Below are 56,997 nucleotides of genomic sequence, written 5' to 3'. Positions count from 1 at the left end.
TAAGAAGTTAGCTTTAACACGTTCTGTCGTTTCGATTACTTCATCGTGATGAAGTGGCTGATCTAAAATACCAGCTGCCATATTTGAAATACAAGAAATACCAAGTACTTTCATACCAGCATGACGCGCTACAATTACTTCAGGTACTGTTGACATACCAACTGCATCTCCGCCAAGTGTACGAAGCATACGAATTTCAGCAGGTGTTTCATATACAGGACCTGTCATTCCAACGTATACACCTTCTTGTACTTTAATATTTAAGTCCGCTGCAACTTGTTTCGCCATTTCACGAAGTTCTGTCGTATATGATGTAGACATATCAGGGAAACGTACGCCCATTTCAGAATCATTCGGTCCGATTAATGGGTTTGTACCCATGAAGTTAATGTGGTCTGAAATTAACATAAGATCGCCTGGCTCAAATGATGTATTTACACCACCAGCTGCATTTGTTACAACAACTGTTTCTACACCTAGTTCTTTCATAACACGAACTGGGAATGTTACTTTTTGCATGTCGTATCCTTCATAGAAGTGGAAACGTCCTTGCATTGCTACTACTGTTACACCTTGAAGTGTACCGAATACTAGTTGACCTGCATGACCTTCTACAGTTGATACTGGGAATTCAGGGATTTCACTGTAAGGTACTGTTACTGCGTTCTCGATTTCATCTGCTAATACACCTAGTCCAGATCCAAGGATTAGTCCTACTTGTGGCGTTTCTTGAAATTTCTCTTTTAAGTATGAAGCTGATTTTGTAATAAGTTCACGATTCATTTGTTTATCCCCCTATTTCTTTAGCTCGTTTAAGAAGCTTGTTCCGTGTTCTGGCATTTTCACGCCGAAGTTTTCTGCTACCGTTGCACCAATATCAGCAAATGTTTGACGAAGTGCTAATTCTTGTCCGCCTTCTTTCATGCTTGGGCTATATGCTAATAACGGTACGTATTCACGTGTATGATCAGTACCAGGATGTACTGGGTCATTACCGTGGTCTGCTGTAATTAATAATAAATCATCTTCTTTTAGTTTTTCGAATACTTCTGGAAGACGAGCATCATACTCTTGCAGAGCTTCTCCGTACCCTTGTGGATCACGGCGGTGTCCAAATAATGCATCAAAGTCAACTAAGTTTAAGAAGCTAAGACCTGTAAAGTCCATGTTTAATGTATCTACAAGCTTGTCCATTCCATCCATATTTGATTTCGTACGAAGTGATTCAGTTACCCCTTCTCCATCATAAATGTCAGAGATTTTACCAATAGCAATTACATCATAATCGCTATCTTTTAGTTCATTCATTACTGTGCGACCAAATGGTTTTAACGCATAGTCATGACGATTTGGTGTACGTTTGAAGTTTCCTGGCTCTCCAACGAACGGACGAGCGATAACACGTCCTACCATGTACTTCTCATCTAACGTTAGTTCACGTGCAATTTTACAAATTTTATATAACTCATCAAGTGGCACTACTTCTTCGTGTGCTGCAATTTGTAGTACGCTATCTGCGGAAGTGTAAACGATTAAAGAGCCTGTTTCCATTTGCTCTTGACCAAGTTCATCAAGAATTTCAGTTCCAGAAGCTGGCTTATTACCGATAATTTTACGGCCTGTTTTTTCTTCTAATTCATCAAGTAATTCTTTCGGGAATCCTTCAGGGAACACTTGGAATGGTGTATCAATGTAAAGGCCCATGATTTCCCAGTGTCCTGTCATTGTATCTTTACCAGTAGATTTTTCTTGCATTTTTGTATAATATCCAAGCGGTTTTTCTACTTTAGAGATACCTTTCATTTCACGAATGTTACCAAGGCCTAATTTCACCATGTTAGGCATTTGTAACCCATTCATATGTTCAGCAATGTGACCAATTGTGTCAGATCCTAAATCACCAAATTGCTCAGCATCTGGTGCTTCACCGATTCCAACAGAATCCATTACGACTAGGAATATACGTTTATATTTATTCATAACTGCGACCTCCTATAAGTTCAGTTCTACTTCTTGTAGTATGTTCAAAACGCTATAAAGTGAAACTGTTCTCCATAAGAATTCTCTTTCGTTCTCATTGTCAAACAGTACTTCTTTAATTGATTCTCTAACCTATTTCGTTTACTTCGAAACGACTCAAAAACATTTCTAGTTTTCTCTAAGTCAGATGTCAGACATCTGATACAGATATCATAACATGTTTACGCTTTCTTTTTAATACATTTTCGTAGAATTTCTCATTTTCTTCACACTTCTATTGTAATCCATTATACAAATAAGTGCTAATTATTTTATGATTTATTTCTTCATATAAAGTGAAACTTTGATTAATAGGAGTTGAGTTCTTCTCCACTGATTATAAGCCCTCATCAATTGGACGTTTACGGAATAAAAATAAAAAGCAGCTCTAAAGAGCTACTTTTTATTTTACTTCTACTGTTTCTTCTTTATGTTCATGTAGTTCACCTTTTTTAACATGAACTTTCACTTTGTAAGAACCGTTTTCTTTGAAAGTATGTTTCGTTTCATACTCTCCTTTATTTCCTTCTTTCGCTGGAATAAATTCGTGTTTTTCAACACCATCTTTCCAAATCTCAAGTTGTACTTCAGCACCAGTTAACGCTTCTTCTTTTTGTTTTAAATGAACTTTCATAGTCGATTCAGCATTTGCTTTTATATCACCAGCCATAAGATGAATCATTGTATCGCTTTTATGATCGCCATGCCCTGCACCGTGATCACTATTTTCTTTTTTCACATCTTCTACTTTCGCATTTCCTACAGCCACTTTTACTTCTGGCATAACATGCATTTCACGTGCATTTGTGTGAGCGATAATATGGTATACTCCATCCGTCTCGAACGTTTTCTCCACTGCATAAACACCTTTTCCTTTATGCTTACCATCTAACATCTCGTGCTTTTCGTCGCCAGCTTTCCAAATTTCAAACTTTACATCATCAGCATCTGTTACTTTTTCTTTTCCTTGTGTAACAAGTGCTTGTACTTCTGTTTTTTCACCAGGTTTAATTTCTTTCGGATTTGTTTGAACTGCTACTTTTACAGCTTCTAGTTTCTGTTCTTTTTTCGGTTCTTCTTTGTTTGTATTACAGCCAGCCAATGCTAGCATCGCGATAAATAAAGTCATAATAAGTTTTTTCATCATCATTTCCTCCTTCATACCTTATTTAGTATAGAGGAAATACATTGTAATATTCTAGTCTTCTGCTGAAAACAATGTACGAAATGTTTGTGAAGTTTTTGTGAAGTACTGTAGCCTTTTGAATCTATGAAAAAAGAGCATAGTAACTATGCTCTCGGATGAAACTGTTTATATACATCTTTTAATCTAGCTTTTGAAACATGCGTATAAATTTGCGTCGTTGAAATATCTGCATGTCCAAGCATTTCTTGCACAGCACGCAAGTCTGCTCCATTTTCTAATAAATGCGTAGCAAAAGAATGGCGCAACGTATGCGGTGTAAGCTCTTTTTCAATATTTGCTTCTTTCGCCAATCGTTTTAAAATTTTCCAAAATCCTTGTCTTGATAATCGATTCCCATGATGGTTTAAAAAGAGTGCATCTACTACTTTTTTACCCATCAATTCTCTTCTTCCCTTTTCAATATACTTTTGAATCGCTTCCGTCGCTAAACTTCCTAGTGGAATAATTCTTTCTTTATTCCCTTTCCCTATGCAACGAACAAATCCCATCGTTAAATGTACATCTTCTAAATTTAAGGCAATTAATTCCGAAACACGAAGTCCTGTTGCATACAATAACTCTAGCATCGCTTTGTCACGAACCCCAAAAGCACTCGTCATTTTTGGCGTCTGAAGTAACGCCTCTACTTCATCGATTGATAGTACTTTCGGTAATTTCCGTTCTCCTTGCGGCGTTTCAATATGTACGGATGGGTCGTGCTCTACCGCTCGTTCACGAAGTAAAAATTGGTGAAACGAACGAATCGATGCAATATGACGTGCTAATGTTTTCGAAGATTTTCCGTTTTCTTTTAAGTGCTGCAGAAAATTAACAATGTGCAAGCGTGTCACTTCATGAAAGCTTTTCGCCTGTTCTACATTTTGCAAATACTTTACATAACTTTTTAAATCACGTTCATAAGATACTACTGTATTTTTCGCTAGCCCTTTTTCGACAACCATATAATGAATAAAATCTTTTAATTGATCTTCCAATCTACACTACTCCCCATTTTCATAGAAAAACATCATTCTATTTACGAAAGCATCCTTTGCCGGCTCTTCATTCCCTGATACTTTTTCTACAGTCTCTTCTTTTGGCTTTTCATAACGATGATAGCTTTCATATTCTTCATTTATCCATAGTATAGCGAAATAAAACAAAATCGTACAACTTGTAAATAATAAAAATACTTTTATCCCATCAAAAGTTAATTTTAAAGCTCGGCGCATTGTAAATTCCTCCAAAATATAAGTTATTACAACATATGCCAAGCTTTCACCAATTTATACCTTATTCAAATAAAAAACCTCTTCCTAGTTAAATAGGAAAAGGTTATTTTTCATCCGTTTCATTTTCTTGACAATTTTTACAAATCCCATGGAATGTTAAACGATGATCCTTCACCTTAAAGCTCCAGTCATGTTCTACTTTCCTTTCCACTTCACCAAGTAAATCTTCTTGTATTTCTTGTACAGCACCACATTGTGTACAAATCAAATGATGGTGGAAACGCTGCGCACCTTCTTGGCGTAAGTCATAGCGTGAAACACCGTCTCCGAAGTTAATCTTATCGACAACTTTTAACTCAGATAATAGTTCTAAAGTTCGATAGACGGTTGCTAATCCGATCTCTGGCGACTTTTCTTTTACAAGGAGGTAAACATCTTCTGCGCTTAAATGATCTTCTTCATTTTCTAGCAGCACACGAACTGTTGCTTCACGTTGCGGTGTTAATTTGTAGCTCGCTGCATGTAATTGCTTCTTAATTCGTTCAATTCTTTCTTCCATTCGGTACTACTCCCTCCTCGCCACTCTTACACCATTATATCAGAAGAAGGGCTTCTGTCAAAAGAAAAACAATAAAAACAAATTGATAATTATTCTCAAAAAGTATTTATTGTTTATTAATAGCCTCAACGACTTCTTTCATTAAAACTGGTGATGCATAAGCTTCTACACTAGAAGCAAGAGCTAACACTACTCCGATTACAAGAAAGAAGCATGTATAACGAATTAATAATGGTAATAGCGGTTCGGTTATTTTCCGAATAAATTGATGTCTAATCATCCGTAAGGAAAAGCTTGCGGCAATTGTTGTCATAACGAGAAATACTGGAATAATAATGAGATTTTGTGGCAATACAGAAACGAATGCTAATAATAATCCATTCCATCCATGCTGACTTACTAAAAAACCTACTGTAAATCCGACAACTACTCCTTTTACAAATAATAAAATAAAAATAAGTGGCAATCCAATAATTGAAATCCCCAAAATCCAAATAAATCCAATGTATTTTAATTGCGAAAAGTAACTTTCTCGAAACATTTCGCTCGCAACAGCAAATTCTCCTTTAGAAACTTGTCCAAAAAAACGTTGTAAATAAAATGATAAATCTTGTTTTTGATTTAATTGTAAACTATTTACAAGAATGGCCCCAAATATTACTCCCATCAATAATAAAACAGCGTTAAATATATATAATGAAGAGTTTTCCTGTATGTGAGACATTACACGGTCTTGCCAAGTTTTTCTCCACATTTTTCTTCCCTCCGTTCACACTCTTACTAAAAATGTATGAAAGAAAGAAAAAAGTATGACGAATTAACATTGAAATTCCGCTCTACTTTGCTAAACTAAAAAGTAGAGAATAGGAGGGATTTCTCTTGAAACCATTATTATTAGATTTTCCAACATTATTTCAAACTGAACGCTTACAAGTTCGTAAGCCATTTCCAGGTGATGGTGCAGAAGTGTATGAAGCAATCCAAGCTTCTCTAGAAGACTTAGTACCGTGGATGCCAATTAACGCTGAAACAGAAGAAAGTGCTGAAGAAATCGTTCGTAACGCTCACGGGCAGTTTTTACTTCGTGAAACACTTGATTTTCACTTATACGATAAAGTATCTGGTACATTCATCGGAGCTATAACGCTCAAGCCTGAAAACTGGGATATTCCAAAGTTTTCACTTCACTTCTGGCTGCATAGCGCTTATACAAAACAAGGCTATATGACTGAAGCCATTAAAGGTGCCATTCAATTTGCCTTTGATAAGCTAAGTGCTAGAAGAATTGAAATTCGTACTGATGCAACAAATGCAAATGCATGTAACCTAGCAGAACGTTTAGAATTTATTCTAGAAGGTACAATGGAAAATGATTTCATAGCACCAGATGGTAGCTTACGTGATGCACGCGTATACGCAAAAATCAATTAAAAAACACTCGCCTTTGGCGAGTGTTTATTTTTGTAGTTGTAAATATTGTACTGCAAACATCGTCTTCGCATCATGAATACGAAGATCTTTCATAAGAATAATCGCTTCTTCTAACGATACTTCCATCAATTCCACGAATTCATCTTCATCTAATTCGGCTTTATTTTCTTTTTTCGTCAAACCTGTCGCTTTATATACATATAAAATTTCATCTGCAAATCCTGGAGATGTATAGAAAGAAGTAATAAGCTCCATATTTTCACATACATATCCTGTTTCCTCTTCTAATTCACGAACTGCTGTCACCTCAGGTTTTTCACCAGGTTCTAACTTGCCGGCCGGAATTTCTATAATCGCCTTTTCAAGCGCTTTACGATACTGCTCGACAAGCACAATTTTCCCCTCATCAGTAATAGCAATAATAGCAACTGCACCAGGGTGATTTACAATTTCACGTTTACTCATTGCTCCATTTGGTAATACTACATCATCAACACGAACTTTTATAACTCTACCATCAAAAATCGGTTCAGTTTTTACTGTTCTCTCTGCAAGATTACTCATACTACTTCATCTCCCTGTTCTATTTCCTATTCTTTCCTCATACATTTTACCACATTGAAAGGAGCGTGATAGAAATGAAAGTTTATATTTTACCAAATCGCGTCACTTTAGTCGGAAAAGCATGGCAAATTCGCCATAAGCTAAAACAATATGGAAAAGAGTATACAACTGTACAAGAGTGGATTACAGCAAATAAAGTGAAACTTTAATCAGTGGGGGTTTTCTTCATCCCCCACTGATTATTAGTTGAACCAATCGGACTTTTATGGGCAGTTGATTTCTCACCTAACTTCTTTGCTCTCGCTGAATTTTGAGGTGGGGGGTCTTACTGCCCATTAAAGCGGGATAAAAAGTAAACGTTTGTCAACCTCTTTTCCCTTGCGTACAATAAAGGTAAGGAGGTTGACCTATGAAAAAACGTCAATTAGGAAACTCAGATTTGTTTGTGACAGAAATGGGACTTGGCTGTATGTCTCTCGGTACATCTGAAACAGAAGCTATGCGTATTATCGATGAAGCAATCGATTTAGGAATCAATTTTTTTGATACAGCGGATTTATATGATTATGGATTAAACGAAGAATTTGTTGGAAAAGCCTTAAAAGGGAAACGAGACCAAATTGTTCTTACAACAAAAGTTGGAAATCGATGGACAGAAGAAAAAAACGGGTGGTCTTGGGATCCTTCTAAAAATTACATAAAGGCTGAAGTGAAAGAAAGTTTACGTAGACTTCAAACTGATTATATTGATCTTTATCAACTTCACGGCGGGACGATTGAAGATCCAATAGATGAAACAATTGAAGCCTTTGAAGAATTAAAAAAAGAAGGTATTATTCGTCATTACGGTATTTCTTCTATACGTCCAAATGTTATCCGTGAATATGCTAAACGTTCCAATATCATTAGTGTGCTAATGGAATATAGCCTTTTAAATCGTCGCCCTGAAGAATGGTTCTCACTTCTAAGTGAACATCAAATTAGCATTATTGCTCGTGGGCCACTTGCAAAAGGAATTTTAACTGATAATAATGCAAGAAAGATAGAAAGAGTAAAAGAAAAGAATTATCTTTCTTATTCTTACGATGAATTATATGCGACACTCGCGAATGTAAAAGAAATAATCGGAGAAAGCTCTTTAACAGGAACAGCTATTCAATATTGCTTACATAACGAAACTGTTGCAGCTGTTATACCTGGTGCAAGCTCTATTGGGCAATTGAAAGAAAATGCCCAGGCTAGTAAACAAACACAGTTAACAACAGCTCAATATATACAACTTCAGCAAATTGCTAAATGTGATACTTACGCTTTACATCGTTAAAAAGACGCTACCATACTGGTAGCGTCTTTTTATAGCGTATCATATTTATCCGGATTCGTTCCTACATGTAAATTACGATTTAACGTATTAATTTGATTCATCTCTTCTTCCGTTAATGAAAAATCAAAGATAGAAAAATTCTCCTTAATGCGAGATGGTGTAACAGATTTAGGAATCGTCACTACCCCGCTCTGAATATCCCATCTTAATATAACTTGCGCAGGTGTTTTTTCATATTTCGTAGCAACGGCCTGAATAATCGGGTTCTCGAATACTTCCCCGCCTCTCATTAATGGGCTCCATGCTTCCATTTGAATTTGCTCACCTTGACAGAAATTACGCAATTCAAATTGCGCTAACATCGGATGAAGTTCCACTTGGTTGACCATCGGCTTCACTTTACAATTTGGTAATAACAGTTCTAAATGATGTTTATGAAAATTTGAAACACCAATCGCGCGCACTTTACCTTCTTCATACAGTTTTTCTAGCGCTCGGTACGTATCGACATACTTCCCTCTTATTGGCCAATGTATTAAATATAAATCTACATAGTCCATTTGTAATTTCTTTAAGCTTTTTTCAAACGCCTCAAGTGTTTCCTCGTATCCTTGATCGTCGTTCCAAACTTTTGTTGTAATAAATATGTCTTCTCTCGGAATCCCTGATTCACGAACCGCTTCTCCGACACCGCTTTCATTTTCATATACAGTTGCTGTATCAATCGAACGATATCCAACTTCTAACGCTGTTTTTACTGCTTGTTTTACTTCATCGCCTTCTTTCGCTTTATAAACGCCTAGACCAATCATCGGCATTTTTACGCCATTATGAAGTGTAGTTGTTGGAATGTGCACAGTCGTCTCCCTTTCATTCTTACATTTTTTATAAGCCACCACTTTATTTCAACAAGATTCAACCAAAAAGTCAAAACATATGTACAGTTTACATAATAATTTTATACACTAAAACGCAAACTCAATTATTCATATTTCCTTCTCTCCATTCTTTCGCTTTTTCATCAACACTACGCACAAACTCATTTTTTCCTTCCGTATATAACGTGCCATCATATGTATATTTTTCGGCTAATTCTTTCTTTAAGGCTGCATATGCCTCTGCTTCTTCACAATGAGCCATCATATAATCACGAAACGCTAAATGCCTTACTATCTCAGGATTTCCTTTTTCAAAAACGTGTAAGTGATACGAGCGTTTTTCCTCAGTTCCATGAATAAAATAACGACGTCTTGAAATACCATTTTCCCCTTTTACGATATAACCAAGCTCTTCAAAACGTTCATTCCAATGATCTACTCTGTCGATACACTCTACTTCCATAATCATATCTATAATTGGTTTAGCTGCCAGTCCTGGCACTGATGTACTTCCAATATGATGGACTTTCACCATTTCTGGCATCGCCGATTTTAATCGTTCGGCCTCTATTTGAAATTTTTCATTCCAATGATTTTCATGCGGAACGACTACAATTTTTCTCATTAAAACTCCCCTTTTCTTACAAGCTCGTCAAAAAAATGATCAGCGGTATGCACTGATCATTTTTTATATTATTTAAAGTCTTTCCAAGTAAGGCTACTTTCACTTAACAGTTCTTCAAATGATTTATTCTTTTCACGTTCTTTTTGTTCTTGGCGCTTTCTTTCCAGTTCAGCTGCCTCTTTTTCTTCTTCTCTCACTTGCAATTCTTTCTTCTTATTCTTTAATTGCTGCATGAGTGAATCATTTAATTGATCGCCTAATGTAAGCGACTCTTTCTCTGGTCTATTCACTTGCGATTGTCTTTGCATTTGTCTTTGTTTCTTTTTCTTCATGCTACTCACCTTTTACTTTTTTCTCCATTATAGTAGATACACAATGAACTCGACAATAAAAAAGGTTCGTTACTCTATTATTCACTTTTTGTAAATATGTTAATTTTTCGAAAAAACTAAATTTTTATATAGATATAATCCTATGAATCTATTAAAATTATGTCGTATGATGTCAGATTATAAAAAAAGGAGAAATGAATTATGTGGAAAAAAATCATTCCTGCTGTTGCCGTTTTAAGCACCATAACTTTTTCAAGCGTATTTGCCGCTCCCCCATCCCAGATTCCAGCTGAACAAAACCGCTACGTAGACGTACAAATGCTTGGTATTAATGATTTCCATGGACAACTAGATACTGTTAAAAAAATTAATAACAAAGAAGCTGGTGGCGCTGATTACTTAGCTACTTATTTAAAAGAACGTAAAAAGCAAAACCCTAATACACTTCTCGTACATGCTGGCGATATCGTCGGAGCTAGTCCACCAGTTTCAGCGTTGTTACAAGATGAACCAACGATTGAATTTTTAAATGACTTAAAATTCGATGTTGGTACAATCGGAAACCATGAATTTGATGAAGGTATCGATGAAATGAAACGCCTCATTTACGGTGGATATCACGAGAAAACAGGTAATTTCAAAGGTGCTAACTTCCCTTATGTCGCTGCTAACTTCTATAACAAATCAACTGGTCGCTTATTTTTACCACCATTTACTGTAAAAATGGTAGATGGTGTTCCTGTAGGATTCATTGGCGTTGTTACAACTGATACGCCAAATGTCGTGATGCCTACTATGCTTAAAAATGTACAGATCACTGACGAAGTAGAAGCAATTAATAAATCAGCGCAACAATTAAAGCGTCTCGGTGTTAAATCCATCGTCGTCCTTGCCCATGTCGGCGGAACAACTGATGAGTCTGGCGTGACAAATGGAGAGCTTACTCGAATTGCAAATGAAACAGACTCGGAAGTTGATGTTATTTTCGGTGGACATAGTCACACGTATGTAAATGGTACTGTAAATAATAAACTAATCGTCCAAGCGAACTCTTATGGAACAGCTTTCTCAGACGTAGATGTAACAATTGATCGTAAAACAAAAGATATTGTAAAGAAAAAAGCTGAAGTGATTACAACATATCATGAAGGTGTGGAACCTGATAAACAAGTAAAACAAAAAATAGATCAATATAAAGAAACAATCGCACCACTTGTAAATGAAGTTGTAGGAAAATCTACAGCACCTATCGACCGTAAACAAAATGATGCTGGTGAATCTACTCTTGGGAATGTAATTGCCGACGCACAGCGTCAAACGATGCAAGCTCAAATCGCACTTATGAATCCTGGTGGCATTCGTAATGACGTAGATGCTGGCGATATTACTTGGGGCGAATTATATGGCGTTCAGCCTTTTGGAAACCAATTGATTAAAATCGATTTAACAGGTCAAGATATTCGCGACATTTTAAATCAGCAATGGCAAAAAGGAACAACAAGAATGCTTCAAATTTCAGGTATTCAATATACGTGGGATGCAAATAAACCAAACGGTGAAAAGGTTACGAATATACGCTTAACAAATGGCGAAGAGTTATCTCCATCTAAAACGTATAGCGTAGTTGCGAATGCTTTCTTAGCTTCTGGCGGTGACGGATTCGTATCATTTAAAAATGGGAAGAATTCAGAAACTGGTCCAAACGACTTTGAAGCGCTAGTCGATTATGTAAAACAATTAAAAGAACCAATTCAGCCAGTTATTGATGGAAGAATTCAAAAGGTAAATTAAGTATTTCCCTAATATGCGATCCAGATTTTATTGTAAAGGATACGCACTTATACTTAATCCACAATATTAGTAAAACCTAAAAAGGATACTCGTTCTTACAATGAACATAGTATCCTTTTCTTTAGTTATCAAAGTGTGATGTTTTGTTAAAATCATACTGTTGTAAAAATTGTTGTAACGCCTCTTCTACAAGTTTAGATTTTTGAATTCCTTTCGATTCTGATATAACGTCTAATTTTGCTAATATTTCTTTATTAATAGAAAAGGTACGTTTCTTTTTCTCTGTACTTATACTCATAATGGGCACAATTACTTCTTCTCTCTTTCTTAATAACTCATAAATACTTTGTAATTGCTCATAAATTAATAATTGATAATCCGTTTTCGCATATTGAAGGGCTGTCGCTTCTTGGAGTTGTAAGTGACGCGGTTCTTCTCCATCTCCTACAAAAATACGTTTCTTCTGTTCTCCATCATATTCGTATCCAATCAATCTTAATTTCTTTGATAATGTATATGGGCTTATTTCAAGACGTTTTGCTATAATAGCGATGGATTCACGTCTATTTAAGCAATCTATAATTTCTCCAATCGTCACAATTTCCCTCCTCCCGTGTTGAAATGACACTAGTATGGTATGTTACAATGATTTTCTAACAGTATATGCAAAACGAATAGCCTGTGCGATTCATACGATTTCAGAAAAGGAGGATTTCCATATGCTTTTTCGTAGCTATACCCCACAGTTTTATAATGAAAATAAACAACTCATTCCTAATAGTATTGCTACGATGGAAAGCGTTATGATTCATAATCGAAAACAAACTCTCCTTATGCGCGGGCAAAACATAGAGCAGCCAATTTTATTATGTTGTCATGGCGGACCTGGCATGGCACAAATTGGATTTATTCGTCATTTTCAAAAAGAATTGGAGAAACACTTCATCGTTATTAATTGGGATCAGCGCGGGGCAGGTAAATCCTTTTCAATGAAAGATTTCGGAGCAAATTTTACAATCGAACAATTCGTTTCCGATGCAAAAGAAGTGATTCAATATGTACTTAAAAAGTTCAATAAACAGAAACTATTTCTCGCTGGTCATTCTTGGGGAAGCATTATTGGGCTTAACATAGCACATCAATATCCACAGTATATCGAGGCTTACATCGGTATTGGGCAGATTGTACATATGAAACAAAACGAAGAATTGCTATATCAGCATTTAATTCGTTCTGCAAAAAAACATGATCATAAAAAAGCATTAGCGTCCCTTTTGAAATTAGGCAAACCACCATTTTTAGATACGAGACGCCTTATTATTCAAAGAAAGTGGCTTGGCACATTCGGCGGAGCAATCCAAAACGGATCTTCCTTTTCTTTCATACGAAAAGGCTTCTTTTCCCCTGAATATACGCTATTAGATTGGTTCAAGTTTCTCGCAGGAAATTTAAAATCTGGCGTTTTATGGGAAGAAATGTTGACAATCGATTTCTTTTCTTCTATTTCAAGCTTATCTATTCCGGTTTATTTTTGTTCTGGTCGCTATGATTATCAAACTCCTTATGCTCTCGTTCAGGAATATTGTGATGTGATAGAAGCCCCCATAAAAAAAATGATTTGGTTCCCAAATTCAGCACATTCTCCTGATTTAGAAGAACCAGAATTATTCGCCAATTCTTTACAATCAATTAAACAAGAGCTAGCTTTTCAACATTAGTAACAAAAGGCTCTTTTACATTTCATAGAAAACAATTTATAATAATATGTCACAACTATGTATAAATATAGCAAAGTGCTTCATATTTACTTGCCTTAGCACAATAAAATTTTAGGGAGATTACATTTATTATGAATGCTGTACTCGTCGCAGTAGCAGTTATGCTATTGCTTAGTTTGTTACGTGTCCAGGTCATTGTCGCCATCATTGTTGGAGCTTTAACAGGCGGAATTATCGGTGGACTCGGTATTTCAGAAACTATTAACACTTTTACAACTGGCCTTGGAAACAGTGCTCCAATCGCTTTAAGTTATGCAATGCTTGGCGGTTTCGCTATTTCCCTTTCCAAAACAGGACTTCCAGATGCCATGATTCAAACTGCACTAAAATGGATTGGCAATGAACAAGACACGAAAAAACAAGTTTATTCTAAAATACTTATTTTATTCATCATTTTAACGATGGCTTGTTTCTCACAAAATGTGATTCCTGTTCATATCGCTTTCATCCCTATCTTAATTCCAGCACTTTTAAAAGTATTAAATGAGCTGAAAGTGGATCGCCGACTTGTTACATGTATTATTACATTCGGATTGATTACTCCTTATATGTGGATTCCAGCAGGGTTCGGAAAAATTTATCATGACGTATTGCAAACAAATGCTGCGCAAAGTGGTCTTACATTTGATGTCGCACTTATTCCAAAAGCAATGACTATTCCAGCAATCGGTATGATTATTGGATTATGTGTAGCGGTATTCATTACGTACCGGAAACCTCGTACGTATGAAACAGAACAAGTTCATACTACCGCAAATGAAATCGTTCCCTATACAAAACGTAGCATTATTTTCGGATTGTTATCTATCATAGCCACATTAACTGTTCAATTAGCAACAGAATCAATGATTTTCGGTGCTTTAGCGGGGATTATCGTCTTATCAGTAAGTGGTAGTCTACCTCTTAAAGAAGCAGATGCGATATTAACAAGCGGAATGCGCATGATGTCCTTTATCGGTTTTGTTATGATTGCTGCCGCTGGATTTGGCGCTGTTCTTCGAAAAACAGGACATGTTGAATCTCTTGTGCAAACGAGTGCACATATAATTGGAAATAACAAACCACTCGCTGCATTTCTTATGCTTGTGATTGGACTTCTCGTTACGATGGGAATTGGTTCATCCTTTTCAACCATCCCTATTTTAACAACAATTTTTGTGCCTCTTTGCATGCAGCTTGGATTTAGTCCAATGGCCACAATTGCAATTATCGGTACAGCTGGAGCGCTAGGCGATGCGGGATCTCCAGCATCAGATAGTACACTTGGGCCAACATCCGGTTTAAATGCTGATGGTCAACACCATCATATATGGGATACATGTGTACCAACTTTTCTGCATTATAATATACCGTTACTTATATTCGGCTTTATTGCCGCAATTACATTATAAAAGGTGCGTTTTATACGCACCTTTTACTTTTTTATTTTTTCTTTTAATTGTTGTAAAGCTATTTTCCCATTTTCTTCGGCGCAACTTTCAATTTTCATGAGTGACGAGCCTATCCATTCACTGTCTATGCTCCCGTTCGGTCCGATAATTTTCAACTTATCCGGTATACGGATATTGAAATTTTTCGCTGCTTGAATTAACTCAAAAGTAACCTTTTCACTTGAAGTTACAATTCCATCTATATACGGGTAAGTTTGTAAGAATGTAATAAACTGTTTATTCGTATACCCTTGTACACATACTTCTCGATAAGAGATCCCTTCCTCCCAAACAGCGTCTAAAAATCCTGATATGTGCTCTTCCATTTCTTCACTATCTTCTCCCTCATCGAAATAAGCAAGAAATTGACAGCCTTTTTCTTTTAATAAAGAAACCGTTCTTTGTCCACTTTCATAATAATTTGCATGGGATTTTTTTTCATCAATCACAACAAACGGAAGTGGAATTTCTCCTATACTTTTAAAAACGGATCTTGTTAAAATAACACCTGCAACGTTATTTTCCTTCAACATATATATGTATCTATCTTTATTCTCTATATTACAAACAATGATTTGATATCCTTCTTTATATGCTATTTCCTCAATACAATGTAGCAAAGTGATGTTTGATAGGTCATATAGATTATCTACAAGTAATGCAATTATCGTTGAATTCTCTTTAAATAATGGCTTTGCTGCATTATTTGGCCTATAACGTAATTCCTCAATTGCTTCCTTTACTTGTTTTACTGTGTCCTCATGAACGTATCCTTTTTCATTAATAACTCGTGAAACGGTTGCGACTGAAACACCTGCCAATTTTGCAACATCACGTATAGTTGCCACATCGTCACCCCTTAATATGGTAATAGATTACAATTTTACGGTAACCTAAATTACAATATTCGTCAAGGTTAATAACTTATATTTCTGAAAATTGTTACATCAGTTTATTAAACGATACTCCAACTGTATTTCATGTAAAATTGGGATGTTATCATATCCGATACGCGGAATTTCTTTCTTTATTTTTCGTGCCTCTTCCACTGCATTCACATATAAATTAGTCATCATAAAATTACGTTTTTGGTAAAAACGTAACGCATTCATATTATCATTTGTTGTTATGAGCCAAACCCGCCCGCACCGTTCTTCTTCTGCAACTTGTAATACACAATCTACAAGTTTCGTCCCTATTCCTTTTCTTTCTTCAAAGCTATCTAACGATACAATTTCACACATATTTCCGGTCACTTCATACGTTATAATTCCGATTATTCTGTCATCCGAGAGCGCAACAAATCCTGGCAACTCTTCTAACTGATGCCCCTTACCACGTGAAACCATCAATGAACTCCCCCAGTTCTCACACATGAACATTCGGATTGTTTCTTTCATCGCTGGCGTAATTTTTTGTATATACACCATTTCCTATTTCTCCCCTTTTCTATCATTGTGATACAATGTAAGTGTATCACATGTAACGGTATTTGGAGGATGAGGTAAAGTATGAAACGTTTTTTTGCAGCATTGTTTACTATACTAGGTGCGATAACTGCCCTTGGGATTTTCTTTACAAATAAAGTGATGTACTTAAAGAAAAAAACAGAGGAAGAAGTACTCGAAAGAGAAACGAAAAAACATTTTCGTTTAGAGGATTTTGATGCTCTTCATAAAGAAGAAATTCATATTCCTTCGCAATTCGGATATGATCTTCACGGATATTACATTCCTGCTAGTCATTCCAATAAGTTTATGATTTTTTGTCACGGCGTAACTGTAAATAAAATGAACTCTGTAAAATATGCAAGGTTATTTTTAAACAGAGGGTATAATGTCGTTATTTATGATCATCGTCGTCATGGTAAAACTGGCGGAAAAACAACAAGCTATGGATACTATGAAAAACATGATTTAAAATCTGTAGTTGACTGGCTAAAAAGTCGCTTTGGAACAAATATAACACTCGGTATTCATGGTGAATCTATGGGAGCTGCAACACTTCTTCAATACGCAGGACTTGTAGAAGATGGTGCTGATTTCTATATTGCAGATTGTCCTTTTTCTGATTTCTACGGGCAATTACAACACCGTTTAAAGGTTGAATTCCATTTACCTAAATGGCCTTTATTACCTTTAGCAAATGCTTTTTTAAAAGTACGTGACGGTTATACGATTCGCGAAGTTTCACCAATCGATTGTATAAAAAATATTAATAATCCCGTCCTCTTTATTCATAGTAAAGAGGATGATTATATTTTAGCTGATATGACGAAATCACTATATGAAGCAAAAGAAAACAATAAACAACTTTATATTGCAGAACGCGGTGCACACGCTTGCTCTTATAACGAAAATAAAGAAGAGTATGAAGCAGCCGTTGATCAATTTTTAAACTCATATGTAAAAGAAACAAAAAACAGGCTTGCATAAGCCTGTTTTTTTATTGCGCTAAAACGTCTGTAACTTGTTCCATATTTACAGAAATCCATTGCATTGCATCATCTAACGTTGGAAATTCTGTCGTTTGAAATGTTACTTCATCTTGAAGTAACCAAACATCCTTTGCCTCTTGCCCTACACCTGCAATGGACCAATGTAACAAACTATATGGATGATTATCATTCAAAAATGATGCCCACGTGCGCTCATTTGCAATGTTTCGTAATGTATGTAATTGTTTATCCATCTCTCGTCACCTTACTCTAGTCAGTTATAAAAAACATTATAACACTCTCTTCTCTCCCAAAGAAAGTGCTCACTTTATATTGTCAAGTACTTCTCTTAATTATATGATGAAATTAAGCGTTTGGGAAGGAGGGATGGCGTTGGCGAAAGTACAAATTAAAGTAAATGATAATGGCTCTTTTCGCGTTACAGGGGACGTGGAATTAGTCGATTCACAAGGGAATGTATTCCCAGCAAAACCGGCATTTTCTTTATGCCGTTGTGGTTTATCAAAAAATATGCCTTATTGCGATGCTTCGCATAAAGGGAAATTCGAGTCTGTCGTTAGAGCACCAGAGGCAGAATAATTTCACATGTGACATGCACATTTTTTTGTGCATGTTTTTTCTTTTCATTAACTCTCGTCCCCCTTTTCCTTACAACATTCCTCGTACTTTTGTCCTCATTCCAACTTACATATATTTTCACACAATTCTTCACATTCGAATATTTTTTTCTAGCCTTTTATTTTTTTTGTGCTATAATTTGAGCAAACAACATCCTTCGGGGTCGGGTGAAATTCCCAACCGGCGGTGATGAAGTGCAAACTTCTAAGTCCGTGACCCGTTTTCAACTCGAAAACGGTGGATCTAGTGAAACTCTAGGGCCGACAGTATAGTCTGGATGGGAGAAGGATATGTTTTCTAGTAATTTTATATAGCGAATACACTTTTATTTCAGTATGCATATTTTTAAAGTTTCGTTTTGAATCTTTATATATGTTTTATTTTGTATACTTATGTTTCTATACTGAAATAAAAAGATACGACTAGCGTTTGAAAAATCCGATATTTTTGCTAGTATTTTTCCTTATGCAAAAATACCAATCATCGTTAGGTTTCTTTCCTGTACTTTCGTATTCGAACTATATTTCTAGAAATCACGTCTCCCAAACCCCAAGGATATAAAATCCTTGGGGTTTTTTGATTTTTTCAGGAGAGGTGAAGAGAATGACAGATCAAGAATATATGAGGATTGCCCTGCAGTTAGCAGAAGGGACATCTGGACAAACAAGTCCAAATCCTATGGTTGGTGCTGTTGTTGTAAAAGAAGGAAACATCGTCGGTATTGGTGCTCATTTACGTGCTGGTGAAGAACACGCAGAAGTTCACGCGCTTCATATGGCTGGTGAAAAAGCAAAAGGAGCCACCGTTTATGTAACACTTGAACCGTGTAGCCATTTTGGAAAAACACCACCTTGCTGTGAATTGCTCATCAAAAAAGGAGTCAAACGGGTTGTAATTGCTACTCTTGATTGCAATCCTCTCGTTTCTGGTACTGGAAAAAGGAGATTAGAAGAAGCTGGCATCGAGGTAGCTACCGGTGTTCTTGAAACAGAAGCCACCTTATTAAATCGTTTCTTTTTTCACTACATGAAAACGAAGCGTCCATTTGTAACAATAAAAACAGCGATGAGCTTAGATGGAAAAACAGCAACTGTCACGGGTGAAAGTAAGTGGATTACAGGTGAAGAAGCACGAGCTGATGTTCACCAATATCGTCATACACATGATGCGATTCTCGTTGGAGTGAATACAGTTATAGCTGATAATCCGCATTTAACGACAAGAATTCCTAACGGGGGTAAAAATCCTATTCGTGTTATTTTAGATACCCATTTACGAACGCCACCATCTTCTCATGTCATAACAGATGGTTTAGCACCGACATGGATTATTGTCGGTAAGGATGTAAATAAAGAGAAAATAGCTTCTTATGAATCTGAAAATATAGCTATATTCCAAATGAAAACAAAACATATAGAAATCAAGGACCTCCTTTTCTTTCTTGGAGAGAAGCAAATTCTTTCTCTATTCGTTGAAGGTGGTCAAACAGTTCACGCAAGCTTCTTACAAACAAAGCATCTCAATGAAATTGTAACTTATATAAGCCCCAAATTAATTGGCGGGAAAGATGCCCCTACTTTATTTGGGGGAAATGGTTTCGCAGCATTACATGATGCACTTTCCTTGGAAATTCAAGAGATGAAACAAGTTGGTGATGATATAAAAATCGTTGCGAATGCCCGAAGTGAGGTGACGGAATGTTTACAGGAATTGTAGAAGAATTAGGAACGATTGCAAACATGCATCAAAGCGGAGAAGCGATGAAGTTAACGATCCATGCAAATAATATTTTATCAGATGTTCACTTAGGTGATAGTATCGCGGTTAACGGTATTTGCTTAACTGTAACGAGTTTCACAACAACTTCATTCACAGTGGACGCAATGCCTGAAACGATGCAATCAACATCACTTCGCATGCTTAAACAACACTCTAAAGTAAATTTAGAGCGGGCGATAGCTGCAAACGGACGATTCGGTGGACATTTCGTTTCAGGACATATTGATGGCATCGGAACGATATTAAACAAAAAACAACACTATAATGCCGTCTATTACAAAATAGCTATTGCTGATGAATTGCTGCGCTATTGTTTGCATAAAGGATCCGTTGCTGTTGATGGAACGAGTTTAACAATATTTGATATAGACAAATCTTCCATCACAATCTCACTCATCCCGCACACAGTAAGCGAATCTGTTATCGGAGCAAAGAATGCCGGTGACATCGTAAACATTGAGTGTGACATGATCGGTAAATATATCGAACGCTTTATTTCTAAACCTGTAAAACGAACAGGTTCAATGAGCGAAAGCTTTTTACAAGAAAACGGATTTCTATAAGGGGGAAGCATTATGTTTCATCGTATTGAAGAAGCTCTAGAAGATTTAAAACAAGGAAAAGTCGTTATCGTATGCGATGATGAAAACCGTGAAAATGAAGGCGACTTTATCGCTTTAGCAGAGTATATTACGCCAGAAACGATTAACTTTATGATTACACATGGGCGTGGTCTCGTTTGTGTACCGATTACGGAAGAATACGCAGAACGTCTACAATTAGAACCAATGGTAGCTCATAATACAGATTCGCATCATACTGCATTTACAGTGAGTATTGATCATGTTTCTACAACAACAGGGATTAGCGCTCACGAACGGGCAACTACGATACAAGAATTATTAAACCTTGCATCAAAAGGTGCTGATTTCAATCGTCCTGGACATATCTTTCCATTAATTGCGAAAGAAGGCGGTGTCTTGCGCCGTGCTGGTCATACAGAAGCTGCCGTCGATTTAGCACAGCTTTGCGGAGCAGAACCAGCTGGAGTCATTTGTGAGATTATCAATGAGGACGGTACGATGGCTCGCGTACCTGATTTACTACAGTGCGCAAAACAATTTGATATAAAAATGATTACAATAGAAGATTTAATTGCTTATCGCCGCCACCATGAAACACTAGTGACGCGAGAAGTGGAAATTACATTACCTACAGATTTCGGTACTTTCCATGCAATTGGCTATTCTAATTCATTAGATACGAAAGAGCATATCGCACTCGTAAAAGGTGATATTTCAACAGGAGAGCCTGTACTTGTACGCGTTCATTCAGAGTGCTTAACAGGAGATGTATTTGGCTCATGCCGCTGTGATTGCGGACCACAACTCCATGCTGCACTTGCTCAAATTGAACGTGAAGGAAAAGGCGTTCTTCTTTATATGAGACAAGAAGGACGAGGCATCGGCCTTCTTAATAAGCTTCGCGCTTATAAGTTACAAGAAGAAGGATTCGATACGGTAGAAGCAAACGAAAAACTTGGATTCCCAGCTGATTTGCGTGATTACGGTATTGGCGCTCAAATTTTAAAAGATTTAGGTTTACAACAGTTACGATTATTAACGAATAACCCGCGAAAAATTGCTGGCTTACAAGGTTACGATTTAGAAGTAATCGAGCGTGTTCCATTGCAAATGCCAACAAAAGAAGAGAATAAAACGTATTTACAAACGAAAGTAAACAAATTAGGACATTTACTAAACTTATAATAAAAGGAGAGATTCATTATGGTATTCGAAGGTCATTTAGTTGGTACAGGATTAAAAGTTGGGGTTGTTGTTGGACGTTTTAATGAATTTATTACAAGTAAGTTACTCGGCGGAGCTTTAGATGGATTAAAGCGTCACGGTGTAGAAGAAACTGATATCGATGTTGCTTGGGTTCCTGGCGCATTTGAAATTCCTTTAATCGCTAAAAAGATGGCTAATAGCGGGAAGTATGATGCTGTTATTACGTTAGGTACTGTAATTCGTGGTGCTACAACACATTACGATTACGTTTGTAATGAAGTAGCAAAAGGAGTTGCATCTTTATCACTACAAACAGACATCCCAGTTATTTTCGGTGTATTAACGACTGAAACGATCGAGCAGGCGATTGAACGCGCGGGCACGAAAGCTGGTAATAAAGGCTATGAATCCGCCGTTGCTGCGATTGAAATGGCTCATTTATCAAAACAATGGGCATAAAAAATAAAAAAGAGGCTGCGGCCTCTTTTTTATTTTTTTACTTTTTTCCGTACATCTTTTATTAATTCATCCATTGTTTTTCCTTCTGTTTGTATACGAAGCGTTTGTGCTGTTCTCCATACATTCTCTCTTTTCTTCGCCTCTTCTATAATAGTAATTTCTTTTCGCACTTCCTTTAAGTCTTTTCCTTCTGTTTTCAATCCAAAATGTTCAGCTTTCGTTCGAAAATGTTGTTCAATTCGTTGTTGCATCTCTTTTTGTTCAGGATTTTCGGCGGCCTTAACTGGATCAGCACTTATTGCTTTTAGTAAAATTAGACAAGTCATAATCGCTAATATATATTTGTGCATGTAAAATCCTCCAACCCAATATAAATTACATATTTACTATGTACAATTGGGGCTTGGAAAATTCGTCCACCAAAATTCTTTTTTTTGCTCAAAAACCAATAGTATCAAGCTTTCACAACTATTTATTACATTTTATTTACAAAAAAGCAAACTCTTTTACAAGTTTGCTTTTTATCTATCTTATAATGCACATTCTTCAATCTCAAACCCTAAATCTTCAATCATACCCCAGTCTGCAGTCGGTTCTTGTCCAGCTGTCGTTAAATAATCTCCGACAAAAATAGAGTTTGCTGCAAATAAACCGATTGGCTGTACAGAACGTAAATTGATTTCACGTCCCCCTGAAATGCGAATTTCTTTCGTTGGGTTTACAAAACGCATCATCGCCAGCACTTTTAAACATTCTACCGGCGTTAATTCTTTTTGTCCTTCAAGCGGCGTACCCTTTACAGCAACAAGGAAATTACATGGAATTGAATCTGCATCTATACGTTGTAATTCAAATGCAATTTCAGCACGTTCTTCTATTGTCTCCCCCATTCCAAAAATTGCCCCAGAGCATGGTGAAATGCCCGCTTGTTTTGCTTTTTGAACTGTATCAACACGATCGTCATACGTATGAGTGGAGCAAATGCTTTCGTAATTATTTGCATGTGTATTTAAGTTGTGGTTATAACGATGTACACCCGCGTCTGCTAAACGTCCTGCTTGATCTTCGTTTAAGAAACCTAAACAACAACAAATCTTTAAATCTGTCGTTTCACGAATCTCCTTAACTGCTCCAATTACGTGATTCACCTCTTTATCCGTCGGACGACGACCAGATGCCACAATACAATATGTACCTGCTTTACGGCGAATTGCTTCGTGTGCTCCTTCTACAATCTTTTCCTGCGTTAGCCATGCATATTTATCAATCGGCGCCTCTGAAATAATAGACTGTGAACAATATCCGCAATCTTCAGGACATAATCCAGATTTCGTATTAATAATCATATTCAATTTTACTTTCTTACCAAAGTGATGATGGCGAATGATGTAAGCTGCATTCATAATTTCTAACACTTCTGTATCATCAGCTTCTAATATCGCAATCGCATCCTCTTTCGTAATCATTTTCTCTTCTACTACGTCATGTGCAAGTTTTTTCCAATCCCTTTTTGTTTGTACTTGTTTCATTTCATCTCTTCCCCTCTTTTGTTATATGCATAAATAAAGCATGATACGTCGCCATTATCCCTTCATTTTCCGTGAAGTCTCTTTCGTATATGCGAAGCATCGCACGAAAGAGTGAGGGACTTTGACAATATGATTCTTCATTACTATTGGTCGCTCCTACTTTTCGAATAGAGTGTAGAAACTCCCTAACTTCTGTAAATCTCTCTATGTAACATGTTTCAGAAACATGCACATCCCCTGTTTCTATTTCACACATATGGCGCAACTGATTTTTCGAATAAAAACGTTGCCCAATCGATGTTTCATTTTGTATATTTTTTTCTTCTTTCGCCCGCTGGAACGAAGCATGCAATTCTTGAAATGTTTCATGTCCAAACGTTGAAAAGAGTAATATCCCATCTATAGACAAATGATGAAATAAATTTCTTATCACTTGTTTTAAATCATTTAGCCATTGAAATGTGGCATTTGAAATAATGACATCATATGTTTCTTCTAGTCGTAATCTTTCGATATCCTCACAGTAAAACGTTACATTTTTCACATTTTGTCTAGTTTTCGCAACTGCAATCATACTTTCAGCAAAATCAATGGCTGTAATATGTGCTTTCGGAAATAAGTTTGATAATTGCTCTGTAACATATCCTGTCCCGCATCCAAGTTCTAAAATACGTATCGATGAATTTGCACTATATCGCCGATTCAATGTAGAAAGTAATGAATGTGCCATCTTTTTTTGTACATTTGCATATTGATCGTAGGATACAGCTGCCGCGTTAAACCGTTTTTGTAGTAACGTTTTGTTGATCATGTCGTATCCCCTCTACAAATTGAATTATCTCATTTCCGCAATATTCGAAATTCGTTACACATAATGCGTGTCCAGCCTCACTTACTATCTTGAGCGTGGCAGTCTCATTCTCAGACATACTACGTGCTGCAGACAATGGACAAATTACATCCTGCTCTCCGTGAATAAGTAGTATAGGGACTTTAATTTCTTTCAGTTCTTCTCTCATATCTGCTTCTATTAAATACTTCAAACCTAATTGCAAAGACTGAATAGAATCACCTTTAAAGCGTTTTATCATATCTTCAAACCTTGTATTCTCTTTCAGCTCATCCTTTGTAAACATATTTTCATAAAACCGCTTGAGCGTATCTTCTTTCTTTCTCGCTACATTCTTTTTTAGCCGTTCTACATGCAGAGTATTCCATCCACTCGTATAATCGCTCGTATTTGTAAATTTGGCAGTACCACCAATTAGTACGATACCTTTTGCCTTAACCTTTTTATGAGCTTGAACTGCTGCTAACGCTCCTAGTGACCATCCAACTAAAATTACATTTTCATCTTTTGCTACATCTATTATTCGCCCCGCAAATTCACTTTGTTCTTTCACATTACGCCAATTGATACATTGAACAGAATATCCTTTAAAATACGGCAGAACTAAAGTCCAAACACCTTCTTCCATTCCCCACCCAGGAATAAAAATAATCTTTAGCTCTTTCATACGAAAAACCCCTCTTCTTTACCAATGCGTATAATATGCTGAATAGCCCATTTCAAATCAGCTATTGTATGTTGGGACGTAACCGCAAAACGGACCCGTGAACTATTAACTGGAACCGTTGGTGGACGAATTGCAATTGCTGCAATACCTACCTCTTGCAACCTTTTACTAAACCGTAAAGCTGTTTCATTTGAACCGACTACAATCGGTACAATATGAGTTGAGCTATTCCCAATATCAAAACCAGCTTCTTGCAAATGTGTCCTAAAATATGCTCCATTCTCTATAAGTCTCTCTCTTCTTTCATTATCTTCTCTCACAATTTCAATTGCTTTTTGTACCGCCCCTAACATTCCTGGTGGTAAAGCAGTAGTAAAAATAAAGCTTCTCATCATATTTTGTAAATACTCTATATACATTGCATCACCTGTCAAATACGCACCATAACACCCTAAAGCCTTGCTAAATGTCCCCATATGTATATCAATATTTTGAGCAATATTTTTTTCTATATGGGACAATCCTGCTCCATCAATTCCATATATCCCACTCGCATGTGCTTCATCAACTATAATCATTGCTCCATATTTCTCTTTCATTTGCACTAAATCTCTTAAATATGCAGTATCACCGTCCATACTAAAAACAGTATCTGTTACGATTAATTTCTTCTTTTTTGGCGGTGCTACTTGCAACAGCTTCTCTAAATGCTCTAAATCATTATGACGATACCTTTTATGCTCTGCTCCGCTTAATATAATTCCATCAACGATGCTTGCGTGATTTAATTTGTCACTAAACACAATGTCGTGACGACAGGCTAATGAAGAAATCACTCCAATATTTGCGGTATATCCGCTATTTACAACTAAGGCTTTTTCAGTGCCTTTCCAATCGCATATACTTCTCTCAACCTCTTCATACAGTGAATAATTTCCTACAACGAGCCTTGATGCCGTCGCCCCAGTTCCATATTTTCTTGTGCATGCAATAGCAGCTTCTTTTAACCTCTCATCTCCAGCTAACCCTAAATAATTATTTGACGCTAAATTTAACATCCTTTTTTCATCTCGAATAAGCCATGTCTCTTCTGCTTGTTCTGTTACATGCAAATTGCGATACTGCCCTTGCTCATTTAATTGTTGCAATTTAGATTGAAGATGTGTGCGCCACGTTTGATTCATTTCGGATAAACTCCTCTAATTTTGAAATCATTATATACTCTTTTGCAGATTCCAAGACTTCTTCTTTTGTAAACGCACCTTCAAAGAATGGTAATAACCCTAAAACCGGTACCCCACTTAGCTCTTCAATCATTTCTTTATTTTCTTGTACTCTTTCCATTTCACATTCTTTGCAGCCTGATAAAATTATACCTGCTACTGTTAAGCCCTGTGCCTTTGCATAAGCAATCGTTAAAACTGTATGATTTACTGTTCCTAATGTAGGGCGTGCGACTATAATAAGAGGAAGCTGTAATTCCTTTGCGAAATCAATTACTAAAGCGTCTTCTGTATATGGAACAGCCAGTCCACCTGCTCCTTCTACAAATAGGCTATTAAACTCTTTCAATAGTTCATTATAATGATCAGTAATGTCTTTTAAATGTACTACTCTTCCAGCTCTTTTCATGGCAAGTCTCGGAGCAAGAGGCTCTTCAATAGAATAAGGACAAATTTCATTTTCTTTTGTTGGTACACCTGATAATGCTTTTAACCTTGCTGCATCTCCCTCTGGATTTGATGCAACATGTCCACTTTGCAACGGTTTATATACCCCGATGTTATATCCCAATTCTCTAAATACACCTGCTAATGCACCGGCAACTACAGTTTTCCCCACTTCAGTATCCGTTGCTGTTACAAAAAAACCGTTCATTATTCTCCCTCCGTAACATCCGAGATTGCTTTATACAAAATATGTAACATATCATCAATCTCATCAATTGTAGAAGCAAGAGGAGGCATAAATACAATTGTATTGCCGAGTGGCCGTAAAATCATGCCCAGCTCTCTTGAGCGTTTACACACTTGAACACCGACTCTCTCTGTCCATTCAAACGCTTCTTTCGTTTCCTTATTCTTCACAAGTTCAATTCCAACCATTAACCCGCACTGACGAATATCCCCTACATGTTTATATGCAAAGAGCGATTCTAATTGCGTCGCCACATATTCTGTCTTACGTGCTACTTCTTCTATTAAATTTGTTTTTTCGTATAGTTCTAGATTCGCAATTGCTACCGCACACCCTAACGGGTTCCCTGTATAACTATGACCATGGAAAAATGTTTTTTGTTCTTCATATCCTCCTAAAAAGGCATTATAAATTTCATCTGTCGTTACGGTGATTGCAATTGGTAAATATCCACCTGTTAAACCTTTTCCGGCGGTTAAAATGTCCGGCGTTACATTTTCATGTTCACATGCAAACATTTTCCCGGTACGCCCAAATCCAGTCGCTACCTCATCTGTAATAAATAAAACATTATATTTTGTACATAAATTACGTAGTCCTCTTAAGTATCCTTTTGGCATTGTAATCATACCACCAGCACCTTGCATTAAAGGTTCTACAATAATTGCTGCAATTTCTTCATGTTTATCTTTCAGCAGCTCTTCCATTTCTTCTAAATGTTTTTTCACAATTTCCTCCTTATTATTTCCGTAAGGAGAACGATATGTATATGGATAAGGCATTTTAATTGCCTCAAATAAAAGTGAACTATACACTTGGTGAAACAAGTCTATCGCTCCTACTGAAACAGCTCCAATTGTATCACCGTGATATGCTTCTTTTAATGTAACAAATCTTTGTTTCTTCGGTTTTCCTTTATGCTGCCAATATTGAAAGGCCATCTTAATTGCAATTTCAACGGCGCTAGAACCAGAGTCTGAATAGAATACTTTCTTCAAACCTTCTGGCACAACTTCAATTATTTTTTCTGCTAATAAAATAGATGGAACGTTAGCAAGTCCTAGCATAGTAGAATGAGCAATTTTATTTAATTGCTCACGAATTGCTTCATCTAGTTCCGGTACTTGATGTCCATGAACATTTAACCAAATAGACGAAACACCGTCCCAATATTCATTTCCATTTACATCGTATAGCTTTCTTCTCTCTCCGCGTTCAATAATGACAGGATCTTCTTCTAAATAATCCTTCATTTGTGTAAATGGGTGCCATACATAGGCTTTATTTTTTTCCGATAACTCTTCATATGTATAAGACGATTTTTCAGTCGTATTACTATTAACAGTCACAATTGTCACCCCTAATGTTAACTTGTTTATAAATATAGTTAACATTAAATCCAAAAGACTGTCAATTATTTTTAAATCAAATAGTTCTTAAAAAAGAACAACTTATCGTATGATAAGTTGCTCTACTTTCCGTGTTGTATCTTTCCAATTTCTAAAATAATCTCTTCATCTTTTTTTCCTTCTGTATCAATTCCAAGTTGTTTTGCATGTTCAATTAATAGATCGTGACGTTTTTCAAATCTTGCAGTATTTACTTCTTTCTTAACCTCTTCTTTTGTTTTCCCTTCAGTAGAAACCCCTAGTTTTTCAGCTGCTTTTTCCATCGATTTCTTCTCTTCTATTTCTTTTACTTTCTTCACTTCTGACTGCTTTGTTTGACTTTGTTTTGACTGCTCTGATTCAGCTGCAAAAGCTGTGTAAATTCCAGCACTTCCGCCAATGACTAGTAAGGTGGTAAAAAGAATTATTTTTTTCTTCACTCTTTTCCTCCCCTTTCAAATTCATTATAACGTACAAATTTAGAACATTAAAAATATTTAACCTTTATTTCCCTAAAAAAATATTGAACATTTTTATTGACATATAAGATGAAAATGTGATAAAAATTTAACTAACATCATATGAATCGGCATTGATAGGATTTAGTAGTATTTCGATTTCTGATTTCAGAGAGCTGGTGGTCGGTGCGAACCAGTACAGAGCGAATTATGAATTACCCCCTGGAGCTTCTTTTGCGAAACGTAAGGAGTAGTGAAAGACGGTTATAGACCGTTATATCTAAAGAGTGGTGAAACGAAACTGTTTCACAATTTAGGGTGGTACCGCGAATTTTTCGTCCCTGCATATATTGCAGGGGCGTTTTTATTTTATTAGCGCATATCATACGACCCTTTATTTTGTGATACATTCATTTCACAAGCTAGGGTGGTACCGCGATTTCTTCGTCCCTGCATAATTATATGCAGGGACGTTTTTTTATCCAATCATTTCCGTATCATATTGAAGGATCAACAATTACCAGTAATTTGTCACAAAATTCTAAAATTTAGAAGGAAATACACAATATTGGCGAATTTTATATAAAAAAGAGCTATTTTAGATTACTTAGGAGGGAAAAACAATGGTTTCAAAAATTGAATCTGTTCTTTTAACATTATTTATCTTTTTCTGTATTGGCTTTAGTGTTATCCAATTAGAAGTTTCACCACACATCCCAATTTTATTTGGTATCGTTCTTTTATTAGCATTTGGATTTATGAAAAAAATCTCTTGGTCTACTATGGAAAAAGGGATGATCAGTAGTATTTCAGCTGGTATTCCATCTATTTTTATTTTCTTACTGGTAGGCGTATTAATTAGTGTTTGGATCGCTGCTGGAACAATTCCAACTTTAATGGTATACGGCTTCCAGATTGTATCTCCTAAAATTTTCGTTCCAACTGTTTTTGTAGTTTGTGCAATTGTTGGAACAAGTATCGGTAGCGCCTTTACAACTGCTGCAACTGTAGGACTTGCCTTTATGGGTATGGGTAGTGCTCTCGGATACGATCCGGCTCTAATCGCTGGTGCAATTATTTCTGGCGCATTCTTTGGAGATAAAATGTCTCCTTTATCTGATACAACAAACTTAGCTCCTGCTGTTACGGGTGTAGATTTATTTGAGCATATTCGTAACATGCTTTGGACAACAGTTCCAGCTTTCATCATTGCTTTTATCGCATTTTTCATTTTAGGAAGCGGTACGAGCGGAGACGTTGACTTCACAAACTTTATTAGCACATTAGAGAAAAATGCAACGATTTCTATCGTTACACTTATTCCAATTTTATTACTGTTCCTATTTGCATTTAAAAAAGTTCCAGCAGTTCCAACATTGCTTGCAGGAATTGTGGTAGGAATTATTATTCTCTTTATTTTTAAACCTAGCACTTCTTTAGCTGATTTAATGAAAATTATGCAAGACGGCTACGTTTCTAAAACTGGTATTAAAGATATTGATAGCTTACTATCTCGCGGTGGTCTACAAAGCATGATGATGTCGATTGCACTTATTTTCCTAGCACTTTGTATGGGAGGATTATTACAAGGAATGGGTATTATCACGCAGCTCATGAATATCATCTCTAGCTTTGTAAAAAATAGTACACGCTTAATTATTTCTACTGCTTCAACTGCAATTGGTGTAAACTTCTTACTTGGTGAGCAGTACTTATCCATCGTTTTAACAGGACAAGCATTTGCTAATAAATACGATGAAGTTGGTTTAGAGCGTCGTAATTTATCACGCGTATTAGAAGATGCAGGTACAGTTATTAACCCACTCGTACCATGGGGTGTAAGTGGTGTATTCTTAACAAACGTCCTTAGCGTTCCAACATTTGATTACCTGCCATACGCAATTTTCTGTTTAGCTTGCCCAGTCTTAACGATTATCGTCGGCTTTACTGGATTTGGCCTTTCATGGAAGAAAGAAAAAGCAGTAACAGTTTCATAATATACTAAAAAGGATTACCTGAATCGGTAATCCTTTTTTATATTTCTCGACTATCTATTTGCTTTCTTTCTTCTAAATAACAGAAGTAATCCCGCTCCAACAAACGCCAAGCCTGCTCCAATTGTAGAAGCAACACTTGTACCTGTTTTCGGTAAATCACGTTCTTCTTTCTTTTCACTTACAGTTGTTGTTGTTTCTTTTGAGTTTTGATTATCCGTTGTAGTTTGTCCAGATCCTGCATTTTTACCTTCATCTGTTGGCGGTGTCGTTGGATTTCCTCCATTATTCCCTTCACCTGTTGGTGGTGTCGTTGGATTTCCTCCATTATTTCCTTCACCTGTTGGTGGTGTCGTTGGATTTCTTCCATTCTTCCCTTCATCGGTTGGATTTCCTCCATTATTCCCTTCACCTGTTGGCGGTGTCGTTGGATTCTCTCCACCAGTTTCCTTATCATCATCGTTCTTCTTCGTTATATCAATTGCATATTTAGCAAATTCATTTTCAGATGGTCCAACATATGATATCTTTCCATCTTTCTTTATATACTCTTTTGCTTTTGGTGAAGAATCAAATGTTGTAATTAATTTATCTGCAACAATCGGTTTAAATGTCCAATTTTGATCGGCTGTCGGATTAATAGCCGGTGTTTCTTGCATATATTTCACTATGATTTGACGTGTTTCATCTTGCGATTGGTAAATAACTTCTCCTTCACTTACACCAGGGAACGTTTTACTGCTACCGCGATAATTATTTGTAGCAACGATAAACTCTTGATCATCAGCTACTGGCTTACCTTCATATGTCATATTTACAATACGATTCGTATTTGCATTTACAACTTTTCCATCTTTATCGTATTTCGCCGGTTGTGTTACATCAATTTCATATTTTAAACCATCTATAATATCAAAGTTATATGTAGGATATCCTGTATTCACCAATTGCTGTTCAATTTTTCCTTTTGGTTTAGGATTAATTTGATTAAACTGACCTGCCGACATTTCAAGCCATTCTTTCACTTGCGCTCCGTTTACTTTTACAGCATATAACGTATTCGGATATACATATAAATCTGCAACGTTTTTAATTGCTAACGTTCCAGCTGGAATATCCGTATAATATGCAGCACCGTTTCGGCCACCTGCTTTAAATGGTGCACCTGCAGATAAAACAGGAATATCTTTAATCTTTTCGTACTCTGGTTTTTTAAGTTCTTGTTCTACATACCATTTTTGTGCATTTGTCACAATTTGTACGGAAGGATCATCTTGTACTAATGAAAAATAACTATTAATTGGTGCTTTCGTTTTACCTACAGGTGTATTTACATATTCGATTGTCTTTTCATGTTCATCTTTAATTTCATTAACTAATTTTTGATCCGACTGTACTAATGGATTCCCTTTACTATCAGCAATCTTACGAAGTTCTGGCTTAGGTTGATCCTTTTTTTGTACTTCCCATTTTCCGTTTACCTTTTTCAATTGCATATCAATAATACCTAAATTACTGCCAAAAACGCCAGGCATTACAACTGGAACACCATTAAATATATCCTGCACTTCAGTATGTGAATGTCCCATTAATACTGCATCTACGCCAGGAACTTCCGTTAAATAATACGATGCGTTTTCCATATCAACACTGTATCCACTCTTATCAACGCCTGAATGAGCTAGTGCAACGACAATATCTGCATGTTCTTCATCTTTCAATTTCGGTACTAATTCCCTTGCTGTTTTAACAATATCTTTCGCTTTTACTTCTCCTTCTAAATTCGCTTTATCCCAGTTCATAACTTGAGGCGGAACAAATCCTATTACACCAATTTTCACTTTTTGTTTTTGACCAGATTCATCCTCTACTTCTTTTTCAAAAATATGATATGGTTCAAAGTAATGTTTATCGTTCGTATCATCATTATCGTGGTCATCTATGTAGACATTCGAGTTAATAACCGGAATTTTTGTTTTACTAATCACTCCCTTTAAATACTTTAAACCATAGTTAAATTCATGATTCCCAAGAGAGATGACGTCATACTTCATTAAATTCATTACACGATATAATGGATGGACATAGTTAGGATCAACAGAATTCTCCTGATTTTTTATTTTATTCGCTACATAATCTCCAAGCGGCGTCCCTTGTAATGCATCCCCATCATCAAATAGGACCGAGTTCTTCACTTCTTCACGTGCTTTATTAACGAGTGTTGCCGTTTGCACGAGACCTACTTTATTATCTGTTTTCGTTTGATAATAATCATAATTCATTAAGTTAACGTGAATATCTGATGTTTCTAGAATTCGTAACTTAACTGTACTCTCCCCAGTATTCTCATCCGCATGAGCTGTTGTTGGCAACACTTGCGGCGCTATTACACCAATAGCAAGAGTTGCTCCAGCTAGCATTTTTTTTGACTTTTTCACAAAAAATCCCCCTTATACAATTACCAAAAATAATGAAATAAACCTCTATTTGCCTCTAACCACATACCTTTTTTCTTCTATTAGAGACAAGATTTTCATTTCATCCTGCGCTAATGAGTAGTCCCCTTAAACGCCCGATTAGTGAAACTTTAATTAGTGGGAAATAAAGCCCTACTCATTAAAATTTCACCTTATCTGACATTATCATATATAATGTACTTTCATATCGTCAATATTTTTTGACATACTTCTACAAATTTTCTGTAAAGTTGTTGTAAACTTTTCATAAACATATAATATGCCCTTACATTGTTAATACTGCTGAATATGATACAATTACCAATTACAAGGAGGATGAATATATGAAAAAAGTCATCTTAACAATTGTTTGTCTCCTCCTTCTAATCATTTCTTATTCTTATTTTGAAAAGAACGATGAGACAAAACAAAATGAACCCGAAGAAAACACAGAAAAAATATCTACTCCAAGTTGGATTGATAAGCAAACAAACGATTCCTTTTATCATCTCGTACTAGGTGATTCACTCGCCAAAGGATATGGATCGACACAAGGGGGATTTGCTGAATTAGCTTCTAGACAAATAGAAGCACAAATTCATAAACCAATTACCGTAGAAAACCTTGGGATAAACGGTCTTACAACAGATCGTCTCGCTAAAAAAGTGCAATCAGAAGATGTAAAGCAAAAAATTAAAGCTGCAAATATCATTACAATTAATATTGGAGGAAATAATTTATTCCGTTTAAATCGTGATGTCGGTGTTATAGATGGTATTAAAATGTTAAATAAAGAAAAAGCTCATTTTGAAGCGGATATAAAAAATATTGTAAAGACAGTTCGAGATCAAAATCCGAACGCTTTACTCATTCTCTCAGAACTCTATAATCCGTTACAACTCGATGACTCCATCGCCAGTTATGCAGATATGTTTTTAGATGGCTGGAATGAATCCGTTTATTCCATTTCAAAAGCAAATCAACCATCTATCGTTTTACCAATTCGTAAATTAATATCAAATGATAAAAAAGATTTACTCTTTGACCAAGTACACCCAAATGATGATGGCTACGCGATTATTGCCGATTCATTTACAAAAAAAGTGTTGGCCTACAAATATTAAAATTTCCATGAAACAATTCTATTTTTATAACATGTCTTTTTTGTTACAATGATAGTGGAAGGGGGCCTTTATATGGAATCACGCGAGTGGGAACGTATTGTTGATCATCTTCTTTCGCTAGTGCCTCTTTTTTATCGCAAATTTATGCTTCCTGGAGAATTTTCTTCTCAAAGACATATGCCGCCATCACATACACAAGTATTGCTGCTTCTGCATGAAAATGGCACATTAGCAGTTTCCGAAATCGGCAAGCGGCTAGCGATTTCACGGCCTAACATGACACCTCTATTAAACAAACTGATTCAAGAAGAACTAATAGAGCGTCATTATAGCGAAAAAGATCGACGGGTCATTTTAATTTCCCTAACAGTTGAAGGGAAATTGTTAGTAAATCAGTATCAACAATTCATTTTAGACAAATTAAAAGAAAATTTCCAAACATTATCTGAGGAAGAGCGCGAAAAGCTCATTCACTCTCTTCAAACCATTCAAAATTTAATTTTGAAAACAAACGCATAAAGCTGCTTCTACATAGAAGCAGCTTTATGATTCGTAATAATTACCATAGTACACATTTGAATATGGCCATGTCGTTAAATATGGTTTTTGTTCTTGCGTAGGCTGTTGTTGTGGTATTTGTGGTAATTGCTGTAATTGTTGTTGTCGATATAATTCGTATTGTCTATTCATATCATAAACCGGATGATAATTTACATATGGATATACTTGCGGTACGTAATAATAATACATTCATTCTCTCCCCCTTTTTCTTAAACATATTCAAAGGAGAAAATGAATGTGACACTCTTTATATTTGCATGAGTGGTTCTCTCACTCGTTTCTTTCTATTCTTCAGGCGTAACTTACGGTTCTTTTCATATAAATAATGCACAACGAAATATGAAACTACACCAAATACAACTCCTAAAATCGTCATTCCAATTAATACATACACTTCACTCTGTAATAAGCTCTTTAATATCGTAAAAATATGACTCGAAAACAAGTCAGATATCGTAAATGGTTCATGATGTATTTTTTGCACATGAAATGGATATATCATTTTTCCTAACGCATAAGCAAATGGAAATAAAAATATCGGTAGAAACGATATTTTCCCAATAATATTGCCAATAATCGCAGCAGGAAAAGATCCCTTTGCTAATCGAACGATCGGATAAAATATTATATATACGAGCGATGCTGTATATATGACCAACATCTCTAAGCCAAAACCAATCGCAAAACCTAATGATACTTTCTTTGCTCCTTCTGGTGATCGAAGCAACTTATAATATTGAAACTTTAATATTCTCCACATCCGCTGGAAAAACGAATATGTTTTCTTAGTTGTTTTCACCCTCATCATCTCTTTAACTATATTTTATACCTAGTATGCCCTTACACACTCTGAAAAACAAATTTCATTTTCTCTTTCATTATAAATGATATCAAAATGGTTAACCAAATATACATACGACATTTCAATATAAAAAGCACACCCCAATTGTTATTCGTGCTTAACAATTGGGGTGCACATCATTTAGGAAGGCTCTTCTACATTTTTAAATAAGCTTACTAATAATGCTTTTTGCGCATGTAATCGATTACCAGCTTGCTCAAATACGATAGACTGCGGTCCATCTATAATTTCTCCTGTTACTTCCTCTTCACGATGGGCAGGTAAACAGTGTAAGAAACGATACGTTTGCTTCGCATGCATAACAAGTTCGGTATTAATTTGGTACGGTTGAAATAAAGTATATTTCTCTTCTTCTCCCTCTTGCCCCATGCTCATCCAAACGTCAGTATAAATGAAATCTGCTTTACTCACTGCTAATTCAGCGTTATGCAAAATTTCAATTTCAGCTCCTGTTTCTTCAGCAATCGTTAACGCTTTTTTTACAATTTCCTCATTCGGTTCATACCCTACAGGCGTTGCAACAGTCATATTCATTCCAACTTTCGCACTCGCTAACAACAATGAATGACATACGTTATTTCCGTCACCTACGTAAGCCAATTTTATTCCTTCAAATGTATTTACTTCTTCATATATTGTCATTAAATCTGCCAACGCTTGACAAGGATGATGATCATCCGTTAATCCATTAATAACAGGTATGCTCGATTCTTTTGCAAGCTCTTCTACATCGGCATGTGAGAATGTACGTATCATTATCCCGTCAATATAATGAGATAATACTTTCGCAGTATCTGAAACGCTCTCCCCTCTTCCAATTTGCATCTCTTTCCCACTTAAAAACATGCCATGTCCTCCGAGCTGTACCATTCCCGCTTCAAAAGATACGCGCGTACGAGTCGAATGTTTATCAAAGATAAGCCCTAATATTTTTCCTTGTAATAAAGGCTCTTGCTTATTCTTTTTTAAATATATAGCGAACTCAATTAAAGAAATGATTTCTTCTTGCGTCAGTTCTTCTAATGTTAATAGATCTTTCGTATTTAATTTCGGTACTTGTACAGTTGACATGGAATTTCCCCCTTATATGATTGATACGTTTTTTGTACAAACTACTTTTTTTATCATATATACTGCCTGTTCTAACTCTTCATTCGTTACAATAAGTGGTGGTAATAGTCTTATCACATTAGATCCTGCTTGTAATACGAGAAGACCCTCTTTCTCTAGTTGTTCTATAAAACTTGCAACTTCATGCTTACACTCAATCCCAATCATAAGTCCCTTACCACGTATATTTTGAATACATTCAACATGTCGTAATTCCTCTCGCAACTTCTCTAATACGTACTCACCCTTTTCCTTTACCTCTTTTAAAAATGATGGATTCTTACTTACTTGCAATACTTCTTTCGCTGCAGCCATCGCAATATAATTCCCGCCAAACGTTGAACCGTGTGATCCTGCAGTGAACGACGTTCCGAGTTCCTTACGGCCGATCATCGCTCCAACAGGAATACCATTTCCTAGTGCCTTTGCAACGGTAACGATATCAGGTTTTATTCCCATTTGTTCGTAAGCAAATATTGTTCCTGTTCTTCCTATCCCCGTTTGTACTTCGTCTATAATAAATAAGGAGCCGAACTTATTACATAATATTTCAATCTCTTCCAAAAAAGATAGATTAGCAGGTATGACTCCTCCCTCTCCTTGAACAACTTCTACCATTACCGCCGCGGCTTCTTCATTCATTACTTCCTCTAACGCCTTCACGTCGTTAAAAGGGGTATGTAAAAAAGACGGAAGGAGCGGACCAAACCCTTCTTTCACTTTATTTTGACCCGTCGCACTCATCGTTGCGAATGTTCTACCGTGAAAAGACTGCTGGCATGTTACGACGAGAGATTTTCCAGTATGCTTACGAGCTAGCTTCAACGCAGCTTCATTCGCCTCTGCCCCGCTATTACAGAAAAAAACAGAATCTAATGCTATATTTTCTGTTAATAATGACGCGACTTCTTCTTGTAAGCTGTTTGTAAACAGGTTAGATATATGCCATAAATCATTAAGTTGCTCTTGTACAGCTTTCATAACAGTAGGGTGACAATGACCTAAATTACATACGCCAATTCCTGATGTGAAATCTAAATATTGCTTACCATTTTTATCAATAACTTTCGTTCCACTTCCCTTTACAAACTCAATATTTCTTCTCCCATACGTTTGAAAAAGATGACTTGTCATACGATACTTACTCCTTTCGTTACCGTCGTTCCGATACAATCTCCCGTAACTTCAGTAAAATCTTTTGTACCGTTCACAATACTTATCTTTTGCACTCCCATTTTTAATGACACTAGTGCCGCCTGTACTTTCGGAATCATCCCGCCTGTAATAACTCCTTTTTCTATTAAAGTAACAATTTCAAATTCATCCGTTTTCTTTACTAATTTTCCTTCATGTAATATCCCATCTACATCCGTAATAAAAATGAGTTCTTTTGCGGATAACGCCGCCGCAATTCCAGCTGCAGCGGTATCCGCATTTATGTTATAAATCTCATTATCATTTATCCCGATTGGAGCAATAACAGGAATATAATTCAAATTTATCAATCCTTTTAGTAAGGCTGTTTCGACATAACTTACTTCTCCCACATATCCTATTTCTTCGCTGACAGGTTGAACTTGAAGTAAATTTCCGTCACACCCTGAACAACCTACCGCAAGTAAATTATGCCTTTGCAACTTCATTACAAATTTTTTATTCGTACTTCCGCATAGCACCATTTGAACAATATCCATAACTTCTTTTGGTGTTACTCGTAACCCATCTCTTTTTTCTACTTTGATGTTACAATCTTTTAATTGCGCATCAATTTCTGGGCCGCCACCATGGACAATCACTACTTTATACTTCTGTTGCAATTTCTTTATACAATCAAAAAACACATCATTTAATTGATCCAACATACTACCGCCGCATTTCACTACAATATAATCGCTCATCTTTCCTCTCCTTATGTACGATAACAAGCGTTTATTTTCACATATTCATAGCTTAAGTCACAGCCCCAAGCTGATCCGGTTTCTTCTCCTAAATGTAAATACACATCAATCATAATTTCATGTTCTTTTAATTTCTTTTTCATTTCCTCTTCAGAAAACATTTGAGGTTCACTATTTTTTAACACAGCGATAGATTGAAGAGTAATATCAATTGTATTTGGATTAATCGCTACTTCACTTTGTCCCATACTGCTAATAATTCGCCCCCAATTTGGGTCTTCACCATGTATTGCTGTTTTCACAAGACTCGAACCGACTATTTGCTTTGCAATTTTCTTTGCCTCTTCATTCGTTCGAGCTCCTAGCACATTTACTTCTATTAACTTCGTAGCACCTTCACCATCTTGTGCAATTTTTTTTGCTAAATCTTCACATACCTTCTGTAAAGCAAATACGAAAGTTTCCCAATCTGCATGTTCCATATTGATTGGTTTCGTTTCTGATAATCCACTTGCCATAACGATGACCATATCATTCGTAGAAGTATCTCCGTCCACCGTAATTTGATTAAATGTATGATTCGTTATTTGTGATAATGCTATTTGCAATACATCATGCTCTATATGAGCGTCTGTCGTAATAAAACTCAGCATCGTTGCCATATTCGGATGAATCATCCCTGAACCTTTAGCAACACCAGCAAGCACCACTTTCTTCCCATCAATCATCATCTCATAGCACGTTTCTTTCGTTATAAGATCCGTCGTTAAAATCGCTTCAGAAAAAGAATGAGCTTCACTTACTTCCTTCGTCGGGATAAGATTTGCAACTCCCTTTCGGATTATATCCATCGGTAAAGGAACACCAATTACACCTGTTGAAGCTACTGCAACGTAATTTTCTTTCACTCCAAAATGTTCCGCCCCTAATGCACGCATCTCGTAGGCATCTTGTAATCCTTTCATTCCTGTACAAGCATTTGCATTTCCACTATTGACGATAATCGCTTGTAATTTCCCCTCAGCTGCTATACTGTCTTTCGTTACTTGCAGCGGGGCTGCTTGTATTTGATTCGTTGTATAGACAGCGGCACATGATGCTGGCACTTCACAAATGATCACACCTAAATCTCTTTGTTCTTTTTTTAAACCATTTGCAGTACCGATTGCCGAAAAGCCTTTTGGCGTTACAATTGAACCATTTTCTAATTTTGTAATAGACTCTACTTTAATCATCATGTCCCCCTTATAGATAAAGCGGCATATGTTGTAAACCTGTTGTTTCTTCTAGTCCCGCAACTATGTTTGCATTTTGAATCGCTTGCCCAGCCGCACCTTTCATCATATTGTCTATAACAGAAACGACTGTCACTCTTCCTGTTCTTTCATCGTAAGCTATCCCCATATCACAATAATTTGAGCCCCTCACTTCTTTCAGACTTGGAAACTCTCCTTGCGTGCGAATTCGAATAAAAGCCGATTGTTCATACGTTTCTTCATATAATTTTTGAAGTTGTTCTATTTCCATTTCTCGTTTTACTTTTGCATAAAGTGTAACCATAATCCCCCGTGATATCGGTATTAAATGTGTACTAAACGTGATTGGCTTCGTTTCCCTATTCCACTCTGCAAGCATTTGCTCAATCTCAGGAACGTGTTGATGCTCATTTACTTTATAAATGTGCAAGTTATCGTATAACTCAGGAAAGTGAGTCATTGTTGTTGGCGTTTTGCCAGCTCCAGATACTCCTGATTTCGCATCAATAATAATGGAATCTTCTTCAATCATGCCGCTACGTACTAACGGCAATATCGCTAATAATGCGGCTGTAGCAAAACATCCTGGGTTTGCAATTAAATTTGTATTTTGAATCTCGGACCTTTTCCATTCACTTAACCCATATACAGCTTCACTAAGAACTTCTTCTTTTGCAGCTGCCCTTTTATACCACTGTTCATATATCAAAGGATCTTTCATACGAAAGTCTCCAGATAGGTCAATTACTTTTAAACCTACTGCTAATAATTTTGGAGTTAACTCTCCTGATACTCCTGCTGGAGTTGCTAAAAATACAATTTCTGCTTTCTTCTTTATTTCCTCCGCATTAATTTCTTTTAACGTATGAACAAGAACATTTTGAAAATGCGGATATACATTTGTTATACACTCGCCAACTTGCGAAAAAGAATGAAGAGATGCTATCGAAAAATATGGATGTTGCTCTAATAACCGAATTAACTCAATACCTCCATACCCAGTTGCTCCAATAATCGCGACTTTCATATGCTCCTCCTCATATCGATTCTTTAAATTAAGTATGATTATAATATTGTATATTTATAGAGTCAACTAAATATTTATAAATTTTACGAACTTAAAAAACTTAATTTTACTGGAAAAACAATATACACAATTGAATTTTTATACGAAAATAATGTATAGTAGTTTTTTCATTTCACTTCAAGTACAATAAAGTGAAACTATAATCAGTGGGGTTTTGTTCATCCCCACTGATTATTAGCCCACACCAATCGGGCGTTTAGGGGCAGTCGATCTCCCACCTAACTTCTTTGCTCTAGCCGAATTTTAAGGTGGGAGATCGACTGCCCGGCAAATAGCCGGGTAAAACAATACATATGTACATACAGGTAGGGAAAAACATGAATGAAAAATTAATTGAGAAAATGATCATAAAAAGTTTTCAACAATATCAATGTAATCCTATGTCAAATGAGGATCAGGAAATGCTAATTAAACATATTCAAACGATAATTCATTCAAATACTGAAATTGATGTATACGAGGCAGTTGAGGATATCGTTTACGATTATGTGACTGGAAAATAAAAAAACAGGAGATTTCCATATGGAAATCTCCTATTTTTTACTTAATGATTTACCTGCAATACGCTCAAATAAACCTGGGAATAGTACATAAAGTTTCGGACCAATGCCCATCCACTTCGGTAAGTTTACTTCACGCTTTTTCGTTTGCATCGATTTTACGATTTGCTCTGCTACATATGTTGGTTTTAACATGTACCGTCCCATATTTTTCACATATGTACCGGATTGATCCGCTATTTCAAAAAAGTTTGTATCTATCGGACCTGGATTAATCGCTGTTACGAAAATATTTGTACTAGACAACTCCATGCGTAAACTATTCGTAAATCCTAATACTGCATGTTTCGTCGCTGCATACGCACTCGATTTTGGAGTTGCAATTTTCCCAGCAAGTGAAGCAATATTAATAATATGTCCTTCGTTCCTTTTCACCATATAGGGTAGTACCGCTTTCGTACAAGCTACTAATCCAAATACATTTACTTGGAACATATCTTTCACTTCATCCATTGACGCATCTTCAAATGTTTTAAAAATACCAAATCCCGCATTGTTTACTAATATATCAATACGTCCCACTTCTTGTAATACCTTTGAAAAAATAGATTGTACTTCCATCTCTTCACTTACGTCTAATACATAATAATAGCAAGGCGTATTATAAGTTTCTTTAATTTTCTCTGCTAACGCTTTTAATTTCTCTTCTGTTCTAGCCATTAATACTGGAGTCGCCCCCTGCTCTGCAACTTGCATTGCAACTTGCTCTCCAATTCCACTAGAAGCACCTGTAATGACGATTACTTTATCTTGTAAACGTCCCGTCATTGCTGTCACCTACTTTGCATAATAAATCAATTGTTGCGAAGATTCATCAATCATCACTTGTTGATTATATGCTAAAAAGTCTAATTGTCCAACAGTTTCTGAAATAGTAAGCGGCAATTGCTCCTTATATAATACCGGAAATAGTTTTACACATACTTCAAATGCTGTCATTGGTTTTTCCTTTAATAACTCAAGCACTTTAAACGCACGTGTTTCTTGCTTTTGTAATCTCGTTTCAATAAGTTGTTTCACATTTAGAACATCTTCCCCATGTCCTGATAAAATGCGCGAAATATTCATTTCACTTAAACGCTTTAACGTTTGATTATATTGTAATAACGGGCGCGCCCTTTCTGTTTGTCCTTCATATGGTGGTTCTAATATGGGATTCGAAGAAATATGGCTAATGAGAGCATCCCCGCCAATTAATATTCCATCAGATTCTCTATATAATGAAATATGAGTGGAAGCATGACCTGGTGTTTCGATTACTGTAAACCCAGGTAAAGAATCAATACGATCTCCCTCTCTCACAGTATGCGTTAACGATCTATTACAAGAATATTTAAGTGTCTTCGTCGTCAATAACGCCTCGTCTTTCAAAAATGCCGCTGGAACACCAAATTGCAAAGCTGTCTCTCTAAAAAACTCATGATACCGCTTTAAAAATTCTGGATTTTGCGTGATCCAAGGCTCATTCCAAGGATGTCCAATAATGTTCGTTTTCTCAGAAAATATATTTAAAAGCCCACAATGATCCGCATGATGATGCGTAATGACTACTGTTTTAATATCTTCTATCGCATATCCTAATTTACCTAATTGCCTTTCTAATGCACTTCTTGCCTCTTCTGTATTCGTCCCTGTATCAATTAATGTTAATGTCTCCCCCTCAACTAAAAACACATTCACAGTTTCAACTGCAAATGGTACAGGAATCTCCATTCGGTGAATCGCCGTCATGCTTAGCCCCCCTGTCTCTTTCCGGTTCAAAAATGAATACTTCTTCAGTTTACAACTTCTATATATATTTGTCATTATTTTCAGATAAAAAGAGGTGTTTCCTATAAAAAAACGAATGTATGTACATTTATAAGAATTTCTAACCAAATTTAAAGGAGGAACATCATGTCTATTCAAAACATTTCCTTTCTCGGTGCAGGCTCTATTGCTGAAGCTATTATTGGTGGCTTGTTACATGCAAATGTTGTGAAAGGCGAACAAATTACCGTAAGTAATCGTTCTAACGAGACAAGATTGCAGGAGCTACATAAAAAATATGGCGTCAAAGGTACGCATAATAAAAAAGAGCTACTTACTGATACAACTATTCTTTTTCTAGCAATGAAACCAAAGGATGTTGCAGAAGCACTTACTCCTTTTAAAGAAGATATACATAATAACCTGCTTATTATTTCCTTATTAGCAGGTGTTTCTACTCACTCGATTAGAAACCTGCTTCAAAAAGATGTTCCGATTATTCGTGCGATGCCAAATACATCTGCAGCTATTTTAAAATCAGCTACTGCTATCTCGCCTTCAAAACATGCAACAGCGGAACATATTCAGACTGCCATAGCTTTATTTGAAACAATCGGTCTCGTCTCTGTTGTAGAGGAAGAAGATATGCATGCTGTCACTGCATTATCTGGAAGTGGGCCTGCTTATATTTATTACGTAGTGGAAGCGATGGAAGAAGCCGCAAAAACAATTGGTTTAAAAGAAGATGTTGCAAAGTCACTTATTCTTCAGACGATGATTGGTGCTGCTGAAATGCTAAAAGCAAGTGAAAAACACCCTTCTGTTTTGCGAAAGGAAATTACTTCTCCTGGCGGAACGACCGAAGCAGGCATTGAAGTATTACAAGAACATAAATTTCAACAAGCACTTATTTCTTGTATTACACAGGCTACACAACGATCACATAATCTTGGGAAAACATTAGAACAACTAACAAAAGAAAAATAAAAAATGGAGCTCAATTTTACTTGAGCCCCATTTTTTTATTAACATATATTGTTTATTTATTAGTCTTCCCAAAAATCTCTTCTTGCAGACGGCGACCAGTTGGTGTTGCTGCAAGTCCACCTTCAGCTGTTTCACGAAGTGCTACTGGCATCGTTTGTCCGATTCTAAACATCGCCTCAATCACTTCATCACATGGAATTGTACTCGTTACGCCAGCTAATGCTAAATCAGCTGAAATCATCGCATTCGCAGCTCCTGCTGCATTACGTTTTACACAAGGTACTTCTACAAGCCCTGCAACAGGATCACATACTAAACCAAGCATATTCTTTAATGAAATCGCCATCGCTGTAGCTGCTTGATCTTGTGTTCCACCAGCCATCTCAACTGCTGCTGCTGCTGCCATTCCACTTGCTGAACCTACTTCAGCTTGGCAACCTCCTGCCGCGCCGGAAATACAAGCATTATTCGCAACAACCATACCGAAAGCTCCTGCTGTAAATAAAAATTCGATCATCTCTTCGCGTGTCGGCTGTAATTTTTCTTGCAGTGCAAACAGTACACCTGGCACTGTTCCAGCAGACCCTGCTGTTGGTGTTGCACAAATAATTCCCATCGCTGCGTTTACTTCATTTGTTGCAACAGCTTTACTCACCGCGTCCAAAATCGTATCTCCGGATAAACCTTTTCCGCTATTCATATACGCCTGAACTTTTACAGCATCTCCGCCAGTTAAACCAGTTGGTGATTTCACTCCGCGAATACCACGTTCTACTGCTTGCTCCATCACGACTAAGTTCTTTTCCATACCAGCAATTACTTCTTCACGTGAAATACTTCTTGTTTTCATTTCACATTGAATCATAATTTCTGCGATTTTTACATTTTGTTCTTTAGCTTGCGCCACTAGTTCCGCTGCGTTCCGAAACATGGTGTGTCCCCCCTGCAATTATTCCATAATAGTTACTTGACAAATATTTTGTTGCGCGTTTATTTCTTCAATCACTTCATCTGCTAATAATTCATCTGTTTCGATAACCATAAGCGCTCTTCTTCCTTTTTCTTTACGAGAAACACTCATTGTACTAATGTTAATTTCATGTTTCGCAAGGATTGAAGCTACTGCTGCAATAGCACCGAAGCGATCATTATTTACAATAAGTAGTGCTGGACTCGTGCCTGTTAATTGAAGATCGAATCCGTTTAATTCTACAACTTCAATTTTACCGCCACCAATTGAGCAAGCAACAACTTCAATTTCTTCTTCACCTTTATACAAACGAATTCTCGCTGTATTTGGGTGAGGTGCATTTGCATCTTCTTCAATGAATTCTACTTCGATTTTGCGCTCTTTTGCTATGTCTAGCGCCTCTGGAATACGTAAGTCATCTGTTTCAAACCCTAATATTCCACCGATCAATGCTACATCCGTACCATGCCCTCGATACGTCTTTGCAAATGATCCATATAATGAAATGCTTACTCTTTCTGGTTCATGACGAAACAGCTGGCGAGCAACTTGCCCCATTCTTGCTGCGCCTGCTGTATGTGAACTTGATGGACCAATCATAACTGGACCAATAATATCAAATACTGAGCGATACTTCATCATAACTCCCCCTAAACCTCTATGCAAAAATTTTTTACTATTCTATTAAGCTACCGAATCGGTTGCTTTTCCAGTTGTACGACGAATTTGTTCCGCTATACGAATTGGATAGTTTTTGAATAACAGTGAAACAATATATCCTGAAATAATACCAATTATCATAATAAATAAGAAACTTAGCATTACCTTCATTTAAAAATAATATAAGCTAATCCAGAATAAAGTCTGGTGGCAATCCAAAGTTTAACACAGAACCCCTTACAAGGATAGCATAAAGTGAACCTATAATCAGTGGGGGTTTTGTTCATCCCCCACTGATTATTAGTTGAACCAATCGGACGTTTACGGGCAGTTGATCTCCCACCTAACTTCTTTGCCCCAGTCGAATTTTGAGGTGGGAGTTTTACTGCCCGTTAATGTCGGATAAACAAGTGAAACTCCCATTGCTTTCATGCCTTTTAGTGCTTTAAAGCTAAAAAGTGAAAAAAGACTTAGTACAAATAATAGTAATATCCTTCTTATTTATAATTCTCATGTTTCACTCTCACGATTTAGTCAACTCCACTTGTTACGACAAATGGCTAAAACGCATGTAGCCTACAATAAATTATAATCTGCCCTCATTATAGCTTGTTTTTAATAAAACGCTTACTTTTGATAAATTTTAAAAGTTCTGAATAACGATACATTTTTGCTATTTGTACCACTCGTATGTCGTCTGACTTATATAACAGTTTTTCTAAACAATCGGTACTATGTATTTTTATCCTATCTCTTCACATCATTAAAACTTTCTGTTTCATCCAATATAAACATAAAATGATAACAGTTTTATTTTAAATTTTTTTAGAAATAAAAAAAATGGCAACCTTTCGTCACCATTTTTTCACACCATTATTATCTATCTACTGGAAATAATTTCAAATCCGTAGCTATTTCTGTATTAGAAAATAGCTCTCTTGCCTCTTTCCATAATTCCTTATATGTATCTCCTTGATAACGAGAACTAATATGAGTCAATATTAATCGTTTTGCATTTGCCTGAAGTGCAATACTCGCAGCTTGCTTAGATGTAGAATGAAAATAATCATACGCTTGTTGTTCATCTTCTGCTGCAAAAGTGGCTTCATGAACAAGTACGTCAGCGTCTTGTGCCAGCTCTCTACTCGCTTCACAATATCTTGTATCACCTAAAATGGTAATAATTCTTCCCTTTTGAGGTGGACCAATAAAGTCTTTTCCATTTAGTATCGTACCATTTTCTAATTCAACTACTTCTCCATCTTTTAAACGTTTAAAGAGCGGGCCAGGTTTCACACCCATCTCCAGCAATTTATCGACTAAAAGAGCACCTTGTATATCTTTCTCTACAATACGATACCCAAAACATTCAATACCATGTGACAATCTTTTCGTTTCCACGTGAAATTCATTATCTTCAAATACAGTACCTTCTTCTGTTATCTCCACAATTTCAAGTGGATATTTTACATGTGTCGTACTTACTGATAATGCCACTTCAATAAATTGTTTAATTCCTTTTGGTCCATACACTGTTAAAGGTGTAGTCCCTCCTTGAAATGAACGGCTTCCTAATAAACCAGGCAAGCCAAAAATATGATCACCATGTAAATGCGTAATAAATATTTTTTCAATGCGGCGTGGGCGTACTGATGTATGTAATATTTGATGTTGCGTCGCCTCGCCACAATCAAATAACCAAGTCTGTCCTCGTTCTTCTAACAATTGCAAAGCAATTGCCGAAACGTTCCTTCCTTTCGAAGGAACACCTGCACCAGTTCCTAAAAATACAAATTCCACTTTCTTTCCTCCAGCTCTTTATATAATCTACCTTTCATCTTACGGAATGTTATTTCAAATGGCAAATCGAATTTACATAACCAATCATCTAGACAACTATATATCACGAACGTTATACTCAAAAAACTTAGTAATCGTTCGTGTTTTATGCTAAAATGATTATACTACATTTTAAGGGAGCGTTTTATTATGAAAGAAGCATTTCGTTTACAAACTGATTTTTCATCTTCATTTGATCGCTGGGTAAGTTCTTTCGTGTCCGATCACCCAGCACAATTAGAATGGACGACTTTGAAAGAATTAATCCATGAATATACAACAACACATACAAATGATTCATTACCAACATATATTTCTTCAGCTTTAACATATTACGCACAACGCGTTTCAACAACAAACAGTTCAGAAATTGTTATTTTTGAAAATGTTACAATCTCTTAATCTATCATAAAAAAGCACTGGTTACAGTGCTTTTTTATTTATACTTATTTAGCAAATCGGCATATTCCGCCCCAAGATCTTTATACATACTTCTATCAAACTCATCTAAATTTATCCTTTCACTTAATTTATTTAATAATTCCTTTGCTTGAAGTGCAAAAGAAACAATTTATTTTCTATAAAAACTTTATAGTAAAAAATTTCATAGTTAATTGTAAAAATAAAAGGTGTCATGATATTTACTACGTCATGACACCTTCTACATAAACTTATTTTCTAATTTTTGCTGAAAAGACTTTTCTTGCTTACGTAATAATTGACTACCTCGTTGTAAAATCGGCATTCCATACTTATCATTAATTTGATCGATGACAGCAAGTAGCGGCTCTTCTTTCGCATCTTCTTCAAATGAAAACAAATCTAATTGTTTCACCGATTCTGTCTTCCACTCTATTTCAGTAGCTGTAACACCTAGTAAACGAACGGAATCACCGTCCCAATGTTGCTTCCATAAACGAGATGCTGCCTGAAAAATATCTCGTTCTTCACAAATCGCATTTTTCAATTGCTTACTCCGCGTTACTGTCCGCCTATCATGATATTTAATCATAATTTGAATATTATAGCTGACAAGAGTTCGCTTTTGTAATCTTTTACTCACTGATTTTGATAGCCGTTCTAACATATCAAGTAATTCTTTCTCTTCATCCATATCCTTTGAAAAAGTCATCGAATTACCGACACTTTTATGTTGTCCCATTTGACTCGGATCAACTTCCCTATCATCCATACCTTTTGCCCGCTGTTGTAAATCAACACCATGCTTTCCAATTTTAGCGCGAATGATATGTTCGTTTCCTTTTGCTAACTGCTCAATTGTTTGTATATGAATATCATTTAATTTTTCAGCTGTTTTTTCTCCAATTCCATGCATCGCTCCAACCGGAAGTGGCCAAATCATTTCTGGAATATCTCGTTTTCGAAGCACGGTAATACCGAGAGGCTTTTTCATATCAGAAGCTGTTTTTGCTAGGAAAAGGTTAGGAGCAATTCCGATGCTACACGGAAGTTGTAACTCTGTTAATAACGCCTGCTGAATCATCTTTGCTATTTCAAGAGGTGAACCGAGTGCGTAGCAATCTGTAATATCTAAATACCCCTCATCTATAGAGACTGGTTGTATTTTTTCCGTAAAACGGGAAAGAATTTGAAACATTTGAAATGAAGCTTCACGATATAATGTAAAATTAGGACGCATTACAACTAATTGCGGGCATAACCTTTTTGCTTCCCAAAGAGGCATCGTTGTACGTATTCCATAGTCTCTTGCCTCATAACTACATGTTATGATAATTCCTTTTCTTTCTTTTTCATTTCCAGCAACTGCTAACGGCTTCCCTTGTAATGATGGGTCATGAGCAATTTCAACAGATGCGAAAAAACAATTCATATCTACATGCAAAATAACACGACCATTTTTCGGATACATTTCTCGCATAGTACTCACTCCCTAATCAGAACGTTCGTTCTTTCATTATATCAAATTTTGCATAATAGTTATAATAATTACTTGTTCTTTTCCTTTTATACATTTGATATAATTTACATAAAATGTATAAAACTACAAAAGGGGTGATTATGATGAAATCAACTAATAAACTCAACTATACGTTCCTTGTGATTATATTAATCATAGCCATTAATTATTTACTGCTTCCTATTTTTAATATTAATACGTTTGGATTCTTCCCTCGCCTAGTACATATAGCAACAACTTATATATTGCCATGGATTTTCTTGTATTGGCTGATCCGCCTTGTAAAAGCAATCGAATCAAAATAAAAAGCGTGTAAATCAATTGTGATTTACACGCTTTTTCTATTACATTACTTTGCTACTTCTTCAATAATTGCAACAACTAATTCCGCTGTTTTTGCTAATTCTTCAACAGGAATCTTTTCGTTTGTTGTATGAATTTCTTCATAACCAACCGCTAAGTTAACTGTTGGAATACCGTGTCCTGCAATTACGTTTGCATCACTTCCGCCACCACTTTGGTGAAGAGAAGGTGTACGACCAATGTTTTCAGCTGCACGTTTTGCAACTTCTACAACGTGATCGCCCTCAGCAAATTTAAATCCTGGGTACATAACGTTTACTTCAACGTCTGCATGACCACCCATTTCTTTTGCAGTTGTTTCAAATGCTTCTTTCATTTTCGCAACTTGTGCTTCCATTTTTTCATTGATTAAAGAACGCGCTTCCGCAAAGATTTGTACATGATCGCAAACGATATTTGTTTGTGTACCACCTTCAAAACGTCCAATATTTGCCGTAGTTTCAGAATCAATACGACCAAGTGGCATCTTCGCAATTGCTTTCGCTGCGATAGTAATTGCAGATACACCTTTTTCTGGTGCTACACCAGCATGAGCTGTTTTCCCACGAATAATCGCATTCACTTTCGCTTGTGTTGGAGCTGCAACAACGATTTCACCAACTTTCCCATCGCTATCTAATGCATAGCCGTATTTCGCTGTAATGCGCTCACGATCTAATGCTTTTGCACCAACAAGACCAGATTCTTCTCCAACTGTAATAATAAATTCAATTGTACCATGAGGGATATTTTTCTCTTTTAAAACACGGATTGCTTCGAACATGGATGCTAATCCTGCTTTATCATCCGCACCTAAAATCGTAGTACCATCTGATACGATATATCCATCTTTAATAGAAGGCTTAATTCCATTACCAGGAACTACTGTATCCATATGAGAAGTAAAGTAAATTGTATCAACACCATCTTTTGTTGCAGGTAATGTACAAATTAAATTACCCGCACCATGCCCAGTAACAGCCATTGTGTCATCTTCAAATACTTCTACACCTAAATCTGTAAATTTCTTTGTTAATACTTTGCAAATTTCTGCTTCAAATTTCGTTTCAGAATCTACTTGTACTAATTCCATAAATTCATTTACTAAACGTTCTTGATTAATCATAAGACTGCGCCTCCTGCACTACCATTATGTATGTAACACTATTAATTATAACAGAATTTCGCAAAAGTTTCGAAATACAAGACAAAAAACAGACGGTTTATATGTCTAGATAACCATCTGCTTTCTATTACTCATTTAACAATACCCAGCGCATATGATCTTCCCATACTCCATTAACCATTAACATTTTCCTAGACACGCCCTCATATTGAAAGCCTATCTTCGTCACTACTTGTATAGATGCTAAATTTCGTGGCATAATCGGTGCTTCTATACGATGTAACTGAAATTCCTCAAAAGCAACTTGAATCGCTTTTCTAAGCGCTTCTGTCGTATAACCTTTGTTTAACTCAGCCTTATCTAATTTATAGCCGAGTACACAAGATTGATAAATTCCGCGAACAATTAAATTAAATGAAATACATCCAATTATTTTCGTATCATCACCCTTTTTAAAAATCCAAAGCCTAATGATTTTACCTTCTGCAAACTCTTTTCTATCCTTTTGTAACTTTTTCTTCTGATAATCTAACGTAAAAAAATCATCCGGTCTATACTCTTCCCAAGCTTTTAAAAATTCACGATTCCTGTCGTAATATTGAAGAACTTTTTCAGCATACGACTCATCAATTTCCCTTAAATGTAAACGATTTGTTTCATATATTTTCATCATCGTATCTCCATTCTTCAGCTTGCATAACAAAAAACTTATACTCTATCATTAATTATATATTCTCTACATACATACAAATTTCCTGTTATACTTTACATGCACTTCTCGAATTTTGTCACTTCTCTCCCCTTGTCCACAATATCATTTCTCGTTACAATGATATTGTACTGATTTGCAAGGAGGTTTAACGATGCATAAAAAAGCTCAAAAAGTTATGATTTATGTAATGCTAATTTCTATGCTTGTAACAACATTACTTGCTGGCGCAAGTATGTTTTGGTAAAAAGGACGATGTATTCGTCCTTTTTTTACTTTTTACACATAACATAATAAAATAAACCATCTCGATATCGAGATGGTTTATTTTATATAAAGCACAATCGCTACAATACTAAAGGAAAATGACATTACAAGTGCTGTTATAAAACTTGTATATTGTTTCTGCTGAAATGCTCCAATAACAAAAGTAAGATTGAGTAATGCCATACATACAATTGCTACAAGATAAGAACATATATTAAAAGTTGCCAATATGAATGTAATAACAAATAGAAATCCCATAAAAAATTGCATATACGAAATTTTTGGATTCAAGTACATATGAGCAACCCCTTTATCTAATTTTTTATCCCGATTGGTGAGGGCTGATAATCCGCGGGTAAAAAACATCCCACTGATTAAAGTTTCACTTTATCTTTCTATACTCTCATTAACTCATGGTTATGTACACATGTCAAGACAACTTATTACAGTAGAAAAAGCCAACCTTTTCGTTGGCTTTTTCATATGCAATGGCTCCTTTTTGTTTTGCCAATTGCTGAAATGATTTTTTCGACTTCACAATCCATACTTTCGTTCCAATTGGAATGCGGTCAAATAAATACTCCACATCGTTTTTCTTCATTCTTATACATCCTTGTGAAATATACTTTCCAATTGAACTAGGTTGGTTTGTTCCATGTATTCCATATTTACTTCCATCAGTTCCTCTTGCATTAAATCCAATCCACCTTGACCCAAGTGGATTTTTCGGTGACCCACCTGGAATATCCTTCGCAATATAATACGGATCCTTCGCTTTCATTACAACATCAAAAGTTCCCTCTGGAGTTAATTCATTTGTCTTCCCTGTCGCTACTGGAAAAACCTTTTGAATCTTTCCATCGTCAATATAAGCTAGTTTATTCGTCGCTTTATTTACAATAATAAAAGGATCTCCGGCACGTGGATTGTCACCAAGAGGCCAAATAGGCGATAAAGAAAGACATAATATGAAAGAGAGAAGATACGGCATAATAATTCCTACCTTCTATATAAGTTCTTTTATATTATCCTTTCCCTTAAAACGGCTTTTAATGAGTAAATATTGTTCCATTTCATACACAAGTTGAACAAGCTTCGCACGTATCTCAAATTCTTCACGTGTAACGGGCAATGGCATGTCTCTAAATAATTCTCTCATTTCTTGAAGCTGTCTTAAGGAAATAACCCCAGTACTCTCAGGGCTAATAGCATTTCCAATGTTTTCAACCACATCCGCAATCATATCAGCTTGTTCATATGTCCATGATAAAGAAGCTGCTAATGGTATCATCCGTTCTAAAATTTCGAATTGTTGCATGCGCATATTAAAATAACGATAATAATAGCCATCTTCTCGCATAAATGCATTCTCAAGTTTCTTAAACGATAAATCCCTTGCTTCATTTAGCATATTTTCAGTTTCAATAAGTTCTGCCCCGCTCCAGCTACTTTCTCTGTTTCGTAAATACACGACCATTTCAAACAAAATTGTTTTAAAATTACTTTCTATTGTATCCTGATACTCTTTTAGCTTATTTTCACTACTTGGCATATACATATTCACTAATAAAGCCACGCTAATTCCTATCGTTAATATCGCAATTTCATTCCCAACAATAAGCCATGTAATTTGTTTCAATGAATATAGATGCATCACAATAACTGAACTTGTGACAATACCTTCTTGAATTTTAAGCATAACTGCAGTCGGAATAAATGTAAGTAATAATATACTAATTGCAAGTGGTGTATATCCAATTGTTTCAAAAATACAAAAAGCGAATACCATTGATAATACACAAGCTAAAAAACGATGTAACGACACTTGAAGTGATTTACGTTTCGTATTTTGTACACATAATATAACTAAAATGCCCGCTGAACTATAAAATTCTAATCCTAATAACTGCGCAATAAAAACTGCTGCGCCTGTCCCTATTGCTGTTTTTACTGTACGGTATCCAATTTTGAACATAGCACTGCTCCTATATGTATAAACGTATTTACAGTTAGTATAAAAAAAGGATGACACAATGTCATCCTTTTCTTCTTATTATTCACGCAACCTTTACATATTACAATATTTTTTGTAAAAATTGTTGCGCACGTTCACTTTTCGGTGCTACAAAAAATTCTGCTGGCGCACTATCTTCTACAAGCTTTCCACCATCTAAAAAGAGAACACGATCTGCTACTTCTTTTGCAAATCCCATTTCATGTGTAACAATCACCATTGTCATTCCTGTCGTAACTAATGATTTCATAACTTCTAACACTTCTTTTACCATCTCTGGATCTAGTGCTGATGTTGGTTCATCAAATAACATAACTTCTGGTTCCATCGCTAACGCTCTCGCAATTGCTACACGTTGCTTTTGTCCTCCAGAAAGACGATTGGGATACGTATCTTTTTTATCTAATAAACCGACCTTTTCTAAAAGTTTCTCGGCTTTCTTGTCAGCTTCTTGTTTCGTTACTCCTTTTACATTGATAGGAGCATACGTAATATTTTCTAATACAGTCATATGAGGAAATAGGTGAAAATGCTGAAATACCATTCCGACATTTTCACGAACGTGCATAATATTCGTTTTCGGATTCGTTACTTCTTCTGTTCCAATCCAAATGTGACCATTTGTCGGTGCTTCTAGCACATTCATACAACGTAAAAATGTTGATTTCCCTGATCCAGACGGTCCAATAATTGCTACTACTTCCCCTTTTTCAATCGTTGTTGTAATCCCTTTTAATACTTCGTTTTTTCCAAATGATTTATGAAGGTTTTCAATTTTAATCACTTTTCTTCATTCTCCCTTCAATTGCCTTCCCGACTAATGTAAGAATAATGACTAACATATAATAAATTAGTCCAACAAAAAGTAATGGTTCAAGATATTTAAACGTCTCACCGCCTACAATGTAAGCACGGCGCATTAAATCGGTCGCTCCTATTACTGTTACTACAGCCGATTCTTTCGTAAGTGTCGCAAACTCGTTCACAAGCGCTGGTAATATATTTTTTAATGCTTGAGGGAAAATGATATTTCGCATCATTTTCCCGTAAGGAATCCCTAAAGCCATCGCTGCTTCTGTTTGTCCTTTATCAACCGCTTGAATGCCGGCACGAATTACCTCTGACATATATGCACCTGAATTTAAGCTAAATGCTAATACAGCTGCTACGAATGCTGGTATTTCATAACCAATTATTTGCGGGACACCGAAATAAATAATCATTAATTGCAATACAAGTGGTGTACCACGGAAAATTGATGTATAAAAATCTGCCGCTATATTTAATGCTCGTATTCTAGCAATTTTGCAAAGCGCTAATAACGTTCCTAAAATAAACCCAACTAACGCTGATACTGCTACAATTTTTAAAGTAACTTCTAGGCCTTTTAGTATATATGGTATCGAAGGCGTAATCGCCGAAAAATCTAAGTTCATTCTTTTCATTCCCCTCACAGAAAAGTGAAAGGCAGCTTACTTCTCGCTGCCAAACCATTTCTTCACTAATTTATCCATTTCTCCATTTTCTTGCATTTTTTTAATTACTTTATTAAATTCTGCTGTTTTATCACTGTTTTTCGGAAGGGCAATTGCTGCTCCTACTTCTTCTGGTGCTTCTTTAATTTCAATTCCTTGTAATTCTTTCATTTTTTCTAAATAATTTTTAGCAACTGTGTCTTCTATAATTGCAGCGTCAAAACGACCAGCTTTAATTTCTTGTACGATTTCTGGTATACGGTCACGTCCCTCAACTTTGAAATCTACTTGTTTTTTAAATTCTGCTGCTTTCTCTTCTTGGATAGATCCTGTTTGTACCCCTACTTTTTTCCCTTTTAAATCCTCTACAGATTGAATATTAGAATCCTTTTTAGAAACGACCATGTTTTTCGCAACAAAATATATATCCGTGAAATCAACATTATTTTTACGCTCTGCCGTTGGCGTCATACCTGCCATTACGAAATCAACTTTTCCTGAGCTAAGAGATGCTAATAAACCACCAAAATCCATATCTTTCACTTTCACTTCATAACCAAGTTCTTTTCCGATATATTTAGCAACATCAACATCAAAGCCGATAATTTCATCACTTTTTGAGGCTTCTACGTATTCATATGGTTTATAATCTGCTGAAGTCCCCATAACCAGTACTTTCTTATTTTTTCCAGTAGCCTTTTCTTCCCCATTACTACAAGCACTGAACATACTTACAATTAAAATAAGTGCAAACGATATTGATAATAACTTCTTCATCTTTCTTCCCCCTAATAATGTATATTTAAAAGTTTAATAGAATATTTATTCGATGTTTGTATTGTATCAGCACTTTCATTTTTATGCAATATATAAAATAAAAATAAATAAAATAACAATATTAATAACGTTTATAATGCATAAAAAAATGCATAAAATAACATAACTATGCA

General features: G+C 36.0%; 66 protein-coding genes, 1 pseudogene, 1 riboswitch and 1 other annotated feature (1 of these 69 only partly in view). Of the genes and pseudogenes, 20 read left to right on the top strand and 47 right to left on the bottom strand.

Annotation, left to right across the window (positions count from 1 at the left end):
* From DN394_RS06765 to spoIIM, 7 genes are all read right to left on the bottom strand, one after another.
* Positions 1 to 783 carry the 5' portion of a purine-nucleoside phosphorylase gene (locus DN394_RS06765; RefSeq protein WP_001078444.1) on the bottom strand. 39 nt of this gene lie to the left of the window's left edge, so only the first 783 of its 822 coding nucleotides appear in the window; it begins with the start codon at positions 781 to 783; its stop codon lies off the left edge, out of view.
* Positions 784 to 795: 12 nt separating this feature from the next.
* Complete coding sequence (deoB, locus tag DN394_RS06760; RefSeq protein WP_097917818.1) at positions 796 to 1,980, bottom strand: phosphopentomutase; 1,185 nt, start codon at positions 1,978 to 1,980, stop codon at positions 796 to 798.
* A gap of 442 nt (positions 1,981 to 2,422) precedes the next feature.
* Positions 2,423 to 3,166: a FixH family protein gene (locus DN394_RS06755; protein ID WP_141498571.1), complete on the bottom strand. Its 744-nt coding sequence runs from the start codon at positions 3,164 to 3,166 to the stop codon at positions 2,423 to 2,425.
* A 143-nt stretch (positions 3,167 to 3,309) separates the two neighbouring features.
* Positions 3,310 to 4,200, bottom strand: coding sequence for a site-specific tyrosine recombinase XerD (gene xerD / locus DN394_RS06750; protein WP_000390083.1), 891 nt, complete (start codon positions 4,198 to 4,200; stop codon positions 3,310 to 3,312).
* 6 nt (positions 4,201 to 4,206) lie between these two features.
* The gene (locus DN394_RS06745; protein ID WP_001250432.1) at positions 4,207 to 4,437 is read right to left on the bottom strand and encodes a YqzK family protein; all 231 of its coding nucleotides are present in this window, start codon (positions 4,435 to 4,437) and stop codon (positions 4,207 to 4,209) included.
* A 103-nt stretch (positions 4,438 to 4,540) separates the two neighbouring features.
* The gene (gene fur, locus DN394_RS06740) at positions 4,541 to 4,996 is read right to left on the bottom strand and encodes a ferric iron uptake transcriptional regulator (protein ID WP_000392655.1); all 456 of its coding nucleotides are present in this window, start codon (positions 4,994 to 4,996) and stop codon (positions 4,541 to 4,543) included.
* A 106-nt stretch (positions 4,997 to 5,102) separates the two neighbouring features.
* Positions 5,103 to 5,720 carry a stage II sporulation protein M gene (gene spoIIM, locus DN394_RS06735; RefSeq protein WP_223261357.1) on the bottom strand — a complete coding sequence of 206 codons (618 nt, stop codon included), beginning with the start codon at positions 5,718 to 5,720 and terminating at the stop codon, positions 5,103 to 5,105.
* Between the two features lie 155 nt (positions 5,721 to 5,875).
* Between spoIIM and DN394_RS06730 the strand changes: the two genes are divergently transcribed.
* Positions 5,876 to 6,427: a GNAT family N-acetyltransferase gene (locus DN394_RS06730; protein ID WP_000803489.1), complete on the top strand. Its 552-nt coding sequence runs from the start codon at positions 5,876 to 5,878 to the stop codon at positions 6,425 to 6,427.
* Between the two features lie 24 nt (positions 6,428 to 6,451).
* On the opposite strand, the gene DN394_RS06725 is transcribed toward DN394_RS06730, so the two are convergent.
* A complete protein-coding gene (locus DN394_RS06725; RefSeq protein ID WP_000067040.1) occupies positions 6,452 to 6,991 on the bottom strand; it encodes an NUDIX domain-containing protein in 540 nt (179 codons plus the stop codon).
* 74 nt (positions 6,992 to 7,065) lie between these two features.
* On the opposite strand from DN394_RS06725, the gene mciZ reads away from it, so the two are divergent.
* Together mciZ and lolS are read left to right on the top strand one after the other, a co-directional pair.
* Positions 7,066 to 7,200 carry a Z-ring formation inhibitor MciZ gene (gene mciZ / locus DN394_RS06720; protein ID WP_000870297.1) on the top strand — a complete coding sequence of 45 codons (135 nt, stop codon included), beginning with the start codon at positions 7,066 to 7,068 and terminating at the stop codon, positions 7,198 to 7,200.
* Between the two features lie 200 nt (positions 7,201 to 7,400).
* The gene (lolS, locus tag DN394_RS06715) at positions 7,401 to 8,315 is read left to right on the top strand and encodes an aldo/keto reductase (RefSeq protein ID WP_046957472.1); all 915 of its coding nucleotides are present in this window, start codon (positions 7,401 to 7,403) and stop codon (positions 8,313 to 8,315) included.
* A 29-nt stretch (positions 8,316 to 8,344) separates the two neighbouring features.
* Here the strand turns inward: lolS and DN394_RS06710 are convergent, their stop codons facing one another.
* The 3 genes from DN394_RS06710 to DN394_RS06700 all read right to left on the bottom strand — a co-directional run bounded on the left by DN394_RS06710 (position 8,345) and on the right by DN394_RS06700 (position 10,150).
* A complete protein-coding gene (locus DN394_RS06710) occupies positions 8,345 to 9,172 on the bottom strand; it encodes an aldo/keto reductase (RefSeq protein WP_097915924.1) in 828 nt (275 codons plus the stop codon).
* Between the two features lie 121 nt (positions 9,173 to 9,293).
* Entirely contained in the window at positions 9,294 to 9,818 is a 525-nt protein-coding gene (locus tag DN394_RS06705) for a GrpB family protein (RefSeq protein WP_098091974.1), read from the bottom strand.
* A 68-nt stretch (positions 9,819 to 9,886) separates the two neighbouring features.
* Positions 9,887 to 10,150, bottom strand: a complete 264-nt coding sequence (locus DN394_RS06700) for a YqkE family protein (protein ID WP_098091975.1) — start codon at positions 10,148 to 10,150, stop codon at positions 9,887 to 9,889.
* Positions 10,151 to 10,351: 201 nt separating this feature from the next.
* Between DN394_RS06700 and DN394_RS06695 the strand changes: the two genes are divergently transcribed.
* Entirely contained in the window at positions 10,352 to 11,941 is a 1,590-nt protein-coding gene (locus DN394_RS06695) for a bifunctional metallophosphatase/5'-nucleotidase (protein ID WP_046957474.1), read from the top strand.
* A 121-nt stretch (positions 11,942 to 12,062) separates the two neighbouring features.
* Here DN394_RS06695 and DN394_RS06690 read toward each other — a convergent pair whose 3' ends face one another.
* The gene (locus tag DN394_RS06690; protein WP_046957475.1) at positions 12,063 to 12,539 is read right to left on the bottom strand and encodes a ribbon-helix-helix domain-containing protein; all 477 of its coding nucleotides are present in this window, start codon (positions 12,537 to 12,539) and stop codon (positions 12,063 to 12,065) included.
* Positions 12,540 to 12,660: 121 nt separating this feature from the next.
* On the opposite strand from DN394_RS06690, the gene DN394_RS06685 reads away from it, so the two are divergent.
* Together DN394_RS06685 and DN394_RS06680 are read left to right on the top strand one after the other, a co-directional pair.
* A complete protein-coding gene (locus DN394_RS06685; protein WP_048546285.1) occupies positions 12,661 to 13,659 on the top strand; it encodes an alpha/beta fold hydrolase in 999 nt (332 codons plus the stop codon).
* Positions 13,660 to 13,790: 131 nt separating this feature from the next.
* A complete protein-coding gene (locus DN394_RS06680; protein ID WP_098091977.1) occupies positions 13,791 to 15,110 on the top strand; it encodes a Na+/H+ antiporter family protein in 1,320 nt (439 codons plus the stop codon).
* A 23-nt stretch (positions 15,111 to 15,133) separates the two neighbouring features.
* On the opposite strand, the gene DN394_RS06675 is transcribed toward DN394_RS06680, so the two are convergent.
* Both DN394_RS06675 and DN394_RS06670 read right to left on the bottom strand, forming a co-directional pair.
* Positions 15,134 to 15,997, bottom strand: coding sequence for a LacI family DNA-binding transcriptional regulator (locus DN394_RS06675; RefSeq protein WP_000201337.1), 864 nt, complete (start codon positions 15,995 to 15,997; stop codon positions 15,134 to 15,136).
* 99 nt (positions 15,998 to 16,096) lie between these two features.
* The gene (locus DN394_RS06670; RefSeq protein ID WP_000262551.1) at positions 16,097 to 16,579 is read right to left on the bottom strand and encodes a GNAT family N-acetyltransferase; all 483 of its coding nucleotides are present in this window, start codon (positions 16,577 to 16,579) and stop codon (positions 16,097 to 16,099) included.
* Positions 16,580 to 16,660: 81 nt separating this feature from the next.
* Between DN394_RS06670 and DN394_RS06665 the strand changes: the two genes are divergently transcribed.
* On the top strand, positions 16,661 to 17,584 hold the full coding sequence (locus tag DN394_RS06665) for an alpha/beta hydrolase (protein ID WP_098091978.1): 924 nt from the start codon (positions 16,661 to 16,663) through the stop codon (positions 17,582 to 17,584).
* Positions 17,585 to 17,594: 10 nt separating this feature from the next.
* On the opposite strand, the gene DN394_RS06660 is transcribed toward DN394_RS06665, so the two are convergent.
* Positions 17,595 to 17,840, bottom strand: coding sequence for a DUF2552 family protein (locus DN394_RS06660; RefSeq protein ID WP_000360794.1), 246 nt, complete (start codon positions 17,838 to 17,840; stop codon positions 17,595 to 17,597).
* A gap of 139 nt (positions 17,841 to 17,979) precedes the next feature.
* On the opposite strand from DN394_RS06660, the gene DN394_RS06655 reads away from it, so the two are divergent.
* The 5 genes from DN394_RS06655 to ribH all read left to right on the top strand — a co-directional run bounded on the left by DN394_RS06655 (position 17,980) and on the right by ribH (position 22,253).
* On the top strand, positions 17,980 to 18,186 hold the full coding sequence (locus DN394_RS06655) for a CDGSH iron-sulfur domain-containing protein (protein ID WP_001151582.1): 207 nt from the start codon (positions 17,980 to 17,982) through the stop codon (positions 18,184 to 18,186).
* A gap of 188 nt (positions 18,187 to 18,374) precedes the next feature.
* Positions 18,375 to 18,518: riboswitch (FMN riboswitch) on the top strand.
* Between the two features lie 310 nt (positions 18,519 to 18,828).
* A complete protein-coding gene (gene ribD / locus DN394_RS06650; protein WP_000131998.1) occupies positions 18,829 to 19,941 on the top strand; it encodes a bifunctional diaminohydroxyphosphoribosylaminopyrimidine deaminase/5-amino-6-(5-phosphoribosylamino)uracil reductase RibD in 1,113 nt (370 codons plus the stop codon).
* On the top strand, positions 19,923 to 20,567 hold the full coding sequence (gene ribE / locus DN394_RS06645; protein ID WP_000493897.1) for a riboflavin synthase: 645 nt from the start codon (positions 19,923 to 19,925) through the stop codon (positions 20,565 to 20,567). The genes ribD and ribE overlap by 19 nt, the downstream gene beginning before the upstream one ends.
* A 12-nt stretch (positions 20,568 to 20,579) precedes the next feature.
* Positions 20,580 to 21,773, top strand: a complete 1,194-nt coding sequence (gene ribBA, locus DN394_RS06640) for a bifunctional 3,4-dihydroxy-2-butanone 4-phosphate synthase/GTP cyclohydrolase II (RefSeq protein ID WP_149293687.1) — start codon at positions 20,580 to 20,582, stop codon at positions 21,771 to 21,773.
* Between the two features lie 18 nt (positions 21,774 to 21,791).
* Complete coding sequence (gene ribH / locus DN394_RS06635) at positions 21,792 to 22,253, top strand: 6,7-dimethyl-8-ribityllumazine synthase (RefSeq protein WP_000230900.1); 462 nt, start codon at positions 21,792 to 21,794, stop codon at positions 22,251 to 22,253.
* Positions 22,254 to 22,282: 29 nt separating this feature from the next.
* On the opposite strand, the gene DN394_RS06630 is transcribed toward ribH, so the two are convergent.
* From DN394_RS06630 to DN394_RS06595, 8 genes are all read right to left on the bottom strand, one after another.
* Entirely contained in the window at positions 22,283 to 22,603 is a 321-nt protein-coding gene (locus DN394_RS06630; RefSeq protein ID WP_000549778.1) for a hypothetical protein, read from the bottom strand.
* A gap of 180 nt (positions 22,604 to 22,783) precedes the next feature.
* Positions 22,784 to 23,782 (bottom strand): biotin synthase, encoded by a 999-nt coding sequence (bioB, locus tag DN394_RS06625; RefSeq protein ID WP_000815837.1) that lies wholly within the window; start codon positions 23,780 to 23,782, stop codon positions 22,784 to 22,786.
* 1 nt (position 23,783) lies between these two features.
* On the bottom strand, positions 23,784 to 24,593 hold the full coding sequence (gene bioC, locus DN394_RS06620) for a malonyl-ACP O-methyltransferase BioC (RefSeq protein ID WP_000608892.1): 810 nt from the start codon (positions 24,591 to 24,593) through the stop codon (positions 23,784 to 23,786).
* Positions 24,559 to 25,299: an alpha/beta fold hydrolase gene (locus DN394_RS06615; protein WP_000661271.1), complete on the bottom strand. Its 741-nt coding sequence runs from the start codon at positions 25,297 to 25,299 to the stop codon at positions 24,559 to 24,561. Before DN394_RS06615 ends, bioC begins: the two co-directional genes overlap by 35 nt.
* Positions 25,296 to 26,483 carry an 8-amino-7-oxononanoate synthase gene (bioF, locus tag DN394_RS06610; protein ID WP_001077313.1) on the bottom strand — a complete coding sequence of 396 codons (1,188 nt, stop codon included), beginning with the start codon at positions 26,481 to 26,483 and terminating at the stop codon, positions 25,296 to 25,298. The genes DN394_RS06615 and bioF overlap by 4 nt, the downstream gene beginning before the upstream one ends.
* Positions 26,449 to 27,177, bottom strand: coding sequence for a dethiobiotin synthase (gene bioD / locus DN394_RS06605; RefSeq protein ID WP_001013033.1), 729 nt, complete (start codon positions 27,175 to 27,177; stop codon positions 26,449 to 26,451). The genes bioF and bioD overlap by 35 nt, the downstream gene beginning before the upstream one ends.
* The gene (gene bioA / locus DN394_RS06600; protein ID WP_149293686.1) at positions 27,177 to 28,610 is read right to left on the bottom strand and encodes an adenosylmethionine--8-amino-7-oxononanoate transaminase; all 1,434 of its coding nucleotides are present in this window, start codon (positions 28,608 to 28,610) and stop codon (positions 27,177 to 27,179) included. Before bioA ends, bioD begins: the two co-directional genes overlap by 1 nt.
* A 77-nt stretch (positions 28,611 to 28,687) precedes the next feature.
* Positions 28,688 to 29,044 (bottom strand): hypothetical protein, encoded by a 357-nt coding sequence (locus tag DN394_RS06595; protein ID WP_002107756.1) that lies wholly within the window; start codon positions 29,042 to 29,044, stop codon positions 28,688 to 28,690.
* A 143-nt stretch (positions 29,045 to 29,187) separates the two neighbouring features.
* Positions 29,188 to 29,408 (top strand) — a binding site (T-box leader).
* Between the two features lie 277 nt (positions 29,409 to 29,685).
* Between DN394_RS06595 and nhaC the strand changes: the two genes are divergently transcribed.
* Positions 29,686 to 31,059 (top strand): Na+/H+ antiporter NhaC, encoded by a 1,374-nt coding sequence (gene nhaC / locus DN394_RS06590; RefSeq protein ID WP_000253739.1) that lies wholly within the window; start codon positions 29,686 to 29,688, stop codon positions 31,057 to 31,059.
* Positions 31,060 to 31,109: 50 nt separating this feature from the next.
* Here the strand turns inward: nhaC and cpdB are convergent, their stop codons facing one another.
* Positions 31,110 to 33,494, bottom strand: a complete 2,385-nt coding sequence (gene cpdB / locus DN394_RS06585) for a bifunctional 2',3'-cyclic-nucleotide 2'-phosphodiesterase/3'-nucleotidase (RefSeq protein ID WP_149293685.1) — start codon at positions 33,492 to 33,494, stop codon at positions 31,110 to 31,112.
* Between the two features lie 362 nt (positions 33,495 to 33,856).
* On the opposite strand from cpdB, the gene DN394_RS06580 reads away from it, so the two are divergent.
* Positions 33,857 to 34,636, top strand: coding sequence for a GDSL-type esterase/lipase family protein (locus DN394_RS06580; RefSeq protein WP_000755845.1), 780 nt, complete (start codon positions 33,857 to 33,859; stop codon positions 34,634 to 34,636).
* A 72-nt stretch (positions 34,637 to 34,708) separates the two neighbouring features.
* Positions 34,709 to 35,155 carry a MarR family winged helix-turn-helix transcriptional regulator gene (locus tag DN394_RS06575; RefSeq protein WP_000445824.1) on the top strand — a complete coding sequence of 149 codons (447 nt, stop codon included), beginning with the start codon at positions 34,709 to 34,711 and terminating at the stop codon, positions 35,153 to 35,155.
* A gap of 24 nt (positions 35,156 to 35,179) precedes the next feature.
* Here the strand turns inward: DN394_RS06575 and DN394_RS06570 are convergent, their stop codons facing one another.
* The 7 genes from DN394_RS06570 to argC all read right to left on the bottom strand — a co-directional run bounded on the left by DN394_RS06570 (position 35,180) and on the right by argC (position 41,350).
* Positions 35,180 to 35,386: a hypothetical protein gene (locus DN394_RS06570; protein ID WP_048565686.1), complete on the bottom strand. Its 207-nt coding sequence runs from the start codon at positions 35,384 to 35,386 to the stop codon at positions 35,180 to 35,182.
* 58 nt (positions 35,387 to 35,444) lie between these two features.
* Positions 35,445 to 36,005 carry a DUF2062 domain-containing protein gene (locus DN394_RS06565; protein ID WP_149293684.1) on the bottom strand — a complete coding sequence of 187 codons (561 nt, stop codon included), beginning with the start codon at positions 36,003 to 36,005 and terminating at the stop codon, positions 35,445 to 35,447.
* A gap of 174 nt (positions 36,006 to 36,179) precedes the next feature.
* On the bottom strand, positions 36,180 to 37,130 hold the full coding sequence (gene argF / locus DN394_RS06560) for an ornithine carbamoyltransferase (RefSeq protein ID WP_097993702.1): 951 nt from the start codon (positions 37,128 to 37,130) through the stop codon (positions 36,180 to 36,182).
* Positions 37,131 to 37,142: 12 nt separating this feature from the next.
* Positions 37,143 to 38,303, bottom strand: coding sequence for an acetylornithine transaminase (locus tag DN394_RS06555; protein WP_149293683.1), 1,161 nt, complete (start codon positions 38,301 to 38,303; stop codon positions 37,143 to 37,145).
* Complete coding sequence (argB, locus tag DN394_RS06550; RefSeq protein ID WP_097915887.1) at positions 38,300 to 39,067, bottom strand: acetylglutamate kinase; 768 nt, start codon at positions 39,065 to 39,067, stop codon at positions 38,300 to 38,302. The genes DN394_RS06555 and argB overlap by 4 nt, the downstream gene beginning before the upstream one ends.
* A gap of 11 nt (positions 39,068 to 39,078) precedes the next feature.
* Positions 39,079 to 40,302, bottom strand: coding sequence for a bifunctional glutamate N-acetyltransferase/amino-acid acetyltransferase ArgJ (gene argJ / locus DN394_RS06545; protein ID WP_141498572.1), 1,224 nt, complete (start codon positions 40,300 to 40,302; stop codon positions 39,079 to 39,081).
* Positions 40,303 to 40,312: 10 nt separating this feature from the next.
* Positions 40,313 to 41,350: an N-acetyl-gamma-glutamyl-phosphate reductase gene (gene argC, locus DN394_RS06540; protein ID WP_149293682.1), complete on the bottom strand. Its 1,038-nt coding sequence runs from the start codon at positions 41,348 to 41,350 to the stop codon at positions 40,313 to 40,315.
* 377 nt (positions 41,351 to 41,727) lie between these two features.
* On the opposite strand from argC, the gene DN394_RS06535 reads away from it, so the two are divergent.
* A complete protein-coding gene (locus DN394_RS06535; protein ID WP_001003210.1) occupies positions 41,728 to 41,913 on the top strand; it encodes a YqzH family protein in 186 nt (61 codons plus the stop codon).
* Positions 41,914 to 41,943: 30 nt separating this feature from the next.
* Here the strand turns inward: DN394_RS06535 and DN394_RS06530 are convergent, their stop codons facing one another.
* Both DN394_RS06530 and DN394_RS06525 read right to left on the bottom strand, forming a co-directional pair.
* Positions 41,944 to 42,738 (bottom strand): SDR family oxidoreductase, encoded by a 795-nt coding sequence (locus tag DN394_RS06530; RefSeq protein WP_046957500.1) that lies wholly within the window; start codon positions 42,736 to 42,738, stop codon positions 41,944 to 41,946.
* Between the two features lie 9 nt (positions 42,739 to 42,747).
* On the bottom strand, positions 42,748 to 43,701 hold the full coding sequence (locus DN394_RS06525) for an MBL fold metallo-hydrolase (RefSeq protein ID WP_149293681.1): 954 nt from the start codon (positions 43,699 to 43,701) through the stop codon (positions 42,748 to 42,750).
* A gap of 165 nt (positions 43,702 to 43,866) precedes the next feature.
* On the opposite strand from DN394_RS06525, the gene proI reads away from it, so the two are divergent.
* Positions 43,867 to 44,706, top strand: a complete 840-nt coding sequence (gene proI / locus DN394_RS06520; RefSeq protein WP_000027261.1) for a pyrroline-5-carboxylate reductase ProI — start codon at positions 43,867 to 43,869, stop codon at positions 44,704 to 44,706.
* A gap of 52 nt (positions 44,707 to 44,758) precedes the next feature.
* Here the strand turns inward: proI and sdaAA are convergent, their stop codons facing one another.
* From sdaAA to rnz, 4 genes are all read right to left on the bottom strand, one after another.
* Complete coding sequence (gene sdaAA / locus DN394_RS06515; RefSeq protein ID WP_149293680.1) at positions 44,759 to 45,637, bottom strand: L-serine ammonia-lyase, iron-sulfur-dependent, subunit alpha; 879 nt, start codon at positions 45,635 to 45,637, stop codon at positions 44,759 to 44,761.
* 18 nt (positions 45,638 to 45,655) lie between these two features.
* On the bottom strand, positions 45,656 to 46,315 hold the full coding sequence (gene sdaAB / locus DN394_RS06510; RefSeq protein ID WP_000877441.1) for an L-serine ammonia-lyase, iron-sulfur-dependent subunit beta: 660 nt from the start codon (positions 46,313 to 46,315) through the stop codon (positions 45,656 to 45,658).
* Positions 46,316 to 46,360: 45 nt separating this feature from the next.
* Positions 46,361 to 46,498 (bottom strand): hypothetical protein, encoded by a 138-nt coding sequence (locus DN394_RS29340; protein ID WP_170968780.1) that lies wholly within the window; start codon positions 46,496 to 46,498, stop codon positions 46,361 to 46,363.
* A 714-nt stretch (positions 46,499 to 47,212) separates the two neighbouring features.
* Complete coding sequence (gene rnz / locus DN394_RS06500; RefSeq protein ID WP_064459839.1) at positions 47,213 to 48,136, bottom strand: ribonuclease Z; 924 nt, start codon at positions 48,134 to 48,136, stop codon at positions 47,213 to 47,215.
* Positions 48,137 to 48,325: 189 nt separating this feature from the next.
* Between rnz and DN394_RS06495 the strand changes: the two genes are divergently transcribed.
* Entirely contained in the window at positions 48,326 to 48,577 is a 252-nt protein-coding gene (locus tag DN394_RS06495) for a DUF3932 family protein (RefSeq protein WP_000656497.1), read from the top strand.
* A 34-nt stretch (positions 48,578 to 48,611) separates the two neighbouring features.
* Here DN394_RS06495 and DN394_RS29760 read toward each other — a convergent pair.
* Together DN394_RS29760 and DN394_RS06485 are read right to left on the bottom strand one after the other, a co-directional pair.
* A pseudogene (locus DN394_RS29760) lies at positions 48,612 to 48,746 on the bottom strand (DNA polymerase IV); the annotation flags it as partial.
* Between the two features lie 90 nt (positions 48,747 to 48,836).
* On the bottom strand, positions 48,837 to 50,075 hold the full coding sequence (locus DN394_RS06485; RefSeq protein ID WP_046957502.1) for a DNA polymerase IV: 1,239 nt from the start codon (positions 50,073 to 50,075) through the stop codon (positions 48,837 to 48,839).
* A gap of 143 nt (positions 50,076 to 50,218) precedes the next feature.
* Here DN394_RS06485 and DN394_RS06480 point away from each other — a divergent pair, with 143 nt between their 5' ends.
* Complete coding sequence (locus tag DN394_RS06480; RefSeq protein ID WP_046957503.1) at positions 50,219 to 50,419, top strand: hypothetical protein; 201 nt, start codon at positions 50,219 to 50,221, stop codon at positions 50,417 to 50,419.
* Between the two features lie 44 nt (positions 50,420 to 50,463).
* Here the strand turns inward: DN394_RS06480 and DN394_RS06475 are convergent, their stop codons facing one another.
* Both DN394_RS06475 and DN394_RS06470 read right to left on the bottom strand, forming a co-directional pair.
* Complete coding sequence (locus tag DN394_RS06475) at positions 50,464 to 51,582, bottom strand: tripeptidase T (protein WP_046957504.1); 1,119 nt, start codon at positions 51,580 to 51,582, stop codon at positions 50,464 to 50,466.
* Positions 51,583 to 51,709: 127 nt separating this feature from the next.
* A complete protein-coding gene (locus DN394_RS06470) occupies positions 51,710 to 52,255 on the bottom strand; it encodes a GNAT family N-acetyltransferase (RefSeq protein ID WP_002008488.1) in 546 nt (181 codons plus the stop codon).
* 190 nt (positions 52,256 to 52,445) lie between these two features.
* Between DN394_RS06470 and prli42 the strand changes: the two genes are divergently transcribed.
* Entirely contained in the window at positions 52,446 to 52,538 is a 93-nt protein-coding gene (gene prli42, locus DN394_RS06465) for a stressosome-associated protein Prli42 (protein ID WP_000549038.1), read from the top strand.
* A gap of 77 nt (positions 52,539 to 52,615) precedes the next feature.
* Here the strand turns inward: prli42 and DN394_RS06460 are convergent, their stop codons facing one another.
* The 6 genes from DN394_RS06460 to DN394_RS06435 form a co-directional block, all read right to left on the bottom strand.
* On the bottom strand, positions 52,616 to 52,855 hold the full coding sequence (locus tag DN394_RS06460) for a DUF3894 domain-containing protein (RefSeq protein ID WP_000281162.1): 240 nt from the start codon (positions 52,853 to 52,855) through the stop codon (positions 52,616 to 52,618).
* 133 nt (positions 52,856 to 52,988) lie between these two features.
* Complete coding sequence (locus tag DN394_RS06455) at positions 52,989 to 53,549, bottom strand: L,D-transpeptidase (protein ID WP_001146549.1); 561 nt, start codon at positions 53,547 to 53,549, stop codon at positions 52,989 to 52,991.
* Positions 53,550 to 53,564: 15 nt separating this feature from the next.
* On the bottom strand, positions 53,565 to 54,533 hold the full coding sequence (locus DN394_RS06450; protein ID WP_000472675.1) for an aromatic acid exporter family protein: 969 nt from the start codon (positions 54,531 to 54,533) through the stop codon (positions 53,565 to 53,567).
* A 100-nt stretch (positions 54,534 to 54,633) separates the two neighbouring features.
* Positions 54,634 to 55,356, bottom strand: a complete 723-nt coding sequence (locus DN394_RS06445) for an amino acid ABC transporter ATP-binding protein (protein ID WP_000590214.1) — start codon at positions 55,354 to 55,356, stop codon at positions 54,634 to 54,636.
* Entirely contained in the window at positions 55,349 to 56,008 is a 660-nt protein-coding gene (locus DN394_RS06440) for an amino acid ABC transporter permease (RefSeq protein ID WP_001046922.1), read from the bottom strand. Before DN394_RS06440 ends, DN394_RS06445 begins: the two co-directional genes overlap by 8 nt.
* Positions 56,009 to 56,044: 36 nt before the next feature.
* Positions 56,045 to 56,824, bottom strand: coding sequence for a transporter substrate-binding domain-containing protein (locus tag DN394_RS06435; RefSeq protein ID WP_000735475.1), 780 nt, complete (start codon positions 56,822 to 56,824; stop codon positions 56,045 to 56,047).
* Between the last annotated feature and the right edge of the window lie 173 nt (positions 56,825 to 56,997).

It is taken from the genome of Bacillus sp. BB081, from assembly GCF_008368895.1.
GTDB lineage: Bacteria > Bacillota > Bacilli > Bacillales > Bacillaceae_G > Bacillus_A > Bacillus_A wiedmannii.
Note: the sequence above shows the minus strand (reverse complement) of the source record. Positions and strands in the feature narration are given on the sequence as shown.

Coding starts and splice junctions, on each gene's coding strand:
- deoB (WP_097917818.1), bottom strand. CDS start 1,980: ATGAATAAATATAAACGTATATTCCTAGTCGTAATGGATTCTGTTGGA.
- DN394_RS06755 (WP_141498571.1), bottom strand. CDS start 3,166: ATGATGAAAAAACTTATTATGACTTTATTTATCGCGATGCTAGCATTG.
- DN394_RS06745 (WP_001250432.1), bottom strand. CDS start 4,437: ATGCGCCGAGCTTTAAAATTAACTTTTGATGGGATAAAAGTATTTTTA.
- fur (WP_000392655.1), bottom strand. CDS start 4,996: ATGGAAGAAAGAATTGAACGAATTAAGAAGCAATTACATGCAGCGAGC.
- spoIIM (WP_223261357.1), bottom strand. CDS start 5,720: ATGTCTCACATACAGGAAAACTCTTCATTATATATATTTAACGCTGTT.
- DN394_RS06725 (WP_000067040.1), bottom strand. CDS start 6,991: ATGAGTAATCTTGCAGAGAGAACAGTAAAAACTGAACCGATTTTTGAT.
- mciZ (WP_000870297.1), top strand. CDS start 7,066: ATGAAAGTTTATATTTTACCAAATCGCGTCACTTTAGTCGGAAAAGCA.
- lolS (WP_046957472.1), top strand. CDS start 7,401: ATGAAAAAACGTCAATTAGGAAACTCAGATTTGTTTGTGACAGAAATG.
- DN394_RS06705 (WP_098091974.1), bottom strand. CDS start 9,818: ATGAGAAAAATTGTAGTCGTTCCGCATGAAAATCATTGGAATGAAAAA.
- DN394_RS06700 (WP_098091975.1), bottom strand. CDS start 10,150: ATGAAGAAAAAGAAACAAAGACAAATGCAAAGACAATCGCAAGTGAAT.
- DN394_RS06695 (WP_046957474.1), top strand. CDS start 10,352: ATGTGGAAAAAAATCATTCCTGCTGTTGCCGTTTTAAGCACCATAACT.
- DN394_RS06685 (WP_048546285.1), top strand. CDS start 12,661: ATGCTTTTTCGTAGCTATACCCCACAGTTTTATAATGAAAATAAACAA.
- DN394_RS06680 (WP_098091977.1), top strand. CDS start 13,791: ATGAATGCTGTACTCGTCGCAGTAGCAGTTATGCTATTGCTTAGTTTG.
- DN394_RS06670 (WP_000262551.1), bottom strand. CDS start 16,579: ATGGTGTATATACAAAAAATTACGCCAGCGATGAAAGAAACAATCCGA.
- DN394_RS06665 (WP_098091978.1), top strand. CDS start 16,661: ATGAAACGTTTTTTTGCAGCATTGTTTACTATACTAGGTGCGATAACT.
- DN394_RS06660 (WP_000360794.1), bottom strand. CDS start 17,840: ATGGATAAACAATTACATACATTACGAAACATTGCAAATGAGCGCACG.
- ribD (WP_000131998.1), top strand. CDS start 18,829: ATGACAGATCAAGAATATATGAGGATTGCCCTGCAGTTAGCAGAAGGG.
- ribE (WP_000493897.1), top strand. CDS start 19,923: ATGTTTACAGGAATTGTAGAAGAATTAGGAACGATTGCAAACATGCAT.
- ribBA (WP_149293687.1), top strand. CDS start 20,580: ATGTTTCATCGTATTGAAGAAGCTCTAGAAGATTTAAAACAAGGAAAA.
- ribH (WP_000230900.1), top strand. CDS start 21,792: ATGGTATTCGAAGGTCATTTAGTTGGTACAGGATTAAAAGTTGGGGTT.
- DN394_RS06630 (WP_000549778.1), bottom strand. CDS start 22,603: ATGCACAAATATATATTAGCGATTATGACTTGTCTAATTTTACTAAAA.
- bioB (WP_000815837.1), bottom strand. CDS start 23,782: ATGAAACAAGTACAAACAAAAAGGGATTGGAAAAAACTTGCACATGAC.
- bioC (WP_000608892.1), bottom strand. CDS start 24,593: ATGATCAACAAAACGTTACTACAAAAACGGTTTAACGCGGCAGCTGTA.
- DN394_RS06615 (WP_000661271.1), bottom strand. CDS start 25,299: ATGAAAGAGCTAAAGATTATTTTTATTCCTGGGTGGGGAATGGAAGAA.
- bioF (WP_001077313.1), bottom strand. CDS start 26,483: ATGAATCAAACGTGGCGCACACATCTTCAATCTAAATTGCAACAATTA.
- bioD (WP_001013033.1), bottom strand. CDS start 27,177: ATGAACGGTTTTTTTGTAACAGCAACGGATACTGAAGTGGGGAAAACT.
- bioA (WP_149293686.1), bottom strand. CDS start 28,610: ATGTTAACTATATTTATAAACAAGTTAACATTAGGGGTGACAATTGTG.
- nhaC (WP_000253739.1), top strand. CDS start 29,686: ATGGTTTCAAAAATTGAATCTGTTCTTTTAACATTATTTATCTTTTTC.
- DN394_RS06580 (WP_000755845.1), top strand. CDS start 33,857: ATGAAAAAAGTCATCTTAACAATTGTTTGTCTCCTCCTTCTAATCATT.
- DN394_RS06575 (WP_000445824.1), top strand. CDS start 34,709: ATGGAATCACGCGAGTGGGAACGTATTGTTGATCATCTTCTTTCGCTA.
- DN394_RS06570 (WP_048565686.1), bottom strand. CDS start 35,386: ATGTATTATTATTACGTACCGCAAGTATATCCATATGTAAATTATCAT.
- DN394_RS06565 (WP_149293684.1), bottom strand. CDS start 36,005: ATGATGAGGGTGAAAACAACTAAGAAAACATATTCGTTTTTCCAGCGG.
- argF (WP_097993702.1), bottom strand. CDS start 37,130: ATGTCAACTGTACAAGTACCGAAATTAAATACGAAAGATCTATTAACA.
- DN394_RS06555 (WP_149293683.1), bottom strand. CDS start 38,303: ATGACAAGTCATCTTTTTCAAACGTATGGGAGAAGAAATATTGAGTTT.
- argB (WP_097915887.1), bottom strand. CDS start 39,067: ATGAGCGATTATATTGTAGTGAAATGCGGCGGTAGTATGTTGGATCAA.
- argJ (WP_141498572.1), bottom strand. CDS start 40,302: ATGATTAAAGTAGAGTCTATTACAAAATTAGAAAATGGTTCAATTGTA.
- argC (WP_149293682.1), bottom strand. CDS start 41,350: ATGAAAGTCGCGATTATTGGAGCAACTGGGTATGGAGGTATTGAGTTA.
- DN394_RS06535 (WP_001003210.1), top strand. CDS start 41,728: ATGAATGAAAAATTAATTGAGAAAATGATCATAAAAAGTTTTCAACAA.
- DN394_RS06530 (WP_046957500.1), bottom strand. CDS start 42,738: ATGACGGGACGTTTACAAGATAAAGTAATCGTCATTACAGGTGCTTCT.
- DN394_RS06525 (WP_149293681.1), bottom strand. CDS start 43,701: ATGACGGCGATTCACCGAATGGAGATTCCTGTACCATTTGCAGTTGAA.
- proI (WP_000027261.1), top strand. CDS start 43,867: ATGTCTATTCAAAACATTTCCTTTCTCGGTGCAGGCTCTATTGCTGAA.
- sdaAA (WP_149293680.1), bottom strand. CDS start 45,637: ATGTTTCGGAACGCAGCGGAACTAGTGGCGCAAGCTAAAGAACAAAAT.
- sdaAB (WP_000877441.1), bottom strand. CDS start 46,315: ATGAAGTATCGCTCAGTATTTGATATTATTGGTCCAGTTATGATTGGT.
- DN394_RS29340 (WP_170968780.1), bottom strand. CDS start 46,498: ATGCTAAGTTTCTTATTTATTATGATAATTGGTATTATTTCAGGATAT.
- DN394_RS06495 (WP_000656497.1), top strand. CDS start 48,326: ATGAAAGAAGCATTTCGTTTACAAACTGATTTTTCATCTTCATTTGAT.
- DN394_RS06485 (WP_046957502.1), bottom strand. CDS start 50,075: ATGCGAGAAATGTATCCGAAAAATGGTCGTGTTATTTTGCATGTAGAT.
- DN394_RS06480 (WP_046957503.1), top strand. CDS start 50,219: ATGAAATCAACTAATAAACTCAACTATACGTTCCTTGTGATTATATTA.
- DN394_RS06475 (WP_046957504.1), bottom strand. CDS start 51,582: ATGATTAATCAAGAACGTTTAGTAAATGAATTTATGGAATTAGTACAA.
- DN394_RS06470 (WP_002008488.1), bottom strand. CDS start 52,255: ATGATGAAAATATATGAAACAAATCGTTTACATTTAAGGGAAATTGAT.
- prli42 (WP_000549038.1), top strand. CDS start 52,446: ATGCATAAAAAAGCTCAAAAAGTTATGATTTATGTAATGCTAATTTCT.
- DN394_RS06460 (WP_000281162.1), bottom strand. CDS start 52,855: ATGTACTTGAATCCAAAAATTTCGTATATGCAATTTTTTATGGGATTT.
- DN394_RS06455 (WP_001146549.1), bottom strand. CDS start 53,549: ATGCCGTATCTTCTCTCTTTCATATTATGTCTTTCTTTATCGCCTATT.
- DN394_RS06450 (WP_000472675.1), bottom strand. CDS start 54,533: ATGTTCAAAATTGGATACCGTACAGTAAAAACAGCAATAGGGACAGGC.
- DN394_RS06440 (WP_001046922.1), bottom strand. CDS start 56,008: ATGAACTTAGATTTTTCGGCGATTACGCCTTCGATACCATATATACTA.
- DN394_RS06435 (WP_000735475.1), bottom strand. CDS start 56,824: ATGAAGAAGTTATTATCAATATCGTTTGCACTTATTTTAATTGTAAGT.